This window comes from Sphingomonas sp. (assembly GCF_964263785.1).
Classification (GTDB): Bacteria; Pseudomonadota; Alphaproteobacteria; order Sphingomonadales; family Sphingomonadaceae; genus Sphingomonas.
Genome location: NZ_CAXVWL010000050.1, coordinates 113,296 through 168,252 on the forward strand (window position 1 = coordinate 113,296; position 54,957 = coordinate 168,252).

Below are 54,957 nucleotides of genomic sequence, written 5' to 3' on the forward strand. Positions count from 1 at the left end.
TCGTCGTTGGCGATGACGTTGAAATCGCCCGCGAGCACCGCAGGCACTTCGGCGGCGAGCAGCTCGGCGGCGCGCGCGCGCAGGCGCTCGAACCAGCGCAGCTTGTAGGCGAACTTGGGGCCGGGCTGCGGATTGCCGTTGGGCAGATAGATCGACGCGACGGTCAGCCCATCGACGTCGCATTCGAGATAGCGGCTGTGATCGTCCTCCGCCTCGCCTGCCAGCCCGCGCTGGCGCTCGACTGGCTGGCGCCCACGCGCGAGCACCGCGACGCCGTTGAAGCCTTTTTGCCCGTGCCAGACCGCGCCGTAGCCCGTCGCCTCGATCTCGGCGGCGGGAAAGGTGTCGTCGCTCGACTTCAGCTCCTGGAGGCAGACGATATCGGGCTGTTCCTCGGCGAGATATTCGACGAGGCGCGGCAGCCGGGCCTTGATGCCGTTGACGTTGTAGGTGACGATTTTCACCTAGACCGCAAAGCTCGACCCGCAACCGCAGCCCGAGGCGGCGTTGGGGTTCTCGACCTTGAACGCGGCGCCACCGAGCGATTCGACGTAATCGACCGAGCAGCCGCGGACGAGATCCAGGCTGACGTCGTCGACGACCAGCCGCACGCCGTCGGTCTCGGCGATCGTGTCCGCGGCGTCGGGCGCGTCGGCGAGCCCGAACTTGTACTGGAAGCCGGAGCAGCCGCCACCGTCGACCGACAGCCGCAGGATCGCGGGCTTGTTCTGCTTGGCCGCGATCGCCGCGACGCGCGCCGCAGCGGAGGGGGTCAAAGCGATGTCGTACGCGAGCGTTGCCATATCAGGCAGATAGGCGTGTCGGGCCGACCCGGCAACCGGCGCCGATCAATCCTGCGGCGCGGGGCCGTCGGTCGATACGGGGATTGCGCGCACTGCCTGGTCCTGCGACGCGAGCAGATAGTCGGCGGTGGTCAGGAACGGGATCGGGTTGACCGCGTGGCCGTCGATGCGAACCTCGTAATGGAGGTGCGGGCCGGTCGACCGGCCGGTCGAGCCCATCAGGCCGATGAGCTGGCCCCGAGTCACCCGCGAATTGTCCGACACCAGGATCTGCGAGAGATGGCCGTAACGGGTGGCGATGCCCTTGCCGTGATTGACCTCGATCAGGTTGCCGTAACCGCCCTGGCGACCGGCGTGGCTGATGATGCCGTCGGCGGTGGCGTAGATCGGCGTGCCGACGGGCCCGGGAATATCGACGCCCGCGTGCATCGCCGCGGTGCCGCGGAACGGGTCGCTGCGGATGCCGAAATTGCTGGTGAAGCTGAGTTTACGGACCGGCTGGACCGAGGGGATGGCGATCGCGCCGATGCCGCTCTGCGGCGTGTCGAGGCGCTTCCACGTCTGGAACAGCGTTCGGAACTGCTGGTCGGAGCGGAGCTCTGCGGTGGCGGCTTCGGCCGATGCGGCGATGAACGGGCCGCCCGACGATGCCGGGGCGCTGGAGGCTCCGTCGGCTGCCTGCGCGACCCCGGACGCGGCGAGCCCCGCCAGTGCCAGCGCCACGACCGCGGCGCGAACCCCCGACACTGCCGATACGGTGAATTTGGTCACGCGAACCCCGATGCGATGCGCTTCGCGACCGCTTGCCGCGAAGCTGTTGACTGATCGACCGGGTTGCAGCCCCACCGCTCCCTGGACGGTTAACGTGTGACCCACGCCGTCAGGTTCGTGCAAGAGCGCTCCGGCCATCGCGCGTCAGACCGGCACCGGACTGCGGCGAGTCGTTGAAGCGAGGGGCGCCGCGGCCGACTACCGCGCCCGAACGGCCGCCAGCACGGATTCGGCATGCCCCGGCACCTTCACCTTGCGCCACGCTTTGGTCAGCGTGCCGTCCGCGGCGAAGAGAAAGGTGGCGCGCTCGATGCCCATGTAGGTCTTGCCGTACAGCTGCTTCTCGCCCCACGTGCCGAACGCGTCGCAGGCACTGCCGTCGACGTCGCTTGCCAGCCGCACCGTGAGCCCGTGCTTGGCGGCGAACTTCACGTGGCGTTCGGGCGCGTCCTTGGAGATGCCGATCACGGTCGCACCCGCCGCCGCGAAGGCCTCGCCGAGATCGGAAAAGTCCCTGGCCTCGCGGGTGCAGCCCGGCGTATCGTCCTTGGGATAGAAATAGACTATCGCCGGAGCGCCCTTGAGGTCCGCCAGCCGCAGCGTGGCGCCGTCGACCAGCGTCACGGTCACATCGGGAAGCGCGTCGCCTTCGGTCACCGGCTTGTCTCCTGCCACAGTCGTGCGACCTCCTGCCGCGTCGCGGCGAACGTCGCAACTACCGCGCGCCAGTCCGCCAGCCCGAGTGCGCGCGCCACCAGTGCCTGCGTCGCCGCGCCGGGTTCGGCGGCATCGGGGGCGACCAGGCGCAGCGTCACCAGCATGCGGGTGAGCAGATCGTGCGCCTGGCGCAGATCGGCCGGGATCAGTCCCTTCCCCGCAAGCAGCGCGATCGCGACGCGCAGATCGGGATCGAAGCCGGTGCGATGCGCGAGCTGGACGGTGTGGACGAGAAATTCCAGATCGACCAGCCCGCCGGGAAGCAGCTTGGCATCGAACGCGCCGCCGGGCGGCTTGTGCGCGGCCATGTCGGCGCGCATCGCCACCGTATCGGCGACCACGTCGCGGCCCGGATGCCCGGCCGCAAGCGTGTCCGCGACGATCTGCGATAGCGCTGCCCGTGCCGCCGCAGACCCGAACACCGGCCGCGCGCGGGTGAGCGCCATTTGCTCCCACGTCCACGCGTCCTCGCGCTGGTAGCGGGCGAACGATTCGAAGGAGACCACCAGCGGGCCCTGCGCGCCCTGCGGCCTCAGTCGGGTGTCGACCGGGTAGAGCGCACCCGCCGCGGTCGGGACCGACAGCGCCGCGGTGACCCGCTGGGCGAGCCGGTTGTAGTAGAGCGTCGCCCCCAAAGGCTTGGGCCCGTCCGATTCGTGGCGGAAATCGCCGGTGAAGAGATAGATCAGGTCGAGATCGGAGGCATGCGTCATCAATCCGCCGCCCATCCGCCCGAGCGCCAGCACGACGAACTCGCTGCCGGGCACGCGGCCGTGCGCGCGCGCGAAATCGGCGATCGTCGCCTCGGTCAGCACCGCGATGGCGGCTTCGGCGAGCCGGGCGTAGCCGGCGGCGACGTCGATCGGGTCGGCGGCGCCCGCGACGATCTGCACGCCGAGCGCGAAGCGGGTCTCGCCGACCACGCGCCGGACGTGATCGAGCAATCCCTGATAGTCCTGCGCCCCCTCACCTTCGCGCATCGCCGCCGCCAGTGCCGCGACGTCGCCGATCGGCGCCAGCGCGGTCGAATCGATCAGGCCGTCGAGCAGGTCGGCGCGTGCCGCCAGCGCATCGGCGAGCGGTGCGGCATGGCTCAGGATCGCGGCAAGCAGCGCCGCCAGCCCCGGACGGGCTTCCAGCAGGCGGAAAATGTTGATGGCGCTCGGCAACCGCTCGAGCAGCGCGTCCAGCCGCAACAGCGCCGCGCGCGGATCGGCCGCGGCGGCGAGCGCGGGAATGAGGATCGGCAGCACCGCCTCCAGCGCCCCGCGCGCCACGGCGCTGCGCAAGGCCGGATAGGTGCCGGCGCGCCACGCGCCGACGCGGCGTACCGCGGTCTCGACATCGCCGAACCCCGCCAGCGCGTCGGCGAGCTTGACCGGGTCTTGCGACAGCGCCGGGGGAGCGCCGTCGTCGAGCGCGTCATAGATGCGCGCGGTGACCGCGACATGCGGCGCCAAGATTGCGAGGAGCTCCGCGCCATCGCTCAACCCGTGCAGCCGTGCGACCCGGTCCAGCGCTTCGCCCTTGGGCAGCGCGTGCGTCTGCCGGTCATCGATCATCTGGACGCGGTGTTCGATCGTGCGCAGCAGCGTGTACGCCCGTGACAGCGCGTCGGCCGCATCGGCATCGATCCACCCCGCCACCGCCAGCCGCGCCAGCGCGTCGCGGGTGGCGGGCGCTCGCAAACCTGCGTCGCGACCGCCATGGATCAGCTGGTGGATCTGCGCAAAGAACTCCACCTCGCGGATGCCGCCACGCCCGCGCTTGAGGTCGTAGCCGGGGCCGAACGCCTGCCCCTGCGCGTGATGGTCGCGGATGCGGCGCGAGATGCCGCGGATTTCGCCGATCGCGCCGAAATCGAGCCCGCGTCGCCAGACGAAGGGGCGAATCGCATCGAGAAAGCCTTGCCCTAGCGCAAGGTCGCCCCCGGCGGCGCGCGCGCGGATAAAGGCGGCGCGTTCCCACGGCAACGCCTGGCTCTCGTAATAGCCGATGGCGGCGCCCACCGGCAGGACGATCGGCGTGGCCTCGGGCGACGGCCGCAGCCGCAGGTCGACGCGCAGGACATAACCGTCGCCGTCGCGCGCCTGGAGCAGCTCGACCACGCGGCGCCCGATGCGGACCGCGGCCTCCTGCGGCTCCTCGCGCGCGCGCCGCGGCAGGGTGGCCGGATCGAAGAGCAGGATGGGATCGATGTCCGACGAATAGTTGAGCTCGTGGCTGCCCTGCTTGCCGAGCGCGATGGCGGCGAACCCGCGCGGCGCTTCGCCGGGCGTTCGCTCGACGATGGCGGCCGCGATAGCGGTGTCGAGAGCGCGATCGGCGAACGCGGTCAGCGCGCCCGTCACCGCGGTGAGATCGAGGATTCCGGCAAGATCGCCGACCGCGACGCTCAGCGCCAGTGCGCGGCGTTCCAGCCGCAGCCTGCGGGCGACCGGTATCTCCGCGGCGATGGTCGGTGAGGACGCGAGGAAGCCGCTCGCAAGCCGTTCGGCGATCAGCGGCTCGCGGTCCAGCAGCATGGCGAGAAACGGTGCATTGGCCCGGGCGCGTCCGGTTGCAGCGACGATGCGCGGGTCACCCCCAGCCGCGATCATCGTGTCGGTTGAGTCGGCGGCTGCATCGCCTGGCATGACCTCTCCTATCCAACACCTTGCAAAAACTGGGAAACGATTCGTCGCCTCGTCCGTCCTTGACACATGCTAGGTTTCATCACCTCGATCTCGCGCACCGACGACCAGGGTGCCGTTCGGCGTCCCATGCCCGGCGATGCGCTGGGTTCGGCGCTGCGCAGCGTCTATGGGGACCAGCACGGCGTCCCCGACGAGATGCGCCGCCTGCTGCGGATGCTGGATCGGCCAATGCGCGGCCACTGACCCCGCCGCTCGCCATTCAATGGCCTCGGCTGAGTCCCTCGACTTCGTCCATGATCGTCTCCAGCGCGGTCTTCGAGACATCGACTTCGTGCTGACGGCGCGACGGTAGCGAACCGTTGGTCAGGATGGCTTCCAGCGCCACCCGACCGCGCGCGACCCGACTCTTGATCGTGCCGACCGCGACGTTGCAGATGTCGGCGGCTTCCTCATAGGCGAACCCGCCTGCGCCGACGAGGATCAGCGCTTCGCGTTGCGGCTGCGGGAGGTGGAGGAGCGCACGCTGCATGTCGCCGAGTTCGACGTGGCGATCCTGGCTGGCAGGTGCCGCAAGGATGCGATCGGCGACCAGATCGTCCCATTCGCCTTTGAACCGGGCGCGGCGCATCTGCGACAGATACAGGTTGCGCAGGATGATGAAGGTCCATGCGCGCATGTTGGTGCCCGCCTGGAAGCGCAACCGGGCGCCCCATGCCTTGAGCAATGTCTCCTGCACCAGATCGTCGGCGAGATCGCGACTGCCCGACAGCGAACGGCCGAACGCGCGCAGATGCGGGATCACCTGCGCCAGTTGCGCCTTGAAGTCCTTGTCGGAGAGCGGGATGTGCTCGACAGGCGCGGGGGCGTCCCCGCTGCCTTCACCGTCGGCATCGTCGCGCATAGCAATGTCAGTCATGCAATTCCGTTCGATCCCGCGGCCATTATGCCGCGGGCAACATAGGGCGCATGCCGGCGATTACCAGCGCACGCGCCTCCAACGCGTTACCGCAGGATCATTACGGCGAAGATCACGATGACGAGCGCCATCGAAATTCCGAGCACGTACCGCATGACGCCCAGCTTCTTGCCCGCACTGGCGTCCTGCTCGCCGATATCGATCTGTTCGTCTGCCATGTCGCTTCAACCTACCTGATTCGTTTTGGGTCCGTAACCGTCGCCACTCATTCGGGCACGGTGGCCTGGTTGAAGAACAGGGCCTGGCTGATCGCCGCCTTCACCGTCGAGCGCTGGAACGGCTTGGTGATCAGGAACGTCGGCTCGGGGCGCTCGCCGGTCAGGAGCCGCTCGGGGAAGGCGGTGATGAAGATGACCGGCACTTCGAACTTGGCCAGGATGTCCTTGACCGCGTCGATTCCCGAGCTGTCGTCCGCCAGCTGGATGTCGGCCAGCACCAGACCGGGCCGATCCTCCATCGCCAACCCCACCGCCTCGTCGCGGGTAACTGCGACGCCGGTGACGTCATGGCCCAGATCGCGAACGATCGCCTCGATGTCCATCGCGATCAGCGGCTCGTCCTCGATGATCAGCACCCGCGCGCGGGTCTGCTTCTCGATCTCGGCGAGCGCTTCGGCGACGAGCGCATCGACTTCGCTGGCGTCGACATCGATCAGATAGGCGGCGTCCTCGGGGGTGAAGCCCTCCATCGCGGTCAGCAGCAGCGCCTGACGCGACAGCGGCGTCATGCGCGACAGCCGCGCACGGGCCACCGCCTCCGGATCGCCGCCGTCGGTCGCTTCGGTGCCGTCGCCGGGCTGTTCGTCGTAGTTGGTCGAATTCCAGATGCCCTGGAACATCCGGTACAGACCCAGCCGCGGATCGACGTCGGCGGGAAACTCCTCCGGCGCCGCGACGATCGCTTCCAGCGTCGCACGGACATATTTGTCGCCGTGCTTCTGGCTGCCGGTCAGCGCGCGCCCGTAGCGCCGCAGAAAAGGAAGGTGCGGTGCGAGTTGCTGTCCAAGCGACATGGGTATGCGAAACTCCCTGATATCCACTGCCCCGCCAGCGGCGAGCATGCGTCATTAGAACGTCGAACGGCGGAATGCCCACCCCCAAACGAAGCGGCGAAAATTCCGTTGCGGATCGGGAACCAACGAGCGCGTCTTTTGTTTCCACGCCGTTGCTGCATGTTCACGCTCCAGAGATGTCATGCTGCCATGGAGTTGCGTAGGCCCAGGCGGGCGGTGCAGGGGAAGCTTTCAGGTTGGGCCAGGATATGAAGACCGCCACGACGGGCAAGGCGGCAGACCAGCGTCCCCGTATCGCAGACACGGCGACCCAGCCGCGCGCAACCCCCCAGTCACTGGCGACCAAGCTCCAGGGCAAGGATCGCGACATGGGCACGGCCCTGCGGTCGGTCTATCAACGCACCGTCGACGAGGCGATTCCCGACGATCTGCTCGACCTGCTCGGCAAGCTGGGATAACGTACGGCCGAATGGCCACCCTATCGCCTTCGACACCCCCCGACCACGCCAGTTCCGACCGATCGTACGCGCCGACCGTCGTTCGCGGCTCGGACGCACGGCTGACCACGGGAGCCAAGCTTTTCCTGATTCTCAGCGCCGCGCTGCTGCCGCTTGCGCTGATTGCGATGGTCGCCACGCTCAAGACGACCCGGGTCGCGGATGCCGAGACGCGCGCGCGGCTTCGCCTGTCCGCCAACGAGAGCGCGCGCGCGATCGGCATCGAACTCGTCGGTGACATGACCGCGCTGAGGGTCGCGGTGAACGCCCTGCGGGCCGACCCCGCCGACGCGCCGAGCTGCGCCCGCGCGCAAGGCGTCTTCGCGCAACAATCCGCCAATGGCACATCGGGGGGCAATACCCGCTTCGTCATCGCCGATCGGAGCGGCCGCGTGGTATGCGGGGAGCCGTTGCCGATCGACGCGGCGATCCCGCACGCCGACATGCCGATCGCTGCCGCGATCGTCGCGGGCAAGGGGCTGGTGCTGGCGGTCGCCGGACCGGACGACCGCGTCACCGCCAGGGCGTACTTCCCCCAATCCTTTCTGGCCCGGATCGGCGCGCCCAGCGCGCGTGGCACCACGACGAGCAGCGTGCTGATTCACGACGACGAAGCGCTGCCGCTGGAGACGATGGCGGAGCAGCAGGGCATCGACCGCGTCGAGACAATGCGCACCGATCTGGGCATCGCCGGACTTCAGTTGGCGACCAGCGTGCCGAGCGCGCCGATCACGTCGTCGCTCATCATCGCGCTGCTGCTGCCGCTGCTGATGTGGGCCGCAGCGGCGAGCATCGGCTGGTTCGTCGTCGACCGGCTGCTGATCCGGCCGTTGCGGCGCCTGCGCTCCAGTGTCGCCTCGTTCATGCCGGGCGACCTGATCGACCCCCGCGCGCTCGGCACGTTGCCCGCGCAGGAAATCCGCGAATTGGGCGAAACCTTCCGGGCGATCAGCCGCACCGTGGCGCTGCACGAGGCGGGGCTTGCCGAAGGGCTGGTGCGCCAGACCAAACTGACGCGCGAAGTCCATCACCGCGTGAAGAACAATCTTCAGGTCATCTCAAGCTTGATCAATTTTCACGCTCGCGGCGCACCCAGCCCCGATGCGACCGCCGCTTATGCCGCCATCCAGCGGCGGGTGGATGCGCTCGCGGTCGTCCACCGCAATCATTTCGCCGAGATGGAGGAGAACCGCGGGCTGAACCTCAAGCCCGTGCTCGGCGAGTTGGCGGCAAACATCCGCGCGACCGCGTCGCCGGAGTCGCATGCGATGGGGATCGTGCTGGATGTCGACCCCTTTCTGGTCACGCAGGATGTCGCGGTTGCGGTTGCTTTCCTGATCACCGAGATGATCGAGCTTGCAACCGGCTGCGATCCGGTCGCGCAGGTCAGGATCGCGCTGAAGCCTGCGGAGCAGGCCGGTCGCGCGGTCCTGCGCGTCGTGTCGCGGGCGCTGATCGATTCGGAGGAGCTGCGGGACTTGTCATCGGCACGCTACGGCCGGGTGATGGAAGGCCTGTCGCGGCAGCTGCGCGCTCCGCTCTTCCACGATCCGCTGACCGGCGCCTACGAAATCGCGGTCGCAATCGTCGGGCGGGATTAGGGAATAGAAAGCCGCGCAAAAAGATGGCGCAGTGCGGAACAACATCCGTCAAGCGTCGTTTTCATCTTCGGACAGCGACCTTATGCCCCCCCGCTCTCGCTGTCCATGACATAGGCCCGAAGGCGTCCACCCTCCCCCCCCGGTGACGTCTTCGGGTCTTACTCGTTTCCAGCACGTCGCCGATGTGACCGCACTCGGAACGAACCGATAGGTGGAGCATTGCCGTCACGGCATCCAAGCCCTTCAAGGAGGTATCTATGCGTAAGGTATTCGGTCTGGCGATTGTCGCCGGCGCGCTGATGGTCAGCGCATGCAACACCGTTGACGGCATGGGCCGCGATGTCAGTTCCGCAGGCAAGACCGTGTCGAAAACTGCCGACAAGGCGAAATAAACACCGGCCATAGGCCAGCTGATGAACGGGTCTCGCGCGATGCGCGGGACCCGTTTTCGCGTCAGGCTTCGACGACGTCCTCAACGACAGCCTCGCGCGCCCGTTTGCGCTCGGTGAACCAGATACCGATGATCGCGACCTCGTAGAGCAGGATCAAGGGGACCGCGAGCAGCACCTGACTCATCAGGTCGGGCGGCGTCAGCACCGCGGCAACGGCCGTGGCACCGACAATGGCGTAACGACGTGCGCCGATCAGCCCTTTTCGCGTGACGATGCCGCCGCGCTCCAGCAGCATCAACAGCACCGGAAGCAGAAACGCCGCGCCGAACCCGAACAGGAACTGCATGACAAACGACAGGTAATTGCCAATTGCGGGCAGCGCCTCCTGGTGGATGCCGCCGACATTGCCCTGGAAGCTCAGCAGGAAGTGCAGCGCCATCGGGATCGCCAGGAAATAGGCGAGCGAGGCGCCGCATGCGAACAGGACCGGGGTCGCGAACAGGAAAGGCAGCAGCGCGCGGCGTTCCTTCTTGTACAATCCGGGTGCCACGAACTGCCACAATTGCGTCGCGATCATCGGGAATGCGATCATCATCGACGCGAAGAATGCCACCTTCACCTTGACGAAGAATGCCTCGAAAATCTGGGTGTAGATGACCGTTTTCTGCCCGGCGGTCAGCAACGGCTGCACCAGCACCGCAAAGATGTTCTCGGCAAAGAGATAGCTGACACCGAACGCCAGCACGATCGCGACGATGCAATAGAGAAGGCGACGGCGGAGCTCGATCAGATGATCGAGCAGTGGCGCCCGGCTGGCGTCGATCTCGTCGCTCACGAGGACGCCTCGCCAGCGCGCGCCGGAGCGTGCTCTGCCGATGCGGGCGCGGCGATGACCGCGGGCTTCTCGACGAGCACGGGCTCGCTCGTGGTATCGACCGGGGCCGGTTCGCCTTCGCTCGCGACCGTGTCGGCGGTCGCGGGGTGCTCGCTCATGATCCGCGCGTTCTCGCTTGCCCAGCGCTTTTCCATCTCCTCGAGCTCTGCCTCGCGTACCATCGAATCGAAGCCGGAGCGGAATTGCCGCGCGACGCCGCGCGCCTTGCCGACCCAATAGCCGACGACCCGCATCGCCTTGGGCAGATCCTTCGGGCCGATCACCACCAGCGCGACAAAGGCGACCAGCAGCAGCTCGGACGGCGCGATATCAAACATTCAGTTCACCAGCGAAGAGCGGATCAGCGGTCGTCGCGCGTGCGGTCGGTGTCGCCCAAAGCGCTCCGCTCGCCCGCCCGCTCACGCAGCGGGTCGCCATCGCGATCGAAGGCCGGCTCGGCCGCTGTCTTGGCCTCGATCCGGGTGGACGCGGGGCGATCCTCCTCGGCCATGCCCTTCTTGAAGTTCTTCACGCCCTTGGCGACATCGCCCATCAGGCTGGAGAAGCGCCCCCCGCCGAGCAGGAGGATCGCGACGACCGCGAGGACGAGCAGGTGGATGGGGCTGAAACCGCCCATGATTCTTCTCCTGAGGCTTGATCCCTATCTAGGCGCGGTCGCGCGCGTTTGCCACTCCCGCGTTGGCGCCGGCGAGATCGGGCGGATCGAGCAGTCCCAGGGCACGCAGATCGTCGATGCCGGGCAGGTCGCGCCGCGATCGCAAGCCGAAATGCGCGAGGAAGCCGGGCGTGGTCGCATAGGTCAGCGGGCGCCCGGGACCGTCGCGGCGGCCGGCCGGGCGAACCCACCCCGCCTCCATGAGGGCGTCGAGCGTACCCCTAGAAATCTGCACTCCGCGGATCGCCTCGATCTCGGCGCGACTGACGGGTTCGTGATAGGCGATGATCGCCAGCGTTTCGGTGCCGGCGCGGCTCAAGCGCCGCGGCTCGTCGCGGTCGCGGCGCAGCAGATGCGAGAGATCGGCCGCGGTCTGCATGTGCCAGCGCTCGCCGCGGCGCACGACCGCGATGCCGCGACCGGCGTAATCGCTTGCGAGTTGGTCGAGCACACCGCGGACGTTTCCGGCGCCGACGTACGCGGCGATCGCGGCGACGCTCAGTGGTTCGGCCGCGGCGAACAATACCGCCTCCACCGCCCGTGCGAAATCGTCGGGCGGCGTCATGACGCCTGGCGCAGGTACAGCGGCGCAAAGGCTGCCTCCTGCCGCAGCGCCACCCGCCCCTGCCGCGCGAGTTCGAGTGCGGCGAGGAAGGTCGACGCCAGCGCGGAGCGGCGCAACGCCGGACCGGCAGAAAGGGGCAGCAGCGCCTCGATGGTCTCCCAACTCGCTGTGGTGCCGATCGATTCCGAAAGCCGCGCCATGGCGTCCTCCAACGTCATGACGGCCCGGTGCGCGATGACATGCAGCACCGGCCGCGTCCGCGCCGCCACACGGCCGTAGGCGGCGACGAGGTCGAGATACTCCGCCTGCCAAGCGGAATGGCGCGTGGTGCGCAAGCCCTCGGGCGCATCGCGGAGGAACACGTCGCGGCCAAGCCGGTCGCACGCCATCAGTCGCGCGCCTGCATCGCGCATCGCGGCGAGACGTTCGAGCCGGAGCTGAAGATGAAGCGCGACGATCTCCGCGTCGGGCTCCTCAACGGGTTCGCGCGGGAGCAGCAGCGCAGATTTGAGATACGCAAGCCACGCCGCCATCACCAGCCAGTCCGCCGCGATCTCCAGCCGCAAAGCCTGTGCGCGCTCGATGACCGCCAGATATTGCTCGACCAGCGCCAGGATCGAGATCTGGCGCAAATCGACTTTCTGCGATCGTGCAAGCGCCAGCAGCAGGTCGAGCGGCCCCTCCCATCCGTCCAGATCGAGGGCGAGCGCGTCGTCCAATCTCTACGCCAGCGCGAGCAGCGCGTCGCGCTTGGCGACCAGTTCGGCGAAGTCGCCGGTCGGCGCGGCGACGCTCGCCATCGCTGCATTCAGCCGCGCGCGCGATCGGTCGGCGATGGCCCCGAGCCGGTCGGCGATCGAGATCATCTCGGGCATTCGCGCCCAGCAATCGAGGACGATGTCGCAACCCGCGGCGATGGCGCCCGCCGCCTTGTCCCCCGCGCTGCCCGACAAGGCCTTCATGTCGATGTCGTCGGTCATCAGCAGCCCGTCGAAGCCGATGCGGCCGCGGATCACCTGCTCGATCACGATCGGCGACAGGGTGGCGGGGCGCTCCCGGTCCCATGCCTCGAAGACGATGTGCGAGGTCATTCCCATAAGTGCCGACGACAACGCGCGAAAGGGTTCGAGATCGACCTCCAGCTCCGCTGCGCTCGCACGAACGGTGGGCAGCAGGTGATGGCTGTCGACGATCGCGCGGCCGTGACCGGGCATGTGCTTGACCACGCCGACGACCCCCCCGGCGGCAAGTCCCTCCAGCGTCGCGCGGCCCATCGCGGCGACCCGCATCGGCTCGTTGCCATAAGCGCGGCACGCGATCGCCTCGGTCGTATCGGCTTGCGCCACGTCCAGGATCGGCGCGCAATCGACGGTGATACCGACTTCGTGCAGCATCAGCCCGAGCGCGTGTCCGTTGGCGCGCGCTGCCTCGATGCCGGAGATCGGCGCACGCTCATAGAGAGCGTCGAACGCCGGGCCGCCCGGGAAAGCAGGCCATTCGGGCGGCGCCATCCGTGCGACCCGCCCCCCCTCCTGATCGATCAGAATGGGCACATCGTCGCGGGCTGTCAGGTGGCGGAGCGAGTCGGTCAATACGCGGAGTTGCGTGCGATTAGCGACGTTGCGTTTGAACAGGATGTACCCCGCGGGCTCCGCAGCAGCGAAGAACGCGCGCTCGTCGGCGGTGAGGACGGGGCCGGACAGGCCGAAGATCACGGGCTTCATCGCGCCCGTTTAGCGCCTTCGCGCGATCACGTCATGCCTGACGCCTGCGACTAGCTGGCGACAAAGCAGCTTTCGCCCGCGACGCGCAGCCGGCCGCAGATATCCGCCGCCTGGTTGGCGCTGCCCGCATTCACCCGCAGCCGGTAGAGCGTCCGCCCGCCGGTCGCGACTGGCTGGACCGATTTGCCAAGTGGCGCGAGATAGGCGAATCGCTTGGAAAAGCTCGTCCAGGCCGAATTGGCGACCGCTTCGCTGGGAAAGGCGCCGAGTTGGACCAGCGAACCGCTGCCCGTCGCCATAGCGGCATCGCCACGTTTGGCGGTGACCGGTGCCGCGGCGACGAGCTTGCCGCCCGACGCGGGCACCTGCGACACGGCGTTGCGGCCACCTTGCCCGCGTGGCAAGGGCGTAGCGACGACGCGTGGCCCGGAGACCGGACGCTCTGGCACCCCGCGCAGGTCAATCGCACCGTTGCCTGCGCCCTTGCCCGCGCTGGTCGCAACGGCGGAGTCGCCTTCGCCCTCGACCTTCAGCCCGCCGGGATCGTTGGGCTTGACCTTGTAATCGCCCTCCTGTGCCGCAATCAACTGGCCGTCGCCCACGCTCTGCGGATTCTGCAATCGATAAATTACAAAGATCAGCGCCGCCAGCAGCGCGAGCCCGAGCAGCACCAGCGCCACGACGCGCCCGGCACCGACCCCGTCCTTCTCCTCAGGCTCGACCGTCTCGAGCCAAGGCAGGCGATCCTCGCCGTGTACCGTGGAGGAGCGCAGGTCCATCTCGTCGGCCATATCAATGCATCTCCGAAACCGCTTCGACACCCATGATAGCGAGGCCGTTGCGAATGATCTGCCCGATCGCGGATGCCAGGAATAGCCGCGCGCGCGTAGCTTGCGCATCTTCGACGACCAGAAACCGGCGCTCGGGCCGATCGTTGCCGACATTCCACAGCGCATGAAACCCGGCAGCCAAGTCATAGAGATAAAAGGCAATCCGGTGCGGCTCGCGCGCGCCGGCCGCGGTTTCCACCATTCGCGGGAACTGTGCGGCCAGCTTCACGAGCGCAAGCTCGTCCGTATCAAGCCGGGACAGATCGGCCGGTCCATCCTCGATTCCGGCCTCCGCGGCACGCCGGTGCAGCGACGCGATGCGCGCATGCGCATAGTTGACGTAGAAGACCGGATTGTCCTTCGACGCCTCGACCACCTTGGCAAAGTCGAAATCCATCTGCGCATCGGACCGCCGAGTCAGCATGGTGAACCGCACGACGTCGCGCCCGACCTCTTCCACCACATCAGCAAGCGTCACGAAGTTGCCGGAACGCTTGGACATTTTGACCGGCTCGCCCGCACGCAGCAGACGGACCATTTGGACCAGCTTCACATCGAAGCGCGTGCTTCCCCCGGTGAGCGCAGCGACCGCGGCGACGATGCGCTTGACGGTTCCTGCGTGATCCGCGCCCCAGATGTCGATCAACGCGTCCGCCGACTGCGCCTTCTGAAAGTGATACGCCAGGTCGGCACCGAAATAGGTCCATTGGCCGTCCGACTTGCGGATCGGCCGGTCCTGATCGTCGCCGAACGCGGTCGAGCGGAACAACGGCAGTTCGACCGGCTCCCAATCATCGGGAGTCGTCCCCTTTGGTGCCTCGAGCACGCCGTCGTAGACGAGTCCGCGCGCGCGCAACTCGGCCTCCGCCGCCTGCGGCTTACCCGCTGCCTGCAACGCGGCCTCTGAGGCGAAAACGTCGTGGCGGATGCCGAGCAGCGCCAAATCGTCGCGAATCATCACCATCATTGCGGCGACCGCGCGAGTGCGGAACAGCGCGAGCCATTCAGCTTCCGGCGCTTCTACGAAACTGTCGCCGAAGTCTGCGGCAAGTGCATGACCGACGGGTACAAGATAGTCGCCGGGGTATAATCCTTCGGGGATCGTGACCGCTTCGCCCAACGCCTCACGGTAACGCAGGTGGACCGAACGCGCGAGCACGTCGACCTGCCCGCCGGCGTCGTTGACGTAATATTCGCGGATCACCCGATGCCCTGCGAATGCGAGCAGATTGGCGAGTGCATCCCCCACGACGGCGCCACGGCAGTGCCCCATGTGCATCGGCCCGGTCGGATTGGCGGAGACATATTCGATGTTGACCGTCGTACCCGCGCCCGTTTGCGACCGGCCGTAATCGTCGCCGGCACTCGCGACCGCAGCGAGTTCGCCGCGCCAGGCATCATCGCTCAGCCGCAGGTTGATGAACCCCGGTCCGGCGACTGCGGTATCCGCAACATCGTCGATGCGCGCCAGTTCGCTTGCCAGTGCCTCCGCCAGGTCGCGTGGCTTGATGCCGGCAGGCTTGGCGAGCACCATCGCGGCGTTGGTCGCGAGGTCGCCGTGGCTCGTGTCACGCGGCGGCTCGACGCTCACGTTCGTGCGATCGAGACCGCCCGGGATCGTCCCGGCAGCGACCAGAGCATCGAGAGCGGCGTCGATGTGCGCGGCAAAGCCTGTGTAGAGCGTCATGCGGTGGGCTCTAGCCGATGCATCGGCGGTGTCCAATGTCGAGCCGTCTGCACGCATGCACATCGTGCAATTGCGTTCACGGACACGGCATTTGCGCGTGATGCTCCATCGCAATACTCAACCGCTCGAAAGTCATGGAGAGGACCTGAACGGCTCGACGCAACCATGCGGGAGTTCACGATCATGCGCACCACACTCAAGATGCTTGCCGCCGCCGCGCTGGCGCTCACGTCCACCATCGGCATGGCACAGGACGCCGAACATCGTTTCGTCCACGACGGCAGCACCTATGTCTATACCGTTGCACCCAAGCAAAACGGCCGCACCGTCCTAACCGGGCGTCGTCTGCCGGCGGGCGAGGCGTTCCGGCTCGTCGTCGACGGCCATCGCGTGTCGGGCGTATCGGGGGGTATGCCGGTCTCGTTCCGCACCTCGGCCGCCAAGGGCGCAGCGGCGGAGCTGGAAGTTGCCGCCAACTGACCGACTTGGCCGTTATCGTTCAGAACCCGTCGGGAAGGTCGATCGCTCCCACCACCTCGCGAAAGCGGGTGATGGCGTAGCGATCGGTCATCCCGGCGATGAAATCGGCGATGTGGCGGCTGCGCGCCGGTTCATCTGCAGGTAGCCGCTGGCGCCACTCCGCAGGCAGCGTGACTGCATCCGCAAGGTAGGCGGCGAACAGCCCGGATACCACCGTTCTCGCCACGTCGGCAGCAGCCAACTGACGCGGATGGTGGTACAGATTGGCATACATGAACCGCTTCAGATCGCGCTCGGCCTCGCGCATGGCGGGCGAGAAGCCGGCGAGGCACCTGCCCGCCGCCCGCACGTCGGCGACGCTGCCGACGCCGGAGGCTGCGATCCGCCCATGCGTTTCGCCGATCAGGTCGTTGACCATTGCGCCGATCTGACCGCGCACCAGTTCGCCCATGAGCCGCTCCGCTTCGACGCCGGGAAACCGCTGTCGCGCGGTGTCCCAGCTTCTCGCGACGATCGGCACGACCAATAATTGATCGAGCGTCAGCAGCCCGGCGCGCAGGCCGTCGTCGATGTCGTGATTGTCGTAGGCGATATCGTCCGCAATCGCGGCGACCTGCGCCTCCAGCGACGGCCACGACGCCAGCTCCAGCGCGCAGGCGGCATCCGCCTCAGCCAGCGCCCAACCGGGATGGCGCACCGGTCCGTTGTGCTTGGCGAGCCCCTCCAGCGTTTCCCACGTGAGATTGAGCCCGTTCCACAGCGGATACGGCCGCTCGATGGTGACAAGCGTTCGCAGCGTGTGACCGTTGTGATCGAACCCCCCGGCGTCCGCGAGCGCATCCTTGAGCGCATCCTCGCCCGCGTGCCCGAACGGCGGGTGGCCTATGTCATGTGCCAGGCACAAGGCCTCGGTCAGGTCCTCGTTCAACCCCAGCGTCCGAGCAACCGTGCGGCCTATTTGTGCGACTTCCAGGCTGTGGGTCAGGCGAACGCGGAAATGGTCGCCGTCGGGTGCCATGAAGACCTGCGTCTTGTGGCGCAGGCGGCGAAAGCTGATAGAGTGGATCACCCGGTCGCGATCACGCTGAAAGGCATCGCGGGGGCCACGATCGGTCCCGTTCTGTTCCGCGTGAAGCCGTCCTCTGCTGCGCGCCGGGTCCGAGGCCCAGGGCGCTCGGACGCTCACTTCTCGCCGAGTCGCTTTACGGGCTGACCGGGGTCGCTGGTGAAGGTGAAGGCGGACACGCCCTGTTTCTTCAGGTCGTTTACGAAGCCGCGTGCCTCGGCATCGGTCTTGAAGGGGCCGGCGAGCACCCGGTTGGTCGCGCGAAGCGGCGTGGTCCACGCCTGCCGGCTGCCGAATACCGTCGGCGCCTTGGCCTTTACGGTCGCGAACGCCTTGGCCAGGTCGCCCTCATAGGCGCCGCCCGCGACCTGAACCCAGATGCGCTCGGGATTGGCGCGCGCCAGCTTCTTGGCCTCCGCGACTTCCTTGTCGGCAATCGCCTTCTTCTCGGCGGCGGCCTTCTTCTCGGCCAGCGCCTTGCGGTCGGCGACTGCCTTGCGATCGGCGGCGCGCTTGTCGGCGGTGGCCTTTGCAGTCGCCAGCTTCTCCGCGGCGAGCCGGTCCGTCTCGGCCTTGGCGGCGATCGCCGGATCGGGACGCGAGGGTGCAGGGCGCGACGGCAGTGGCGTCGCCGTCGCCACGACCGCGGGGCGCTCGGCGGGCGTTGCCGCGGCGGCCCCAACGGGCGCGGGGCGTGGTGGCGGCTCGACGCCGAGTTCGGACGCGGGAATCGACAGGCCCGCGACGATACGGGCCAGGATCGAATCCTCGCTCACCCTGCTGCTGGCCACAGCACGCGACGGCGCGGGGCGGGTCAGAGCGACCGGCGGGGGCGCCGCGCGGGCGACTGTGGACGGCGGCAGTTCGGCTGTCCGCACGGGTTGCGGCTCAGGGTTCATGACCCGCTCGGCGACCACCGGCCCTCGCTCCGGCATCGCCGTCGCGATCACCGTCGGCGGCGGCGTCGCGGATGGAGTCGAACTTGCCCCCACATCGGTGGACGGGACGGAAATCGCTGCAACGACCGCCGGCACGCGCATTGTCGCCGCCGGTTCTGCCGACTTACCGGGCGAGACGTCGACGCGCGAGGGCAGCGTCGCGGCGGTCAGGACGGAGGCAAGCGGAGGGCGCTCCGCGATCACCGGCGCAGGCCGTGTGCTAGGCGTGTTGGCCTGGACGGCGGGCGACGGCATTGTGCGTGCGTTCGCCACCAAAGTCGCCGGCGTCGGCAGCGGTGTGCGATAGCCTCCGGTCGCAGGCGGCGACTGCACTGCCGCGACCTGCGTATCGCGACCGCGGCGATTGCGGCGGGCGGGGGGAGCGGGAACGGCATTGCTGGCGAGCAGCGTCGCGGTGCCGGGTTCGCGCGCCAGCGGCGACAGCGCAGGCGTCAGGCGTGCGTCGGCGAGCCGTTCCGGGGTCGCACGGACCTCGCCGAAATGCACCGCAAACGCCCGGTCGGTGGCGGGCAGCGTAGGCAGCCGCTCAAAGAACGCCGACAATCCGGCAGCGCCACCCGGCATCATCGTCGCCGCGATCCGCGAGGCGCCGCCAACATCGCCGGTCATCGCCAGCACAAAAGCCTGCGCGCGCCAGGCGGCCCGATCGCTGCGGCGGATCATCGGATCGAGCAGCGCGAGTGCCTGCGCCCGCTGGCCCGAAATGCCAAGCGACAGCGCATAGCGGCGGAGCGTTTCGTCGTCCTGCGGATGGTCGCGCAAGGCGGTGCGGTAATCGCGTTGCGCGCGATCCTGCTCGCCGACGAGATCGTAGGCAAGCGCCCGGTCGCCCGCGAACATGCGCGCATCGAGCCCCAGGCTTTCGGCCTGCGCGAAGTAGCGCAGCGCCTGCCCCGGCCGCTCCGACTGGACGAGAATCGACCCCTGCCCCGCCTTCACCCGGGCATTGCGCGGATCGACGTTCTCGGCGCGCGCAAGCAGCGCGGCGGCGGCGCGCATGTCGTCGAGCCGGAGCGACAGATGCGCGGCGTCGACCAGCGCATCGACGTCGCGCGGGTTCGCCGCCAGTCGGCGCATGTCCGCCGCCAGCGCATCGGCATCGGTGGTGCCGGGCAATGGCTGGACGACTTCCTGCGCATGCACCGGTGCGATGGCGAGCAACGCGACCGACAGGCCGATCAGGAACATGGTGGACCGCATCGGGCGGACAGCTTCCCTTGGGTGCGCGTCATCCCGGTCGTAAACCGGGCAAGCGCCGAAGAATCGATTTTGCGAACGCCACCCTACACCCGAGTGCGGCTGAACCCGCAATGACCGATCTGCGGCGCCACGACAAAGCGGGTCAAGGGGACGGCGGGATGCCGATGCGCCCACCGTTCGCGCCGCATGAGCTCACCTTCGCGACTCCCCGCCTGCAAGGGGCGACCGAAATCGTCCTATTGATTGTTCTGCCGATGCAGGAAGCGCGGAATGTCGACCGGGTCCTTGTCGGCTTCGCCGTCTTCGCGTTGCGCACCCCGCGCGGCGTTGGACATGCGCTCGAACAAGGTGCCACCCATCTTGACCCGCGGAGTCGGCGCCACCTGCTCCGGCGCCGCCTCGGTACCGGGGGAAAGCCAGCGACGGCGCGCCCCGCCCTCGTCGGCAGCGGGCACCGCCGCGGGATCCTCGAACGCCCGCGCGGCGACGGGCTCGGGCGCGGCGTGTTGTGGCTGCGGTGGCTGCGCGAGGATCGTCTCGGCGCCGAGCACGAGCTCGTCATCCTGCGCGTCTTCGGGCTCGGGGGCGCGATCCGCCTCCACGGGCGCCGCCGCGGCGACCGGCTCCGGCTCGGCGACCGGCGCTGCCGGGGCGGGCGACGGTGTCGCGACCGCGGGGCGGAACGACGGCGCCTCGTCGGGCTTGCGGGTCATGCCGAAGCTGAAGCCGCGAGTCTGCTGCTCCGCGGGCATCACCGCCGAGGGCCGCGGCCCTTCGGCCTCTATACCCGTGGCGACGACCGAGACGCGGATGCGGCCCTCCAGATCGGGGTTGAACGCCGACCCCCAGATGATGTTGGCGTCCGGATCGACCAGGTCGCGGATGTGGTTCGCGGCTTCGTCGACCTCGAGCAGGCGCATGTCGTCGCCGCCGGTGATCGAGATGATGACACCCTTCGCCCCCTGCATCGACACGCCGTCGAGCAGCGGATTGGCGATCGCCTTTTGCGCAGCTTCCAGCGCGCGGTTGTCGCCGCTCGCCTCGCCCGTGCCCATCATCGCCTTGCCCATCTCCTGCATCACCGAACGGACGTCGGCGAAGTCGAGATTGATGAGCCCGGGCATGACCATCAGGTCGGTTATCCCGCGCACGCCCTGCTGCAGGACCTCGTCCGCCATCGAGAACGCTTCCTTGAAGGTCGTGTTCGCGTTGGCGATCAGGAACAGATTCTGGTTGGGGATGACGATCAGCGTATCGACGTACTTCTGAAGCTCCTCGATGCCGGCGTCGGCCGACTTGGCGCGACGATTGCCCTCGAACGCGAAAGGTTTGGTGACCACGCCGACGGTCAGGATGCCCATGTCGCGTGCCGCCTTGGCGATGACGGGGGCCGCGCCGGTGCCGGTGCCGCCGCCCATGCCCGCGGCGATGAACACCATGTGGCTCCCCTCGAGCATCTTGGCGAGGTTGTCGATCGTCTCCTCGGCCGCGGCGCGCCCGATTTCGGGCCGCGAGCCTGCGCCCAGCCCCTGGGTGATCTTTGCGCCCAACTGGATACGCTGCGGCGCGGTCGACTGCTTGAGCGCCTGCGCGTCGGTGTTGGCGACGAGGAAGTCCACCCCCTGGACGTCCGCGCGCATCATGTTCGCGATCGCGTTGCCGCCCGCGCCGCCGACGCCGATCACCGCTATGCGCGGGGTCAGTTCGTCGACCTCGGGGGAAAGGAATTCGATGCTCATGCCCTGTTTGCTCCACGTGCCCGGTTTTTCACGCCGCCGGGCCCCTGACTTGCCGTTCTGCCCGAACGATTCACCACGTTCTAGTTCTAAAGTGTGCCCACGCGTTAATAATTGGCGCGCGCCGCCTGCATCAGCTTGCGAAACATACCCATTCCCCTGGTGCGGTGGACCGTCTGCGGCTGCGGCGCGAGCGCACGCAGGTCGACCGGATCGGACGCGGCGTAGAAAGCGAGCCCCGCCAGCGTCGCGAACGCCGGCCCCGAATGCGCCTCCGGCAACGCGGTCAGGCCACGGGGGCGGCCGATCCGCACCGAACGGCCGAGTGCGCTCTGTGCGTAGTCCGCAAGTCCCTTGAGTTCGGCCCCGCCGCCGGTCAGCACGACCTGTCGGCCGACCGGGCCGTCGAACTTCAGCCTGGCCAGCGCCGCGCGAATCTCGCCCATCTGATGTTCGAGCCGCTGGCGGATGACGCCGATCAGCGCCGCCTTGGTAATCTGCGCGCCCTCCTGGCCGCCGTCCTCGGCCGAGATCGGCATCAGCGGGATCATGTCGTGATTGTCGCGTGGAGAGGTGTTGGCCGATCCGTGGAAGCATTTCATCCGCTCCGCATGCTGGCGCCGGGTGCCGAACGCCGACGCGATATCGTCGGTGATGTCGGACGCGCCCATCGCGATCGAGGTCAGCCCCACCAGCATGCCGCCGGCGAACAGCGAGACGTTCGTGATCCCCGCGCCAAGCTCGACCAGCGCGACGCCAAGCTCGCGTTCCTCGTCGCTGAGGCAGGCGAGCCCCGTAGCCACGGGCGAGGCGATGATCGACTTCACCTCGAGATGCGCCGAGCGGACGCACAGGTCGAGGTTGCGGACCGGCGGGCCGTCGGCAGCGACGACGTGGATGTGGACACCCAGCCTGTCGGCGTGCAGCCCGAGCGGCTTCTTAACCCCGGTCAGCCCGTCGAGCGTGTACAGCGCCGGTTGAGCATGGAGCACCATCCGCCCCTGCGGATCGATCGAATTGCGCCCCGCTGTCAGCAGCGCGTCGATATCCCCCTGTTCGACCCGGTGACCGCCCAGCTCGAACTCGACCTCGGCGACGTCGCTGACCAGACCGCCCGCGGAGAAGCCGACCCAGACGTTCTCGATGTTGATCCCCGCGATCCGCTCGGCCTGTTCGACCGCCTCGCGTACCGCGACCTCGGTCACTTTCATGTCGGCGACATAGCCGTGCTTGACCCCGCGGCTCTCGCGCTGGCCGGTGCCGAGCACGATCAACTCGCCGCCGTCGCCCTTCTGCGCGATCATCGCCGAAACCTTCGACGTGCCGACGTCGAGCGCCGTGATGAGACCTTCGGGTGCTGCCTTGGCCATGATTATCCCTCCGTCGCCCCAAGAATCGTTTTGGGCGCGACTATCGTTGTGGGCGCCGCGACCGGGGGCGCCTTTCCGTCATCCGGCACGCTGCGGGCCAGCGTCGAACCCGGCTTGCGCGCAACCAGCTTGGCCGGATCGCGCATGTCGAAGCTGAGCCAGCCGCGTCCGAGCAGCGGGTTCGCGCCGTCCTTCTGCGCAAAGGCGAGCAGTGCGCTTGCCGCGCCATCCTCGGGCAGCTTCAGCGTCTCGCCCGAATCGAAGGTCAGGTCCCAGCGACGATTGCCGATCCAGGTCGCCGCCTTGACCCGCGGCTTCATCGCAGGCGCCGCGGCGAGCAGCGCTTGATAGGCGACTTCCTGCCGGTCTGCGCCGGGGCCGATCATCAGCGGGAGATCGGGAATGGCGTCGGGCGATACCGGCTCCAGCAGCACGCCCTCCGCGTCGATCAGCGTCAACTGGCCATTGTCCTGCCACACCGCGGCGGGGGTGCGCTCGACGATGTCGACCAGCAGCGTGTCGGGAAGGCGGCGCGAGACGTGCGCGTCGGCGATCCAGCCATAGCGCAGCAGCTTCTGGCGCACCGCCTCTAGGTCGACCAGCGGCATGGCCCGGCTCTGCTGGTCGAGCGCCACCGCATAGACCGACATGCGGTCCATCCGCTTGAGACCGGTCACCTCGATCTGATCGACGCGAAGCCCGGCGGCGCCGGCCTGCTCGGCCACCGCCGCCCCGACCATGCCGGGGATGCCGACCCAGGTCGCCGCCGCGATCGCCACTGCGCCGGCCGCGCCCAGCATCGTCCATGTCGCGATCCGGTGGAGCGTCGCCTCGCTGACCGGGAGCATGCCGATCACGCGGTCCATCGTGGACACCTTTTTCACCGTGACTTTGCGGCGCGGCGGGGGCTTGCGCGGCGGCGGCGCGCGCTTGATCGTCCGGCTCACTGCGCGGAGTCCTTCAGGGCCTCGTCGACGATCGCCTGGACGAGCTCGGCATAGCTCATGCCGATGTGCCGCGCCTGTTCGGGCACGAGGCTGAGCGCGGTCATCCCCGGCTGGGTATTGACCTCCAGCAGGAACAACCCGTCGACCCCGCGCTCGTCGTCCCAACGGAAGTCGGCGCGGCTGCACCCCTTGCACCCGAGCAGCCGGTGCGCCTCCAGAGCCAGCGACTTGCACGCATCTGCGATGGTGTCGGGGATGGCGGCGGGGCAGACGTGCTCGGTCATGCCGTCGGTGTATTTGGCGTCGTAATCGTACCAGCCGGTCTTGGGCTTTAACTCGGTCACGCCGAGCGCGCGGTTACCAAGCACAGCCGTCGTCAGCTCGCGCCCGCGGATATAGGGTTCAGCGAGCAGTTCCTCGAAATCCTGCCAAGGCCCGGCGACATCGTGGCCGATCGGGTTGCCGTAATTGCCCGCTTGCGTGACGATGGCGATGCCGACCGACGATCCCTCGTTGACCGGCTTGACCACGTATGGCCGCGCGATCGGATCACCGTCGAACAGATCCGCGCTCTTGACGACGCGCCCGCCCGGCATCGGCACGCCGTGGGGCACGAGCGCCTGCTTGGTCAGCACCTTGTCGATCGCGATGACCGAGGTCGCCAGGCCGGAGTGGGTGTAGCGCAGGCCCATGAGATCTAGCAGGCCCTGCACCGATCCGTCTTCCCCCGGCGTGCCGTGGAGCGCATTGAAGACGAGATCGGGCGTGGCCTCCGCCAGCCGCACGGCGACGTCGCGCGCCATGTCGATGCGGGTGACGCGATGGCCGAGCGACTCCAGTGCCTCGGCCACGCCCGCGCCCGACATCAGCGACACCTCGCGCTCGGCCGACCAGCCGCCCATGAGGACTGCGATGTGCAGGGTCACGACGCCACCCCCACCCGCTGGATTTCCCATTCGAGCGTCACCCCGCTGTGCGCCTCCACCTTCTCTCGTACCTCTTCCCCAAGCGCCTCGATGTCCGCGCTGGATGCCGAGCCCAGGTTCAGCAGGAAGTTGCAATGCTTCTCGCTCACCTGCGCATTGCCGCGCCGCAAGCCGCGGCAGCCCGCCGCGTCGACCAGTGCCCAGGCCTTGTGACCATCGGGGTTCTTGAAGGTCGATCCGCCGGTCCTGGAGCGCAGCGGCTGCGACTCCTCGCGCGCCGCGGCGATCCGATCCATTTCCGCGCGGATCGCCGCAGGATCGCCAGGGATGCCGCGAAAGGTCGCGGAGACGACCACCGCACCCTCGGGCACGTCGGAATGGCGATAGGTATAGCCGAGGTCAGCCGCCGCCAACGTCTGTCGCTCGCCCGAACGCAGCACGACGTCGCACTCGACCAGCACGTCGGCGGTCTCGCGGCCATAGGCGCCGCCGTTCATCCGGACGAAGCCGCCGACGGTGCCGGGGATCGACCGCAGGAACTCGGCCCCCGCGATGCCCGCATCACGCGCGGTGGAGGATACCAAGATGCCGCTCGCGCCGCCGCCGCAGCGCAACGCCGTCGCATCGAGCACCTCCACGGTGGCGAAGGGCTTGCCGAGCCGTACCACGACGCCCGGCACCCCGCCGTCGCGGACAACGAGGTTGGAGCCGAGCCCGAGCGCCATCACCGGCATCGCCGGATCGAGCGCCCGGAGGAACGCCGCGAGATCTTCCGGGTCGGCGGGCTCGAACAGCTGCTCGGCCGCCCCGCCCGATTTGAACCAGACGAGCGGCGCGAGCGGCGCGCTGCGCGTGATCCGGCCGCGGACCTGCGGCGTGGCGAGCGTCGCGATCATCGCCGTGCTCCGATCGCGTCGGCAAGCCCGGCGGCCCACTTCGTGATGTCGCCCGCGCCCAGGCACACGACCATGTCGCCGGCCTGCACGGTTGCGGCGAGTTCGTCGGCGAGCGCGTCGGCGTCGGCGACGGTCGCGGCGTGACGGTGACCGCGGCGCTTCAGCCCTTTGACCAGCGCGTCGGCGTCGACGCCGGCCACCGGCGCCTCGCCCGCGGCGTAGACCGGGGTGACCAGCACCCGGTCGGCATCGTTGAACGCGGTCTGGAAATCCTCCATCAGATTGCCGAGCCGCGAATAGCGGTGTGGCTGAACGATCGCGATCACCCTGCCGGGCGTGCTTTCCCGGGCGGCGGCCAGGACCGCGCGGATCTCGACCGGGTGATGGCCATAATCGTCGATGATCGTGGCCGAGCCGCCCGCAATCGGCACCTCGCCGACGTTGGTGAAGCGTCGCTTGACACCGCCGAACTGGGCGAACCCGGTCTGGATCGTCGCGTCGTCGATGCCGAGCTCCAGCGCGACGCCGATCGCGGCCAGCGCGTTCTGGACGTTGTGGCGGCCGGGCATGGGCATCTCGATGCCCTCGATCGACCGGGTCGATCCGTCGCGGGCGCGAACGATGCACTCGAAGCGGTTGCCGCCCGGCACGGGCTGCACGTTGACGCCGCGTACATCGGCCTGCGCCGAAAAGCCGTAAGTGACGACACGGCGGTCGCGCACCCGCGGCAGGATGTTCTGGACCTCGGGGTGATCGAGGCACAGCACCGCGGCGCCGTAGAAGGGCACGTTCTCGATGAACTCGACGAACGCATCCTTGATCGCGGCGAAGCTGCCGTAATGGTCGAGGTGCTCGGGATCGATGTTGGTGACCACCGCGATCGTGCCGTCGAGGCGCAGGAAGCTGCCGTCGCTCTCGTCCGCCTCGACCACCATCCAGTCGCTCGCGCCCAGCCGGGCGTTGGATCCGTAGCTGTTGATGATGCCGCCGTTGATGACGGTCGGGTCGACCCCGCCCGCGTCGAGCAGCGCCGCGATCATGCTGGTCGTCGTCGTCTTGCCGTGCGTGCCGGCGACGGCGACGGTGGATTTCAGCCGCATCAGCTCGGCCAGCATTTCCGCGCGCCGGACCACCGGGATGCGCGCGGACAGCGCCGCCTCGACCTCGGGGTTCGATCGGACGATTGCGGTCGACACCACGACCACCGCGGCATCGGCGACATTCTCGGCGGCATGGCCGATGGCGATGGGGATGCCCTTGTCGCGCAAGCCCTGCACGACATAGCTCTCCGCGACATCCGACCCCTGAACCGCATAGCCCAGGTTCTTCATGACCTCGGCGATACCCGACATGCCGATCCCGCCGATGCCGACGAAGTGGATCGTGCCGATCGAGAGCGGAACACCGTTCACGCGAACGCCTCTCGCGGTTTCGGCGCGGCGACCGGCAACCGCGCCGTCGGCGCATCGAGGCTTTCGACCAGATCCGCGAGATCGCTTGCGGCGGCCGGCCGCCCGCACGCCCGCGCGCGGCCGGCGGCATTCTCCAGCGCCGCCGGATCGAGCCCGAGCTTCTGCATCTGCTTGGCGAGTTCCACCGGCGTGAAGGCATCCTGCGCAATCGTCCGCGCGCCCCCCGCCTCAGTCATCTCGCGCGCGTTGACGCTCTGGTGGTCGTCGGTGGCGGACGGCAGCGGCACAAGGATTGCCGGGCGCCCCGCCGCGGTCAGCTCAGCCAGGGTCGAGGCGCCCGCGCGCGCGATCACGAGATGCGCCCAGGCGAGCTCGGCGGGCAGGTCGGCGATGTAGGTCGACAGGTCGGCCGCGATATGATGCTCGGCATATTTCGCGCGTGCCGCGTCGATATCCTCGATGCGCGCCTGGTGCGTCACCTGCAGGCGACGGCGGAAGGTGACGGGCAGCATGGCGAGCCCGTCGGGGACGACCTGGCTTAAGACGCTCGCACCCTGGCTGCCGCCGGTGACGAGGACGCGGAAGATGCCGTCCTCCTCCAGCAGCGGATAGGGTTTCGCGCGCAGCGCCAGCACCGCGTCGCGCACCGGATTGCCGACGCGGTGGACCTTGGCGCCGAGCTTCGCGGGCAGCCGCTCGGTGGGGTCGTAGGAGGTGGCGATCGCATCCACCCGCCCAGCAACCAGCCGGTTGACCCGGCCGAGCACCGCATTCTGCTCGTGCACCGCGGTCGGTATCTTTTCCGCGAACGCTGCCAGCAAGGCGGGCAGCGCGGGATAGCCGCCGAAGCCGACGACGGCGGCGGGCTTGAAGGTCCGGTACAGCTCGCGCGCCATCGCCCGGCCACGCCACATCTCGCGCACCGCGCTCGCCCAGCCGAGCGGGCGCTTCGCCTGGAAGCGGCCGGCGGGCAGGACGTGCGTCTGGATATTGTCGAACAATCCGGGAAAGCGAACCCCGCGCGCATCGCTGACCAGCGCGACCCGGTGGCCGCGACGCGTCAGTTCCACGGCCAGCGCGGCCGCCGGGACCATATGTCCGCCGGTGCCGCCCGCAGCGAGAACGAAGTGCCTGCTCATTCGCCGCTCCACCGCACGACATAGGGGCTGCGCGTCAGGAACGGGTTGCGGCGGGTGAACGCCAGCAGCATTCCCATGCCGATCGACAGCGCGATCATCGACGATCCGCCGTAGCTGATGAACGGCATGGTCATGCCCTTCGACGGCGCTAGCCCGGTGTTGACCGCCATGCTGACCAGCGCCTGCGCGCCGAACTGAACCGCGAGGCCGGAGGCGGCGAGCAGCTTGAACTCGTCCTGCTCGTCGAGCAGCTTGACGAACACCCGCACGACGATCGCCAGAAAGACCACGGCGATGATCGAACACGCGATCAGCCCGAATTCTTCGCCGATCACCGAGAAGATGTAATCGGTGTGCGCTTCGGGCAGCCCGAACTTCGCCGTGCCGCCGCCGGGACCGGTGCCGGTCCAACCGCCGCTTGTGATCGTGTGGTGGGCGGCATCGGTCTGGAAATGGTCCCCCGCGCCTTCGCCTTCGACGCCCGGAAACAGGAAGGCGTCGATCCGTGCGCGCGCGGTGCCGTAGAAGAGGTATGCCGCGACCAGCCCCGCGGGCGCCAGCGCGATCAGCCCCACCATGACGCGCACCGGCGTACCCGCGATCATCAGCAAGGCCATCCACACCCCGCAGAAAATGATCGTCTGACCGAAGTCGGGCTGGAGCATCAGCATCGCCGCGACCGCCGCGGTCATGCCGCCGGTGATGAGCACCGTCGGCAATTCCGGGTCTCTCGCCTTCAGCGACAGCAGCCAGGCGACCGCGACGATGAACATCGGCTTGAGGAATTCGGAGGGCTGGAACTCCGAAATACCCAGTGAAATCCAGCGGCGGGCGCCATTGTGCTCGACCCCGACGAACGGGGTCAGCGCCAGCAGCACGAGCAGCACCGCTGCGCCCGCAAGCGCCATCCGCCGTGCGAGCGCGACCGGCATCATCGACACGCCGAACAGCACCGGCAGCGACACCGCCACCCACATCAGCTGGCGCCAGAAATAATGGAGAGGGGCGAGTTTGTGGTGTTCGCCCGAATAACGCGCGGCAGTCGCGGGGCTCGCGGCGGCGACCGCGATCAGCCCGATGGCGATCAGGAACATCGTCAGCAGCAGCAGCATGCGGTCAATGTCCCAGAACCACGTGCCCAGCGGCGACCGGTCGCCGCGTCCGCCGCGGCGCTTCATCTGCGCGACAATCCCGCGGCCGCCTCGCACGTCGGTCATGCCAAAGCCTCCACAGCAGCGCGAAACGCGGCACCGCGTTCCTCATAGTCGCGGAATTGATCGAAGCTAGCACAAGCCGGCGACAGCAGCACGATATCGCCCGGTTTCGCTTGGCGTGCCGCGCTGGCGACCGCGGCGGCAAGCGTACCCACCCGCTCGACCGGCATTTGGGGGGCGAGGATCTCGGCGAAGCGCGGCCCCGCCTCGCCGATCGTATAGGCGCACACGACGTGGCCGAAGGCGGGGGCGCAGGCGTCGAGGTCGTCGCTTTTGGGCTTGCCGCCGACAATCCAGTGGACGCGATCGAACGCGGCGAGCGCAGGGGCGGTGCTCTCCGGGTTGGTTGCCTTGCTGTCGTCGACATAGGCGACGCCGTTCACGGTTGCCACATGCTCCATCCGGTGCGGTAAGCCGGCAAAGGTTTCCAGGCCGCGGTCGATATCCGCTTCCAAGATGCCGAGTGCCCTGGCGACCGCGATCGCGGCGAGCGCGTTCTGGGCGTTGTGCGGGCCCTGCAGCGCGGGCCAAGCGCGCTGGTCCATGCACACGCCCGGCGCGATCTTCGTCAAATGCTCGGCACGCGCGGAAAGGCCGCGCGCGATCTTGGCGGAGTGGTCGTCGCCGATGCCGATGACCGCATCGTGCTCGGGCGATTGCATCGCGAACAGCCGCGCCTTGGACGCGGCATAGCCGTCGATCCCGTCGTAACGGTCGAGGTGATCGGGGGAGATGTTGAGCAGCACCGCGACATCACAGTCGAGCGTCTGCGTCAGGTCTATCTGATAGCTCGACAGTTCGAGTACGTAGACGCCCCCCTCGGGCAGCGGGTCGGCCGCAAAGATTGGCAGGCCTATGTTACCGCCCATGAGGCTCGGCACACCCGCGGTCTGGAGAATGTGGTGGATCAGCGCGGTAGTCGTCGACTTGCCGTTGGTGCCGGTGATGCCGACGACCTTGTGCGCGGGGAGGTCGGCACGGGCTTGCGCGAACAGTTCGATGTCGCCGATCACCGCCACGCTGGCAGCCCTAGCGCGTGCGGCGACAGGATGGGTGTTGAGTGGAACGCCAGGCGACACGACCAGCGCGTCGAAGCCGGTGAGGTCGTCGAGCGGGGCAACGATTACCTCCCCGGAACGGGGAGGGGGACCAGCCGCAGGCTGGTGGAGGGGCAGCCCAGCAGGACCGTCGCTTGCGGCTGCGCCTCCACCAACGGCTGCGCCGTCGGTCCCCCTCCCCGTTCCGGGGAGGTACTGACTCCGCCTGGCTCCATCCGCATCCCACGCCACGACACGCGCCCCAGCCGCCACGAGCGCACACACCGTCGCCGCGCCAGACCGCGCCAGCCCCAGCACGGCATAGCGCCGTCCCCTCCAGGCCCCAGCCGTAATCATCGCAGCTTCAACGTCGACAGGCCCGCCAGCGCGAGCACCAGCGCGATGATCCAGAAGCGGATGACGACGGTCGGCTCGCTCCAGCCCAATTGTTCGAAATGATGATGGATCGGCGCCATCTTGAACACGCGCTTGCCGGTGCGCTTGTAGAAGAACACCTGGATGATGACGGAGAGTGCCTCGACGACGAAGAGGCCACCGATGATCCCCAGCACGATCTCGTGGTGCGCGACGACTGCGATGGTGCCAAGCGCGCCGCCGAGGGCCAGGCTGCCGGTGTCGCCCATGAACACCGCCGCCGGGGGCGCGTTGAACCAGAGGAATGCCAGCCCTCCCCCGACCACCGCACCGCAGAAGATCGCCAACTCGCCCGCACGCGGTACGTGCGGGATGCCGAGGTATTCGGCGAATTTCACGTTGCCGCACAGGTAGACGATGATCATGAACGCGACCGCGGCGATGATCACGGGCATCGTCGCCAGCCCGTCGAGCCCGTCGGTCAGGTTCACGGCGTTGCCGAAGGCGACAATGGTGAAGGCGGCGAACAGCGGGTAGAAATACCAGAGTTCGATGTACATGCGGTTGGTGAACGGCAGGAACAGCCCGCTGCCGTTCTGGCGCATGATGATCACCGCGGCGATGCCCGCGATCAGAAATTCCAGCGCCAGGCGCATCCGCCCGGATATGCCCGCGGTGCTCGCCTTCCTGACCTTGTCGTAATCGTCGAGGAACCCGATCGCGCCGAACCCCAGCGTCACGAACAGGCACGCCCACACGAACGGGTTCGACAGGTCCATCCACAGCAGGATCGATAGCGATATGCTGGTCAGGATCATCAGGCCTCCCATCGTCGGGGTGCCGCGCTTGGCAAGGTGGGTCTGCGGCCCATCGGCGCGGATCGGCTGGCCCTTGCCCTGTCGGACGCGCAACCAGCCGATGAACTTCGGGCCAATGATCAGGCCGACGAACAGCGCGGTCGCCACCGACGCCCCCGTCCGGAACGACAGGTAGCGGATCAGGTTGATCACGCCGGGAAATCCCAGCTGTTCGGCGATCCAGTACAGCATCTACGTCCCTCGCAGCCCAGCCACGACGTGCGAGAGGCCTACGCCGTTCGAACCCTTGACCAGCACCGTGTCGCCGGCGGCGAGCATGGCACGCGCAGCCTCCAGCGCTGCCGCGGCGTCGGCCACATGGACGAAATCGAGCCTGCCCTCAAGCGCTTCGGCAAGCGGCGCCATCGCTTCACCGACGAGGACCGCCGCTTCGACGCGCGCCTCGAGCATCGGCGCGGCTAGCGCGGCGTGGTAGGCGGCGGACGATTCGCCCATCTCGCGCATCTCGCCGAGTACCGCCACGTGCCGGCCTGGCTCCCTAGCCAGTACGGCGAGCGTCGCGGCCATCGAGGCGGGGTTGGCGTTGTAGCTCTCGTCGATGACCACCATCTCGCCACCTGCCACTTGCGCGGTAAAGCGCAGGCCCCGGCCCGGCAAGCCGCCCAGATCGGCGAGCGCGAGTCCCGCCAGCCCGAGGTCCCCGCCGACCGCATCCACCGCGGCGAGCACCGCGAGCGCGTTGGACACCCAATGCGCGCCCGGCTGCGATAGCGTGAAGCTCAGCTCGCGTTCCCCAACCCGCGCGGTGACGAAGCTGCCGCCGGTTCCGATCCGCATCGCCTCGATCGCACGCACATCGGCGCCGGCGCCGCTGCCGAACGTCACTATCCGAGCGGCATGCGGCGTCGCTGCGGCGATCAGCCGGTCGCGGTGCGGCGAATCGAACGGGACGATCGCAACGCCCCCTGTCTCCAGCCCCTGAAAGATCTCGCCCTTCGCATCGGCGATAGCGGCTTCGTCGGGAAAGAATTCGGTGTGCGCAGGCGCGATGGCGGTGACGATGGCAACGTGCGGGCGGACGATCCGAGTCAGTGCCGCCAGTTCGCCGGGATGGTTCATCCCCATCTCGAACACCGCCGCCCGCACGTCGGGCGGCATCCGCGCCAGGCTCAGCGGCACGCCGACGTGATTGTTGTAACTCTTGACCGAGCGATGCACCCTGCCGCCCCAACCGCGGTCGAGTGCGGCGAACAGTGCTTCCTTGGCACTGGTTTTGCCGACCGATCCGGTGATCCCGACGATCGCCGCATCGCTCCGCGCACGGCTGGCGTGCGCGAGAGCGTTCAGCGCAGCGGCGGTGTCCGCAACGCAGACATGCGGCTCCGCGCACGGTTGGGACACGATCGCGCCCGTCGCACCCTGCGCGAACGCCTGCGGCACGAAGCGGTGGCCGTCGGTCGCTTCGCCGTGCAACGCAACGAAAAGGTCGCCTGGGCCCACCTCGCGGCTGTCGAAGGCCACGCCGCGCACCGCAAAGTCCGCCGATGCCACGCCGCCGGTCGCGGCCGCGATCTCCGGCGATGTCCACAGCGCGTTCAAGAGTCGTCGCGCTCTTCGGACGGGGGCTGGCGGCCGTAGCGAAGCGCCAGCCGCGGCCGGCCGTTGCCCTGCACCGGTGCAGACGCGCGCGGCGCGGCGGGTCGCTCATGCTTGGCGGGAACGACGATCTTCCTCATGCGGCACACTCCCGCGCTACTGCCACGTCGTCAAAGGGCAACACCATGTCGTCGACGATCTGGCCCTGTTCATGCCCCTTGCCCGCGATCAGGACGATATCGGTGCTCCGCGCCTCCGCGATGGCGGTGGCGATGGCCGCGCGACGGTCGCCGATCTCGCGCGCGCCCGGTGCGCCGTCGAGGATCTGGCCGCGGATGGCGGCCGGGTTTTCCGTGCGCGGGTTGTCGTCGGTGACGATGACAAGGTCCGCCTGGGTCACCGCGACCTGCCCCATCGTGGCGCGCTTGCCCGCATCGCGGTCGCCGCCGGCGCCGAACACGACGATCAGCCGCCCGCCCGCATGCGGATTCAGCGCTGCAATGGCGGCTTCGAGCGCGTCGGGAGTGTGGGCATAATCGACATAGACGGGGGCGCCCGCGCGGGTGATCGTCGCGCGCTCGAGCCGCCCACGCACCGGCTGGAGCCGGGCGAGCGACGCGAGCGTCTCGCGCACAGCGCCGCCGGTCGCGATCACCAGCCCCGCCGCGACCAGCGCATTCGCAGCCTGATAGGCGCCGATCAATGGCAGCCTGACGTGGTGGGTCGCGCCATCGGCCTCGATCGTCAGCCCCTGGCCGAGCAGCGTCGGATCGCGATCGACGAGGCGCAACGTCGTCCCCCGCACCCCGACCGTGATCAGCCTGTTGCCGCGTGCATGCGCCAGGTCGATGACCCGGCTCGCCTCGGCATCGTCGGCCCACACCACCGCAGTGCCATCCGAGCTGAGTACTTCCGAGAATAGGCGCAGTTTCGCCGTCAGATACGCGCCCATATCGCCGTGGTAATCGAGATGGTCGCGGGTCAGATTGGTGAACGCCGCTGCGGCGACCGTGAGCCCCTCGGTCCGGTACTGCGTTAACCCGTGGCTCGATGCCTCGAAGGCGACATGGCTGACCCCCTCGCGCGCCAACCCGGCGACGTTGGACAGGAAGGTGACGACATCCGGTGTCGTCAGACCCGTCGTCGTGCGCTCGTCGGCAGTGGTGACCCCCAGCGTGCCGATCGAGGCCGCATGGAACCCGGCCATTCGCCACAGCTGCCGCGTCATTTCGACGGTCGAAGTCTTGCCGTTGGTCCCGGTCACCGCGACTGCCACGGCGGGGAACGGCGCAAAGAACCTGGCGGCGAGTTCGGCGAAGCGCTCGCGCGGATTGTCGTCGGCGATGTGGACCGCGCCATCGACCTGAACATCCGGCTCCGCCACGACCGCGACCGCGCCCGATCGCACCGCGTCGGCGATATAGTCCTCGCCATTGACGCGCATGCCGCGAAAGGCGCCGAACACCGTCCCGGGCGCAACCTTGCGATGATCGATCGCAAAGCCGGTAACCGCTGTGGTGTCGCCGGTGCCGGTGAGCTCGCCCAGCCTCAAGGTGCCCTCCTCACCGCCAGCCTCATTGGGCGTCCGCCTGCTTCTCGCCCGGCTCCTGCCAGAGCAGCGGCAGCAGGTCGCTCTCGTCAATGTCGCGGCGATCGTCCGGGATGACGCCCAGCAGCGAGCCGACCCGGCTCACCACCCGGCCGACCACCGGCGCGGCGTTCCAGGCCGCGGTCTTCCAGCCGGACGTCTCCTTGGTGCCGAGCGGCGAATCGAGCATCGCGAGCACCACATAGCGCGGCTGGTCGATCGGAAAGGCGGCCACGAACGTGGCGACGTTGCGGCTCTTGTCGTATCCGCCGGCGGACGCCGCCTCCGCGGTCCCCGTCTTGCCTGCGACACGAAATCCGGGCGCCTCGCCCTTGCGGCCCGTACCTTTCAGCACGATCAGCCGGAGCAGCTGGCGCATACGTGCGCTCGTCGTCTCGCTGATCACGCGGCGCCCGGCGGGCGCGGGATGGTCGGGCCCGACCTTGAGCAACGTCGTCGGCCGCCAGATGCCGCCATTGACGAGCGCCGCATAGGCGTTGGCGAGCTGCAGCGGGGTGATCGCGATGCCGTGGCCGTAGGCGGTGGTCATCGTCGTCGTCCGCGCCCAATAGGTCGGCCATAGCGGCCGCCCCTTTTCCTTGAGCTCGATATCGGGCCGCGTGTCGAAGCCCAGCCGGCGGAACATCGCCTGGAGCCGCTGGGGACCCAGCTCGTCCGCGACACGCGCGGTGGCGACGTTGGACGAGTAGATCAGTGTTTCCGGGATGTTGAGCCAGCGCTTGGGATCGCCGCGCTCGTCGTGGATCGTGAACCGGCCGACATGCAGTGGCGCAGTCGCGTCGAAGCGTCGGCTCATGTCGGTGACGACCCCCGATTCGATCGCGGTCGCCATGGTGATCGGCTTGAACGTCGAGCCGAGCTCGAAGACGCTCTGCGTCGTCGCGTTGCGGAGTTCCTCGACGCCCGACATGCCGACCCGGTTGGGGTTGAACGTCGGCAGCGATACCATCGCGACGACTTCGCCGGTGTGCACGTCGAGCACGAGTCCCGCGGCGCCGCGGGCGGAGAAGGTCGCCATCGCGCGGCCGAGTTCGCTCTCCATCGCCGCCTGGACGCGCGTGTCGATCGACAGCGCGACGGGCGTGCCCGCGGTCGCCGGGTTGGTCAGCCGGGCGTCGAGCACCCGCTCCATCCCGCTCATGCCGTGCCCGTCGGTCGACAGAAAGCCGAGCGCGTGCGCCGCCATGTTCGATTGCGGGTACAGCCGCTGGGTTTCGCGCGCGAACACCAGCGCGGGCTCGCCGATCGCATTGACCTGTTCCACCAACGTCGGGCTGGCGCGACGCTGGAGATAGGTGAAGCTGACGTTCTTGGTCAGTTGCGCGTAGAACCACGCCTGGTCGCCACGGTCGGGCATCAGCGCTGCCAACCGTGACGCGATGTCCATGGGGTCGCCGATCAGCTTCTTCGGGTGGACCGCGATCGTCCAGGCGTCGATCGTCCGGGCGAGCGGCGCGCCGTTGCGATCGACGATATCGCCGCGCCCCGCCAGCGTCGCCGTCCGGGTCGCCGCGTCCGCAGGGCCGGCGAAGATCGCCAGCATGGCCAGCCGCACGATCACCACCGCGACTGCGGTGGCGAACAGCATCATCAGCATCATCAGGCGGGTATGCGCCACGCCGATCAGCGCATGGCGCTGTCGCGGGTCGCGGCGTTGACCGATCGGACGGGCAACCAGCACGCTCACCGGCGACGGCCCGACTCGGCGCGGGCGCCGCTGAGAATGTCGCCGAGTGTCGAATCGGACAGCAGCTTGCGATCGAGCATCGCGACGGCTTGCGGGCGGACGTTGGCAACCGCCACCGCGCGGTACATCGCCGCCTGCGCCTTCGGGGTCGTCGCGATCGTACGCACGGGCGCTGCGGCCTGCACAACTCGGGCGGCTCGGATGGGCGCGGGCTCGATCGCGGCGACCTGCACGGAGGCGGTCTGGATCGCGGCAGTCGGTGCAGAGGGCGGCAGCGTCGGCGCAATGGTCTGGAGACTGACATTCGTCAGGCTCGGCACCAGCAGCGCGGCGGTACGGATCGGCGATCCGTCCGGCGCGGCGGCAGCCCCTGCGGTCACGTCGATCGACGCGAGCGCGGTTTCGTCGGCGACGAATTGGCCCGCCACAGGCGCGGTCAGTGCCAGCGTGTCGCCGTTCCACCGCTCGAGCTGCGCCAGGTTGGCGCGCGTGTCGAACTCGGTCTCCAGCGCGCGGATGTCGTGCTCGGCGTCGGCGACGCGGGCGTTGACCGCGTCCAGCCGGTTGCGCTCGGCCGCGACTTGGAGCGACACGAGATAGAAGGCCAGAACCACCACCACGCAGCTGCCGAACCAGCCCACGCCCTTCAACCGATGCGCCGCCGTCATGCTTTTCGCTCCTCGAACGCGTTACCCATTGTCCACGCCGCGGCGTCCGTGCGCCGCGCCGTCCGTAAAGTCGCCGACCGGGCGCGCGGGTTGCGCGCCAATTCGACCTCGCTCGCGCGCACCGCCTTGCCGACGCCCTCGAAGCTGGGCGCGGGCCCCGCGTCGATGGTGTTCGGAAGATGACGCGAACCTGAAGGCGCGGCGCCCGAGCGGTCACGCAGGAAGCGCTTGACCATCCGGTCCTCCAGGCTGTGGAAGGTCACCACCGCCAGCCGGCCGCCGGGTTTCAGCACCCGCTCCGCCGCCGCCAAACCGTCCGCCAGCTCGTCCAGTTCGCGGTTGACGTGGATGCGGATCGCCTGGAATGCGCGGGTCGCCGGGTCCTTTTTGTCGTGCGCGCGGTGGCCGAGCGCGCGGCGGATGACCGTCGCGAGTTCGCCGGTGCGCGTCAGCGGCCGTGCCGCGACGATCGCACGCGCGACGCGGCGCGACTTGGGCTCGTCGCCATAGCGGTAGAGGACGTCGGCGATGTCGCCCTCGTCCGCCTCGTTGACGAAGTCCGCCGCGGTCGGACCGTCCTGCGTCATCCGCATGTCGAGCGGCCCGTCGCCCTGGAACGAGAAGCCGCGCTCGGCCTGGTCCAACTGCATCGACGACACGCCGATGTCCATCGTCACCCCATCGACCGACGTCGCCTCGACCGCGCTCTCCATCGCGGAGAACTCGCGCTCGATCAGCGTCAGGCCGTCGATCTCCGTCGCGCGTCCCGCGGCGATCGCATCGGGGTCGCGGTCGAACGCGATCACCCGCGCGCCCCGGGCGAGCAGCGCGCGCGCATAGCCGCCCGCGCCGAAGGTCGCATCGACCATCGTCTCGCCGGGCGCAGGCGCAAGCGCAGCGACGACCTCGTCGAGCAGGACGGGGACATGCGGCGCGCCGGTCACAGCGCCACGCCCTTCTCGGCCATGTAGAAGCGCGCCATCGACTTCATGATCTCGGGCGCGTCGGGCGTGTCGACGAGCGTCTTGGGATCCCAGATCTCGATATAATCGAAAACGCCGTAGAAGAACGCATGCTCGCCGATGCCGGCGTGGAAGCGGGGAAAGCGCGGCATGATGAAGCGGCCCGACCCGTCGAAGGGCACTGCCTCGCCCGAGGCGGCCCGACGTTTGATGTTATAGTCGAACTCACCGTCGGCGTGCGTGTTCTCGGCCTCGCGGCGGTCGAGCTTCTCGGCCAGAATGTCGAGATAATTGGGGTCGTAGGCGACCAGGCACGGGTGGCGTTGGTGCGCGCCGATCACGATCGTGCCGCCGTCCTTGCCGTTCGACTTAGGGGTGTTGGCCGCCAGCGTAGTGCGGAGCGCGGAGGGAATCGCGACCCGGCCCTTGTCGTCGACAAGGCCGATCCCGTCCCCCTGATAGCGGCCCCTGCCCGACACCCCGTTCCCCGATACGCACAGGCGCTCTCGATCCGGCCGGCGCCCCACGATGCCGGTCGGTCCTGCTCGATGCAGATGTGAGTTTGCCCTCTGTTACGAAGACGTATCAGGGGTCCCCCGGGGACGCAACGGGATTTTACGGGAGATTACGGGAAATCATTCCGTACCGATCTCGACGGAGCACAAGTACGGCACTGCCACCAAGGTCGGTAAGCCGCTGTTATCGCAATGACATTCGGGATTTCCCCGGATTTTAACGGCGCTTCGGTCATGGCTGCACCGCAGGCGCCTGCGCGTTCGTGCTGGGCGCGACGCCGAGCTCGGCGAGCGGCTCGCTTGACGGCCCAGCGACGTTGTCGAGTCCCATATTGGCGACGACCTCGGGCTTGGGAGCACCGATCGCGACGACCGGGCGCTCACGCGTCGCCGATCCGATGACCAGGCTGGCAAGCGCGATCAGCAGCATGACCGCAGCCAATCCGATCAGGCCGACCTTAACACGCTGGATCGATTGGGAAGAGTCGCGCACAGGCTTCATTGGTCCGATAAAACTAGCCCAAGTCGGACCACCTGTCGAATCGACCGGTCAGGCGAGGCCTTTCTCCGCGCGCCATGCGGGGTTGTGGAGGGTCGAAAGATAGCGAAAACCGGTGTCGCACAGGATCGTCGCGACCCGGCTTCCGGTGCCCAGCGCCGTCGCCAGCCGTATCGCTCCGGCGACGTTGATGCCCGACGACAGCCCCAGGCACAGCCCCTCCTCGTCCAGCAGCCGACGCACCCACCCATAGCCTTCCTCGTCGGAGATGCGGAACTGGGTGTCGATCGGCGCACCTTCCAGATTGGCGGTGATGCGACCCTGGCCAATGCCCTCGGCGACCGAAGAGCCCTCCGACCGCAGCTCGCCGTGTGCGTAATAATCGTAGAGCGCAGCGCCATGCGGGTCGCTGAGCGCGATCGTCACGCGATCGTCCTTTGCCTTCAGCCCCAGCCCGACCCCCGCGATCGTCCCCCCGGTGCCCGCCGCGCAGGTGAAGCCGTCGATGCGCCCCTCCATCTGCGTCCAGATTTCCTCGGCCGTGCCCAGCACATGCGCGCGGCGATTGGCGACGTTGTCGAACTGGTTCGCCCAGATCGCGCCCGGCGTCTCCTCGGCGATCCGGCGCGAGGTGTGAACGAAGTGGCAGGGCGACGAATAAGGCGCGGCCGGAACCAGCACGAGCTCGGCACCGAGCGCGCGCAAGGTGTCCATCTTCTCGCGGCTCTGCGTCTCGGGCATGACGATGGTCGTCTTGTATCCTTTGGCGTTGGCGACCAGCGCCAGGCCGATGCCGGTGTTGCCGGCGGTTCCCTCGACGATCGTCCCGCCGGCTTTCAGCGTGCCGCGCGCGTCGGCATCCTCGACGATGAACAGCGCGGCGCGGTCCTTCACCGAGGCGCCGGGATTGGCGAATTCGCACTTGCCGAAAATGTCGGCACCCGCGGCCTGGCTAGGTCCCTTGAGCCGGACGAGCGGGGTGTTGCCAATAAGGGAGAGCGTGTCGGGAACGATATGCATGCAGCCGAAGATAGGCGCGCGGGCGGCGGGGACCAAGCGATCTTGCCTGCGTTGCCGCGAACCTGCGCTTATGGTAGAAATCTGGCGACTGGAGGTAGAATGATGGGCATGCAGCTGAACATCAAGAATCCTGCAACTGTACGGTTGGCGCGGAAGCTGGCGGACGCTGGCGGAACTTCGGTGACCCATGCCATTCACGCGGCACTGGAACGCGCCGATTCGGACCGAGAGGCGGCTATCCAGGCCAAGCTCCAACGCGTGAGCGCGTTGGTAGCGGAATTTCAGCACCTTATGCCCGACGACTGGAGAGGCAAAACGTCCAAGGAGGTGATGGACGCCATCTACGACGACGAGCAACCGGACGGTTTTGCCTTGTGATCGTCGATACTTCGGTGCTGGCCGCGATTCTCCTTGCTGAGCCCGGGCAAGAGCGTTTTCAGGTGGCGCTCGCCTCCTCCAACCAAATTCAGCTATCCGCGGGAAGCTGGATCGAACTGGGTGTGGTATTGTTCAGAAAGGACAAAGCCGAACTGGCGATAATTGCGGAACGGCTGCTCGAGACGTTCTCGATCCGGATCGCCGCCGTCGACGTAGCGCAGTCGGAACTCGCTCGGCTGGCATATCGCGCGTTCGGACGCGGCTCGGGGCATCCGGCCAAGCTCAACTTCGGCGATTGCTTCTCCTATGCGCTTGCCAAGGCGACCGGTGAGCCGTTGCTCTTCAAGGGCGACGACTTCGGCCACACCGATGTCCTGAAAGCGATAGAATAGGGGTGGACGTCAAATCCTCCTTCTCGCCCGTCGCTGCGCCAGATGCGCGGCTGCTTATCGTCGGCAGCCTGCCGGGGGAGCGCAGCCTGACGGAGCAACGCTATTACGCCCATCCGCAGAATCAGTTCTGGCGGTTGCTGTCGCCGGTCGTGGGGCGTCCGCTTGCGACGCTGAGCTACGACACGCGGTTGCGGGTGTTGCAAGGCCGCAGGATCGCGCTTTGGGACGTCGTTGCGACGGCGCGACGGCGTGGCAGCGCCGACGCCGCGATCCGCGATGCGGAAACGAACGACCTTGCGGCGCTGGTCCGCACGTTGCCCGATCTGCGCGCGGTCGCGTTCAACGGCGGCCTGGCGGCGAAGATCGGGCGGCCGCTGCTCGGTGACGAGCACGTCGCGCTGGTCGACCTGCCCTCGTCCAGCCCGCTTCACACCGTCGGCCTCCCTGCCAAGCAACCGGCGTGGAGCGCGCTCGCCGACTATCTCGCCTGAGTTCGCGCGTTCTGTTAATGTTCCACGGCCATGCGCCATGCCGAGTCGCCCTGCCCCGACCTTCCCCCGCGCCCGCTGCGATGGCTGTTCCTCGATCTCAACAGCTATTTCGCCAGTGTCGAGCAGCAGTTGCAGCCGTCCTTGCGCGGACGGCCGGTGATCGTCGCGCCGGTCGGCGCCGATACGACAGTGGCGATCGCGGCATCGATCGAGGCCAAGCGCTATGGCATCAAGACGGGCACGCCGGTGTGGGAAGCGAAGCAATTGTGCCGGGAGGTGATCGTCACGCCTGCGCGCCACGACCGCTACGTCGCCTTCCACGAGGCGATTGTCGCCGAGATCTGGCGGCATATACCGGTCACCAAGGTGTGCTCGATCGACGAGGTCGCGTGCCATCTGCTCGACAACGAGAACACGCGCGATGCGGCCGAGGCGCTGGCGCGGCGGATCAAGACAGGCATCCGAGCCAATGTCGGCGAGCGGCTGACCAGTTCGGTCGGGATCGCGCCCAACCGGCTGCTCGCTAAGCTGGCCAGCGACCTGCAGAAGCCCGACGGCCTGGTCGTCTTCGAGGACCGCGACCTGCCCCACGCGCTCTACCGCCTCGCCTTGCGCGAGATCGCGGGGATCGGCGCGAAGATGGAGCGACGCTTGGCGCTCGATGGCGTCAACGACATCCGCCAGTTGTGCGAGCGCCGCCCGCGCGAGGCGGGGCAGGCATGGGGCGGCACCAACGGCGACCGGTTGTGGTATCTGCTCCACGGCGTCGACCTGCCCGAGAAGCCGACGCAGAGCCGGACGATCGGGCATAGCCACGTCCTGTCGCCCACCCGCCGCGGCGTCGAAGCGGTTCGGCTGACCGCGCGGCGCCTGGCGCTGAAAGCCGCGAGCCGGTTGCGGCGCAAGGGGTATCGCGCGCGGCTGCTGGTGCTGCATGCGCGCTTCGAGGACGACAAGTCGACGTGGCGCACCTCGATCAAGCTGCCCGCGACCGAGGACAGCTTCGTCGTCCTCGACCGGCTCGAAACAATGTTCCCGCGACTGCGCGAAGCGGCGCGCGACCGGCCGGGAGGCTTTCGCATCCGCATGATCGGCGTCACCTTGTGCGAGATCGAGGCGATGGCGGGCGAGCAGGGCTCGCTCTTTGCGCATCTCGCCCCCACCGACCCGCTGGCACGCGAGACACGCGGGCTGGCGCTCAGCCGTGCGATGGACCGGCTGAACGAGCGCTTCGGGCGCAATGCGGTTTCGGTCGGGCCGCTCGGCGGCGGCAGGATCGACCATGTCGGCACCAAGATCGCCTTTGGCCGTATCCCCGAGGCTAGCGAGTTCCATGAGTGACGTGCGATCATCCGCTTGACGCCAGATGCTGCATCCGCGAAACGTCGCGGCGCTATGAGAACCCTCCCCTTCTTCGCCCTCCTCGCCGCTGCTTCGCTGTCAGGCTGCAACTCGCAGCCATCCGCACCCGAAGTGGTCGACGCCAACCCCGATCCGATGAAGACCGTGCTGGCGAACGCCGCACCGGTCGAACTGCCGCCCGCGATCAAGGCGGACAAGTCGTTCCGCTGCAAGGACAACAGCCTGATCTACGTCGCCTTTTTCGAAGGCGACAAGCAGGTCAATGTCCGCACCAAGCAGGACGGCCCGCCCACCCGTCTGACCGCGCCCGCCGCCGGCGAGCCGCTGACCGCAGAGGGCGGTTGGAAGCTGACCGGAACGCCCGCGAGCATCACCGTCACCACGCCCGGCAAGCCGTCGCAGACCTGTCGGGCCTAAGCGCGCCTTTTCCTCAACCCGGCGTCCGCGCGAGACCGTCGCGTGGGCGCTTTCCTTGCGTACCGGACGGCGTGACGCGGTTCGATGCGCGGAAGGTGAGGCTAAGGTGAGTCCAAGAGCAGCTTTTCGGTGTCGGCATTGGGACCGCGGTCGGAATCCTGCCGACCGGGAATGAAAGAGACGGCTGTAAAGCTGACGCAGCTTCTCCAACATCGCAAGTCGTTGCACGCGGCTTTCGAACGAAGCCGCGTAAACTGCCGTCGATCGATGCAGCCCTTGCCACTCGCCGCTCCTGAGGGCACGCTTGCACCATGGCGACGATCGCGGTGCATGCGCTGAAGGGCGGGGTCGGCAAGACCACGACCGCGGTCAATCTGGCCTGGGCCTCGGCGACGCTGTCGGCGCGGCGAACCCTGCTCTGGGATCTCGATCCGCAAGCGGCCGCGACGTGGCTGCTGGGCGATACCGGCGGCGAGCAGGCGCGTGCCATCTTTGCGCGCGACGCCGCAGCCAAGCCGAGGCGGACAGCCTGGGAGCGGCTCGACGTCATCGGCGCGGATGCCTCGCTGCACGGGCTCGACCGGCTGTTCCACGAAGCGGGTGCCAAGAAGCGGCTGACCAAGCTGATCGCGCGGGCCGGCGACTACGACCGGGTCGTTCTCGATTGCCCGCCCGGACTGGGCGAGGTCGCCGACCAGGCGATCCGTGCGGCCGACCTGATCGTCGTGCCCGTTATCCCCTCGCCGCTGTCCGAGCGCGCGCTCGATGCGGTCGTCGAGCGGGTCGGCGGGCGGACGCCGCTCATGCCGATCTTCACGATGGTCGACCGCCGCCGCCGCCTCCACGCCGATGCGCTGGCCCGGCACCCAGACTGGCCGGTGGTGCCGATGTCGAGCATCGTCGAGGCGATGGCGACCCACCGCGCCGCGGTCGGCGCCTTTGCGCCCCGCTCGGCGCCGGCGCAGGCGTTCGCGGCGTTGTGGCGCACGATCGAGCAACGGCTCGCCGGGTGAGCGCGAAACTTGCCCTCGATCCGCAGATGGTGCTCGGCGCTTATGCGGTGGGCGTGTTCCCGATGGCCGACGACCGCGACGCGCCCGACGTTTATTGGGTCGAGCCCAAGCGGCGCGCGGTGCTGCCGCTCGACGGCTTTCGCTGCGCGCGCTCGCTGCGCAAGACGATCGCCGCCGACCGCTTCCGCGTGACCGCCGACACCGCGTTCGGCGAGGTCGTGCGGCTGTGCGCGCAAAGCGTTGCGGGTCGTCCCGAAACCTGGATCAACCGAGGCATCGAGCGGGTGTTCGCCGAACTGCACGCTATGGGCTTCGCGCATTCGATCGAGTGCCGCGACAGGGACGGGCGGCTGGTCGGCGGGCTCTATGGCCTGGCGCTCGGGCGTGCGTTCTTCGGCGAGAGCATGGTCAGCCGCGCGACCGACGCTTCGAAGGTCGCGCTCGCCTGGCTCGTCGCGCGCCTGCGGATCGGTGGCTATACGCTGCTCGACTGCCAGTTCCAGACCGCGCACCTCGCCTCGCTCGGCGCGATCGAGATCGACCGCAAGACTTATGTCGCGTTACTGGGCGAGGCGCTTTCGGGCGTCGTCGGCGGCGCTTCGGCGGCGGGTTGCTTGCCCGCAGGCGACTTTGGCGCGCTCGACCTCGGCTGGAGGCTGCCGACGGGCACCGTATCGGGACCGCCATCCGGGAAGGACATCGCGCAGCTTTTGGTCCACACGTCGTAGATCGGATGCTGGACGACATTCAGCGCGGGGCGTTCCTTGAACAGCCATCCCGAGAAGGCGCGTCGCCATGCGCGATCAACGCCGCGGACGTCGAGCTGGACGAAGGCGCCGGTCAGCGGCGCATCCTCCCACGGCGCGCTGTGCTCGCACGCGCGCAGGCGGATGACCGTATCGCCGATCCGCGTCGCCTGACCAGGCTTCAGCGTCAGTTCGCGGCTGACCCCGTTGCGCTTGTTGAGCAGCCCCAGCACCGCGACCCGCTCGGCCATCGGGGTACCACCGGTGGGAATCGCATCGGCGCCGGGGTCCACCGTTTCGATCGTCTCGGCGGCGGGAGCAGCGGTAGGCACCTCCTGCTCGGCGACGCTCGCGGCGACCGGCACCGGGGCGGGGCGAGTCGCGCGCCACCCGAGCCAGCCCGCCAGCGCAAGTGCCACGGCCAGCACGGCCGCGGCGACGGAACGTCTCGTCACCCTTCGGGCGTCCAGGCTTCGTAATCACCGGTCGCCGCCGCACGGATGCCGCCCTTCTCGAGCGCACCTGCGGGCCGATAGGCAAGTGCGGTACCGGTGAGATTGGGGATCGCCGGCTTTTGCCACGCGCGCGGCGGCGGCAGCGCCTGATCGGGCACGCCATCGACCTGGTGGTGAAGCCAGCTGAACCATTCGGGGGGCACCCGGCTGGCGTCGTTCGCACCTTCGTAGATCACCCAGCGGCGCTTGCGCCCGGCGGTGTCGACGCCGCCCTCGTAATAGGCGTTGCCGAGCGCATCCGAGCCCATCTTCGCCATGCCGCGCAGGCCGTAGAGGCGGGTGCCGATGCTGGCGCCGTTCCACCAGGTGAAGATCGAACCGAGAATGGACATGGCGTGCGCTTACCGCGGGGGGGCGGGGGGTTCAATGGTGGATCGGTTGGGGTCTGCTGTGGCAACGCTGTCCCACTTCTATTCGAGCCAAGCGAAGTCTAAAGATCGTGCCAAGACCATGCCCCCTTCGACTGCCTGCAAAGGCAGGCGCTCAGGACGGCTTCGACTACGCTCAGGGCGAACGGAGAGCGAAGGCCGACATTGCCCTCACCGCGGCCAAGTGACCTTGTCCCCCTCGGCGATGCCCAACGCGCCCGTCCGTCCCCCCACCAGTTCGAGCACCGCGGCGACCGGCTCGCCCGACGGCACCAGCGCTTCGGAAAACGGCACGGTGTTCTCGGCGATCCGCGCGATCGTTCCGTCGGCGCGGATGAAGACGATGTCGAGCGCGGTCGGCGTGTTCTTCATCCAGAAGTTCGCCGGCTTGGGCGCGCCGCTCGCGTCCAGGTAGGGCGCGAACAGCATGCCGCCATTGGGCGTCAGATCGGTGCGGAACATCAGTCCCTGTTCCTGCTGCGCGGCAGTCTTTGCGGCCTCGACGCGGAACACGTGGGTGCCGTTGGCGCTCGCGATCGACACGGGGAGGCGCGCGCCGCCGCCTTGGGCGACCTCATTTCGCGACGCGGTGCCGGCGTCGGGGCTGCACCCGGCGATGGCGAGCAGCAATGCGCATCCGATGCGCCTCAAGCCGCGGGCTCGACCGCGACCGCGAGCGGCCCCTTGCGCCCCATCACGACACGCGCGCGTACCGGCTGTTCGGGCTCGATCCCGGCGAGCCCCGCGCGGCGCAGCGTTTCCATGTGGACGAACACGTCGCTGCCGTCGCTGCCGCGGACCAGGAAGCCGTAGCCTTTCAGACGGTTGAACCACTTCACCGTCACCGCCTCGAACGGCCCGGCGGCGTCGATCAGCGCGACCGGATCGACCCGGTCGTCGTCCTGGCGGCGCCGCACCGCGGGTTCCTCGACCGCGTCCGACAGGTCGATCGAGACGATCTCTCGCGCCTGGTATCCGCGGCCTCGCCGCACCGCCATGGTCTGGACCCGCGCACCTTCGGGGAGGCTGCGGCGGCCGTGCGGCTGGATGACCGAAAAATGCACGAGGATGTCGCCGACCGCCGGATCGTCGCACACCGCGAAGCCGAAGCCGCGGGTCATGTCGAACCACTTGATCGTGCCGCTCAGCGCCACCGCGTCGCCGTCCCCTCCGCCGGCTCCGTCGATAAGCCCTGTGCCGGCGCGTTCCCCCTCTGCACGCATCACGATTCCCCTGTACGGCCATGCCTAGCATGCTTGGTCGCCGCCGCAATCCGTGGCAGCACCGCGACCCTGTTCGATTTAACCAAAATCATCCGCGTCGGGCTCCGCGCCGGGGGGCAGCGCCACGATCCGGCGCGCGAGATCGAAGCGGTGGCCGGCGCGCAGCATCGCCGCGATCTGCTTTTGCGCACCCGCACGGTCCGCGCGGTCGCGCGCCCAGGGACCGATCCGCCGCCGCCGTGCGAACGCCAGCGCCGCGGCGCCCGCGCTCTCGGCGATCGCGGGGGCGACCGCTTGCGCGTCGACGTCGTCGATCCCGGCCTGGCGAAAGGCGCCCGCGATCCGCCGTGCGCCCAAACCCCGTCGGGTCATCGCGGTGGCGCGGGCCTCGGCATAGGCGCGATCGTCGATGTAGCCGAGTTCCGCCATCCGATCGGCCACGGCGCGTGGATCGGCGGGCGTACCCTCCCAGCCGCGTTCGCGAACCTTGCGCTTGAGGTAATCCGCCAATCGCCCGCGGGTCGTCGCGAACCGCTCGACATAGCGCAGCGCCAGTCGTTCGAGGGCAGCGGCGTCGAGCGGCGGCGGCGGCCGGCGTTCGCGCTTGGCGGCGGGACGGGTCGTTTCGGTCATGCGCCATGATTGTGCCACAGTAGCATCGGAATTTGAACGTGCGCGAAGGGCATAGGCGCAGATTGGTGCAATCCGCGCGCGTGGTGCTGGCGTAATTGGAACGTGCCGAGGATATCGAGGACGACGAACCGCATGACGATCGCCCAGCCGATGGCGCTGCACCCCGCCCCAGCCCCTACCCCGACAGACGACGCGCTGCCGCGGCGGCTGGCCGATTTCGCGACGTTGGGCGAGGCGCTGGACTATGCGGCGGCGGGTACCCGCGGGCTGAATTTCCACGATGCGCGCGGGGTGCTGACCCGCGCCTATCCCTATGCCGAACTGCGGCGCGATGCGCTGGCGATGGCGCGGCGACTGATCGCGACAGGTATCGCGCCGGCGGACCGGGTCGCGCTGGTCGCCGAGACGGGTGCGGAGTTCGCCGCGCTGTTCTTCGGCGCGGTGTATGCGGGCGCGTGGCCGGTGCCGCTGCCGCTGCCGACCTCGTTCGGCGGACGCGACACCTATATCGAGCAATTGCGCGTCCAGCTCACGAGCTGCGACCCCAAAATGATCCTCTATCCGCCCGAGATCGGCGAACTGGCCGGTGCTGCGGCACAGGCGGCGGGAATCGCCGGGGTCGACTGGGCCGCATTCGCGGTTGGCGCGGCGCCCGACGCCGCCCTGCCGCAGGCGGCGGCCGGCGACATCGCGTACCTGCAATATTCAAGTGGCTCCACGCGCTTCCCGCACGGCGTCGCGATCACCCACGCCGCGCTGCTCAACAATCTGGCGGCGCACAGCCACGGTATGGACATCCGTGCCGGCGATCGCTGCGTGTCGTGGCTGCCGTGGTATCACGACATGGGGCTGGTCGGCTGCTTCCTGTCGCCGGTCGCCAACCAGGTGTCGACCGATTACCTCAAGACCGAGGATTTCGCACGGCGTCCGCTCGCGTGGCTCGACCTGATCAGCCGCAACGAGGGCACCACCCTCTCCTATTCGCCGACCTTTGGCTACGACATCTGCGCGCGGCGCATCTCGTCGCAGACGCGCGCCGGCGACCGGTTCGATCTGTCGCGCTGGCGGGTCGCGGGCAACGGCGCGGACATGATCCGGCCCGACGTGATGCAGAGCTTCGTCGATGCCTTCGCCGACGCGGGGTTCCAGGCGAGCGCGTTCCTGCCCAGCTACGGTCTGGCCGAGGCAACGCTGGCGGTGTCGATCATGCCGCCGGGCGAAGGCATCCGCGTCGAGCTGGTCGCCGAAACCGACCTGTCGGGCGGCGAAGATCGCAAGGACCGGCCGCAGCGGTTTCGTGCGATCGTCAATTGCGGCAAGCCCGCGCGCGACATGACGATCCAGATTCGCGAGGAGGACGGCACGCCCTTGCCCGAGCGCGCGATCGGCAAGGTGTGGTGCAGCGGTCCGTCGGTGATGGCGGGATACTTCCGCGATCAGGCCGCGACCGACGCGTGCATGGTCGGCGGCTGGCTCGACACCGGCGACATGGGCTATCTGTCGGACGGCTACATCTACATCGTTGGTCGCGCCAAGGACATGATCATCGTCAACGGCCGCAATCACTGGCCGCAGGACATCGAATGGGCGGTCGAGCAATTGCCCGGCTTCAAGCAAGGCGACATCGCCGCCTTTGCGATCACCACGCCGGGTGGCGAGGAGACCCCGGCGGTCCTCGTCCAGTGCCGCAGTTCCGATGAAGGCGAGCGCGTGCGGCTGCGTGAGGAGATCCGCGAGCGGGTGCGATCGGTGACGGGGATGAATTGCGTCATCGAACTGATCCCGCCGCGCACCCTGCCGCGCACCTCATCGGGCAAGCTCAGCCGTGCGAAGGCGCGCAACCTGTATCTGTCGGGCGACATCAAGCCGTACGACCTCGCCGCCTGAGCCCGGTGCGCGCCTGCAGGATTAATTTGGATCACATCCCGGCGATGCAAACCATCCGCTAACCAGCGCCTGCTACGCACCACCGTGTGAACAACCAGCCCGCATCCGCCCCGGCCACGCCGAACGTCCCGCTGCTCGTGCTGCTGGGCTTGCGCGAAGGAAACGATGCGGCCGAAGCGGCGCGGATGCGCGCGGAGCAGATCCATGCGGCCCGCGCGCGCGCGCCGTCGCTGATCGCGCTTCACGTGATCGCCGCGGCGATCGTCGCGTGGATCTACGCCGGACAGGTCGCACGGCTGGAGCTCGCCGGCTGGTGCGCGGTGGTGGCCGCCGCCGCGGGGCTGATCGCGGTGCGACGGATGCGGACCCGTCACCGCGGCGATACCGGCGCGACGCTGGCCGAACTGCGCGCGACCGGGGTCGAGGGTGCCGCGCTGGCGATCGTCTGGGCGGTCGCGCCGCTCGTCTTCTACAACGACGCCAGCCATCATCCCGGGCTGTGGCTGATCGTGTCGGTGCTGATGGTGGCAACCGCGGTCGCGGCACCGCTCGCGCTTGCGGTCTGCGCCTTCGTGGCGGGCCTGGGCGCAGCGGTTGCGGTGCGGCTGGGCATCGCCGGGGACTATCCGGGCACGGTGGCGGTGGTGGCGATCGTCGCGCTGCTCTGCGCTGCCGCGATCGCGCGGACGCGCACGCTTGTGGCGATCCGCGCCACCCGGCTGGCGATCGACGAGCGCGACGAGACGGTCAGCCTGCTGCTCCGCGAATTCGAGGACGACGGCGCCGACTGGCTGTGGGAGACCGACGCCGCGCGCCGCGTCGTCCGCGTCAACGCGCGTTTCGCCCGCGCCTGCGGGCTCGATCCGCAAGCGATCGACGGCATGCCGTTCCTCCAGGTGCTCGCCGGCCCGAGCTGGGAGCAAGGCAATTTCGCTGCCGGGCTCCATACGCTTGCCGCCAAGCTGAAGGCGCGCGAAAGCTTTCGCGACCTGCGACTGCCGGTGATGGTCGGCGGCGCGCAACGCTGGTGGGAGATCGCCGCTTCGCCCCGCTACGACGAGGGCGGCGCGTTCTGCGGCTTCCGCGGCGTCGGCTCGGACGTCACCGAGCAGCGCGCGTCCGCGGACAAGATCAATCGCATGGCACGCTATGACACGCTCACCGGGCTGCCCAACCGGCTGATGCTGAACGAGGCGCTGGTCCGCGCGATGGCGGAGGCGGAGAAATGGGGCAATCGCTGCGCCTTCATGATGCTCGACCTCGACCGGTTCAAGGCGGTCAACGACACGCTGGGCCATCCGATCGGCGACCGCCTGCTCCAGCGCGTCGCCGAACGGCTGGCGCAGCTGATGGGCAAGAGCGAGATGTGCGGACGGCTGGGCGGCGATGAATTCGCGATCGTGGTCCGCGATGCCAGCGACACCGACGCGGTCGAGAAGCTCGCCAACCGCATCATCGAGACGCTGTCGCGCCCGTACGAGGTCGACCAGCATACGCTGCATGTCGGTGCCAGCATCGGTGTGGCGATGGCGCCGCGCGACGGGCGTACCGCCGAGATGCTGATCCGTTCCGCCGACCTGGCGCTGTATCGCTCGAAGGATGCGGGCGGCGGGGTGTTCCATGCCTACGAGCCGCAACTGCATGCGCAGGCCGAGGAACGAAGGGTACTGGAGATGGCGCTGCGCACCGCGCTGGAGCGTGGCGAGATGCACTTGAACTACCAGCCGGTGGTCGACGCCGAGACCGGCGGGCTGACCGGGTTCGAAGCGCTGCTGCGCTGGACCAGCCCGACCTTCGGGGTCGTCAGCCCAGTCAAGTTCGTGCCGCTGGCCGAGGAGGCGCGGCTGATCGGGCCGATCGGCGAATGGGTGCTGCGCACCGCATGCGAGGAGGCGGCGCGCTGGCCGAGGCACCTGCGCATCGCGGTCAACGTGTCGGCCGAGCAGCTGCAGAGCCCCGCCTTCGTCGCGACGGTCGCCTCCGCGCTCGCTGGCAGCGGCCTGCCCGCCGAGCGGTTGGAGCTCGAGGTCACCGAAGGCGTGTTCATGCAGGGCAAGCACGCGACCAAGGTGCTCGAACGCATCGTCGATCTGGGCGTGCGCCTCAGCCTAGACGATTTCGGCACCGGCTATTCGTCGCTCGGCTATCTCAGCCGCACGCGCTTCTCGTCGATCAAGATAGATCGCAGCTTCGTGACCGCCGCGTCGAAGGGCGTGCGCGAGGCGGTGGCGATCATCCGCGCGGTGGTGGCACTGGCGCGCAGCCTGGGCATGGCGACGACCGCGGAAGGGGTGGAGACCGAGGCCGAGCATGCGATGGTCCAGGACTTCGGCTGCACCAAGGTGCAGGGCTATTATTTCGGCCGGCCGCTGCCGGTGGAGGAAGCGCGTCGGCTGGCGTGCCGGGGGCAGAACGCCGCGGCGGCGGCTTGAGACCGCTTACGATTCGTACGACGCGGTTGCACCAAACACTGCGTCACCCCGGGCCCTTCGACTTCGCTCAGGAGAGCCTTGTTCCGGGGTCCAGCGAGCAGCCGGGCGACGTACTTTAGGCTTCAGCGCGTCGCCAGCCGAACCCCGGACCCGGCACAAGGCCGGGGGTGACGGAGAACGCTGATCGGAGCGCACGCCGTCACTTGCACGGATCGTGGCCCCAGTTCATCAGCGAGTAGCGCCAGTCGCTGTGCTCCTTGTCCGCCGCCGGTCCCTGCGCGGAATGCCGGGCGACGTAGGACACGACCTTCTTCATATGGGCGTAGTCCGCATCGGTCAGGTCGGCCTTTTTCGTCCGCTTGATCGCGACGATGTGCTTGCCCGATTTGTGACCGACGCTCTCGCCCGATCCTTTGCCGTCCTCGCCCTTCCAGCCGACGCGCTTGCTGTCGTCGGTGTCGAGCCAGCGCTCCAGCTCGGCGGGAGCCATGTTCACCGCGTCCGAGAAGTGCTTGAACAGGTCGTTCCAGTCGTCGGGCACACGCAGTCTCCTTCGCCCATGCCAACGCAGCACACCGAAGCGGGTTGCCACGCGTCAGTGGACGCGCACGCCGCCTTTGATGACTGCGGACGGATGTTCGAGGACGCGCACGTCGGCCAGCGGATCGCCGTCGACCGCGACGATGTCGCCCCAGGCGCCGGGCGCGATCACTCCAACCTGCCCCTTGCGCCCGAGCGCGTCCGCAGCGTTCGTCGTGGCGGCACGGATCGCCTCCAGCGGCGGCATGCCCCATTGCACCATTGTGGCGAATTGCAGCGCGTTGGTGCCGGCCGGAAAGACCGCGCCATTGTCGGTGCCGAAGATCATCTTGACGCCCGCCCTGTACGCATCGCGAAAGGTCTCGCGCTGCTTGCGCCCGATGACCCGCTCCTTTTCGAGCGATTCGGCATGCACACCGTTCTTCGCGCCCTCGGCCAGGATGTAGTCGTCGTTGTAGATGTCCATCGAGAACCACGTCCCCGCCGCCTTGGCCAGGCGGAAGCTCTCCGCATCGGCCAGGCTGGCGTGCTCGATGGTGTCCACCCCCGCACGGATCGCGTCGTCGATGCCGCTCTTGCCGTGCGCGTGCGCCGCGACCTTCAGCCCGGCCATGTGCGCTTCGTCGACGACCGCCTTCATTTCCGCCAAGGTCATCTGCTGCGCCCCGGGCGCATCGCCCTTCGACAGGACGCCGCCGGTCGCGCAGATCTTGATGACCTCGGCGCCGTATTTGCGCTGGGTGCGGACCAGCTTGCGATAGCCGTCGGGCGTGTCGGCGACATTGGGGCTGGGCAGCGTGGCGAACGACGGCGGAAACGCCTCGCTGCCGTCGCAATGCCCGCCGGTGGCGCCGAGCGCATAGCCTGCGCCGACGATCCGTGGTCCGGGCACGTAGCCGCCATCGATCCCCTGTTTCAGGCCGATGTCGGCGTAATTGTCCGCGCCGACGTTTCGCACCGTGGTGAAGCCGGCGTCGAGCACCTTGCGCGCGTTGGCGACGCCGACGACCGTCCAGAAGCTGTCGGTATATTCGAGCGCGCGATAGCCGCTGATCCGCGCGTCGCCGGTCAGGTGGACGTGCATGTCGATCAGGCCGGGCAGGATCGTCTTGCCCGGAAGGTCGATCCGCGTCGCGCCCTCCGGGATCGCCGGGCGGCCGCCGTTGCGGGTGACGACCGAGGTGACGCGGCCGTCGGTAATCACCACCACCGGATCGTCGAGCATCCGCCCGCTCGCCGGATCGAGCAGGTGCGCGGCGGTGACCACGGCAGTCTGCGCGGCCGCCGGTGCAGCGGCGATCGCAGCGGCGGCGGCGAACAGCGTGCGGATCATATGTGGATCGCGCGCCCGTAGGCGGCAAGGACGCTTTCGTGCATCATCTCGCTCAAGGTCGGGTGCGCGAAGACGGTTTCCATCAGCTCGGACTCGGTGGTCTCCAGCTGGCGCGCGATCACGTAGCCCTGGATCAGCTCGGTCACTTCGGCACCGACCATGTGTGCGCCCAGCAATTCGCCGGTCTTGGCGTCGAACACCGTCTTCACGAAGCCCTCCGCCTCGCCGAGCGCGATCGCCTTGCCGTTGCCGATGAAGGGGAATTTGCCGACCTTGAGATCGTAGCCGGCTTCCCTGGCCTTCGCCTCGGTCATGCCGACGCTGGCGACCTGCGGGCGACTGTAGGTGCAGCCGGGAATGTTGGCCTTGTCCATCTGGTGGGGGTGGCCGCCGGCGATCTTCTCGACCGCGATGAGGCCTTCGTGGCGGGCCTTGTGCGCCAGCCACGGCGCGCCGGTGACGTCGCCGATCGCCCAGATGCCCGGCACGTTGGTGGCGCCATAGCCATCGGTGGCGATGTGGCCGCGATCGGTCGCCACGCAGAGCGCTTCGAGGCCGATGTTCTCGGTGTTGGGGACGATGCCGATGGCGACGATGACGTGGCTGTAGTCGGTCGTCTCGACCTTGCCGTCCTTGCCCGTGATCGACGCCGTGGCGGCCTTCGCGCCGGCCTGTATCTTCTCTATCTTCGCGCTTGTGACGATCTTGATGCCCTGCTTGGTCAGCGCCTTATGCATGAAGTCGCTGATCTCGGCATCCTCGACGGGGAGGATGCGGTCGAGCATCTCGACGATGGTGACGTCTGCGCCCATGTCATTGTAAAAGCTGGCGAATTCCACGCCTATCGCGCCCGAGCCGATGACCAGCAGCTTGGTCGGCATTTCCTTTGGCACCATGGCGTGGCGGTAGGTCCAGATACGCTCCCCGTCGGCCTTGGCGAAGGGCAGGTCGCGCGCACGGGCGCCGGTGGCGACGATGATGTTCTTTGCTTCCAAGTCGACGGTCTTGTCGCCCTGCTTGACCTGGAGCTTGCCGGGCGCGGTGATCGTGCCGACGCCTTCGTGGACCGCGACCTTGTTCTTCTTCATCAATCCCTTGACGCCGGCGTTGAGCTGCCCGGCGACCTTGCGCGAGCGGTCGACGATCTTGCCAAGATCGAAGCCGACGTTGTCCGCCTTCAATCCGTATGCGTCGGCGTGGGTCATGTAGTGATAGATTTCGGACGTCCGCAGCAACGCCTTGGTCGGGATGCACCCCCAGTTGAGGCAGATGCCCCCCAACCGCTCGCGCTCGACGATCGCGACCTTGAGCCCGAGCTGCGACGCCCGGATTGCG

Annotated in this window: 58 protein-coding genes and 1 pseudogene (2 of these 59 cut by a window edge); 14 read left to right on the forward strand and 45 right to left on the reverse strand. The window is 68.4% G+C overall.

Annotated features, from left to right (window positions below):
* The 5 genes from xth to ACE5C1_RS06810 all read right to left on the reverse strand — a co-directional run.
* Nucleotides 1–464, reverse strand: the 5' portion of a protein-coding gene (gene xth / locus ACE5C1_RS06790) for an exodeoxyribonuclease III (protein WP_374943297.1). It extends 307 nt beyond the left edge of the window; only the first 464 of its 771 coding nucleotides appear in the window; the start codon lies at nt 462–464; its stop codon lies off the left edge, out of view.
* Nucleotides 465–803, reverse strand: a complete 339-nt coding sequence (locus ACE5C1_RS06795) for a HesB/IscA family protein (protein WP_374943298.1) — start codon at nt 801–803, stop codon at nt 465–467. It abuts the gene before it with no gap.
* A 45-nt stretch (nt 804–848) separates the two neighbouring features.
* Nucleotides 849–1,574 (reverse strand): M23 family metallopeptidase, encoded by a 726-nt coding sequence (locus tag ACE5C1_RS06800; protein WP_374943299.1) that lies wholly within the window; start codon nt 1,572–1,574, stop codon nt 849–851.
* A 198-nt stretch (nt 1,575–1,772) separates the two neighbouring features.
* Nucleotides 1,773–2,231 (reverse strand): peroxiredoxin, encoded by a 459-nt coding sequence (locus ACE5C1_RS06805; protein WP_374943300.1) that lies wholly within the window; start codon nt 2,229–2,231, stop codon nt 1,773–1,775.
* Nucleotides 2,228–4,891, reverse strand: coding sequence for a glutamine-synthetase adenylyltransferase (locus ACE5C1_RS06810; protein WP_374943357.1), 2,664 nt, complete (start codon nt 4,889–4,891; stop codon nt 2,228–2,230). Before ACE5C1_RS06810 ends, ACE5C1_RS06805 begins: the two co-directional genes overlap by 4 nt.
* Nucleotides 4,892–4,993: 102 nt before the next feature.
* Between ACE5C1_RS06810 and ACE5C1_RS06815 the strand changes: the two genes are divergently transcribed.
* Nucleotides 4,994–5,170, forward strand: a complete 177-nt coding sequence (locus ACE5C1_RS06815) for a hypothetical protein (protein ID WP_374943301.1) — start codon at nt 4,994–4,996, stop codon at nt 5,168–5,170.
* Between the two features lie 16 nt (nt 5,171–5,186).
* Here ACE5C1_RS06815 and ACE5C1_RS06820 read toward each other — a convergent pair whose 3' ends face one another.
* The 3 genes from ACE5C1_RS06820 to ACE5C1_RS06830 all read right to left on the reverse strand — a co-directional run bounded on the left by ACE5C1_RS06820 (nt 5,187) and on the right by ACE5C1_RS06830 (nt 6,915).
* Nucleotides 5,187–5,843, reverse strand: a complete 657-nt coding sequence (locus ACE5C1_RS06820) for a sigma-70 family RNA polymerase sigma factor (RefSeq protein ID WP_374943302.1) — start codon at nt 5,841–5,843, stop codon at nt 5,187–5,189.
* An 86-nt stretch (nt 5,844–5,929) separates the two neighbouring features.
* A complete protein-coding gene (locus ACE5C1_RS06825) occupies nt 5,930–6,061 on the reverse strand; it encodes a hypothetical protein (protein WP_374943303.1) in 132 nt (43 codons plus the stop codon).
* 47 nt (nt 6,062–6,108) lie between these two features.
* A complete protein-coding gene (locus ACE5C1_RS06830) occupies nt 6,109–6,915 on the reverse strand; it encodes a response regulator (RefSeq protein WP_374943304.1) in 807 nt (268 codons plus the stop codon).
* 248 nt (nt 6,916–7,163) lie between these two features.
* On the opposite strand from ACE5C1_RS06830, the gene ACE5C1_RS06835 reads away from it, so the two are divergent.
* The 3 genes from ACE5C1_RS06835 (at nt 7,164) to ACE5C1_RS06845 (ending at nt 9,405) form a co-directional block, all read left to right on the forward strand.
* Nucleotides 7,164–7,373, forward strand: a complete 210-nt coding sequence (locus ACE5C1_RS06835) for a NepR family anti-sigma factor (protein ID WP_374943305.1) — start codon at nt 7,164–7,166, stop codon at nt 7,371–7,373.
* 11 nt (nt 7,374–7,384) lie between these two features.
* Nucleotides 7,385–9,013, forward strand: a complete 1,629-nt coding sequence (locus ACE5C1_RS06840) for a sensor histidine kinase (protein ID WP_374943306.1) — start codon at nt 7,385–7,387, stop codon at nt 9,011–9,013.
* A 257-nt stretch (nt 9,014–9,270) separates the two neighbouring features.
* On the forward strand, nt 9,271–9,405 hold the full coding sequence (locus tag ACE5C1_RS06845; RefSeq protein WP_374943307.1) for an entericidin A/B family lipoprotein: 135 nt from the start codon (nt 9,271–9,273) through the stop codon (nt 9,403–9,405).
* Nucleotides 9,406–9,466: 61 nt separating this feature from the next.
* Here the strand turns inward: ACE5C1_RS06845 and tatC are convergent, their stop codons facing one another.
* From tatC to argS, 8 genes are read right to left on the reverse strand one after another with little or no spacing between them, the layout of a single operon-like run.
* Nucleotides 9,467–10,240 carry a twin-arginine translocase subunit TatC gene (gene tatC, locus ACE5C1_RS06850; protein WP_374943308.1) on the reverse strand — a complete coding sequence of 258 codons (774 nt, stop codon included), beginning with the start codon at nt 10,238–10,240 and terminating at the stop codon, nt 9,467–9,469.
* Nucleotides 10,237–10,617: a Sec-independent protein translocase protein TatB gene (gene tatB, locus ACE5C1_RS06855; RefSeq protein ID WP_374943309.1), complete on the reverse strand. Its 381-nt coding sequence runs from the start codon at nt 10,615–10,617 to the stop codon at nt 10,237–10,239. The genes tatC and tatB overlap by 4 nt, the downstream gene beginning before the upstream one ends.
* 23 nt (nt 10,618–10,640) lie before the next feature.
* Nucleotides 10,641–10,916: a Sec-independent protein translocase TatA gene (locus ACE5C1_RS06860; RefSeq protein ID WP_374943310.1), complete on the reverse strand. Its 276-nt coding sequence runs from the start codon at nt 10,914–10,916 to the stop codon at nt 10,641–10,643.
* Between the two features lie 28 nt (nt 10,917–10,944).
* The gene (gene scpB / locus ACE5C1_RS06865) at nt 10,945–11,520 is read right to left on the reverse strand and encodes an SMC-Scp complex subunit ScpB (RefSeq protein ID WP_374943311.1); all 576 of its coding nucleotides are present in this window, start codon (nt 11,518–11,520) and stop codon (nt 10,945–10,947) included.
* Nucleotides 11,517–12,239 carry a segregation and condensation protein A gene (locus tag ACE5C1_RS06870; RefSeq protein ID WP_374943312.1) on the reverse strand — a complete coding sequence of 241 codons (723 nt, stop codon included), beginning with the start codon at nt 12,237–12,239 and terminating at the stop codon, nt 11,517–11,519. Before ACE5C1_RS06870 ends, scpB begins: the two co-directional genes overlap by 4 nt.
* 3 nt (nt 12,240–12,242) lie before the next feature.
* Complete coding sequence (locus ACE5C1_RS06875) at nt 12,243–13,244, reverse strand: glycoside hydrolase family 3 N-terminal domain-containing protein (protein WP_374943313.1); 1,002 nt, start codon at nt 13,242–13,244, stop codon at nt 12,243–12,245.
* A 50-nt stretch (nt 13,245–13,294) separates the two neighbouring features.
* Complete coding sequence (locus ACE5C1_RS06880; protein ID WP_374943314.1) at nt 13,295–14,035, reverse strand: SPOR domain-containing protein; 741 nt, start codon at nt 14,033–14,035, stop codon at nt 13,295–13,297.
* A gap of 1 nt (nt 14,036) precedes the next feature.
* Nucleotides 14,037–15,761, reverse strand: coding sequence for an arginine--tRNA ligase (gene argS / locus ACE5C1_RS06885; protein WP_374943315.1), 1,725 nt, complete (start codon nt 15,759–15,761; stop codon nt 14,037–14,039).
* A gap of 183 nt (nt 15,762–15,944) precedes the next feature.
* On the opposite strand from argS, the gene ACE5C1_RS06890 reads away from it, so the two are divergent.
* Nucleotides 15,945–16,241 carry a hypothetical protein gene (locus ACE5C1_RS06890; protein ID WP_374943316.1) on the forward strand — a complete coding sequence of 99 codons (297 nt, stop codon included), beginning with the start codon at nt 15,945–15,947 and terminating at the stop codon, nt 16,239–16,241.
* 19 nt (nt 16,242–16,260) lie between these two features.
* Here the strand turns inward: ACE5C1_RS06890 and ACE5C1_RS06895 are convergent, their stop codons facing one another.
* The 21 genes from ACE5C1_RS06895 to ACE5C1_RS06995 all read right to left on the reverse strand — a co-directional run bounded on the left by ACE5C1_RS06895 (nt 16,261) and on the right by ACE5C1_RS06995 (nt 39,892).
* On the reverse strand, nt 16,261–17,427 hold the full coding sequence (locus ACE5C1_RS06895) for a deoxyguanosinetriphosphate triphosphohydrolase (protein ID WP_374943317.1): 1,167 nt from the start codon (nt 17,425–17,427) through the stop codon (nt 16,261–16,263).
* Entirely contained in the window at nt 17,424–19,466 is a 2,043-nt protein-coding gene (locus tag ACE5C1_RS06900) for an SPOR domain-containing protein (protein WP_374943318.1), read from the reverse strand. Before ACE5C1_RS06900 ends, ACE5C1_RS06895 begins: the two co-directional genes overlap by 4 nt.
* Nucleotides 19,467–19,702: 236 nt before the next feature.
* Entirely contained in the window at nt 19,703–21,205 is a 1,503-nt protein-coding gene (gene ftsZ, locus ACE5C1_RS06905; protein ID WP_374943319.1) for a cell division protein FtsZ, read from the reverse strand.
* A gap of 104 nt (nt 21,206–21,309) precedes the next feature.
* Nucleotides 21,310–22,572, reverse strand: a complete 1,263-nt coding sequence (ftsA, locus tag ACE5C1_RS06910) for a cell division protein FtsA (protein ID WP_374943320.1) — start codon at nt 22,570–22,572, stop codon at nt 21,310–21,312.
* A 2-nt stretch (nt 22,573–22,574) separates the two neighbouring features.
* Complete coding sequence (locus ACE5C1_RS06915) at nt 22,575–23,519, reverse strand: cell division protein FtsQ/DivIB (RefSeq protein ID WP_374943321.1); 945 nt, start codon at nt 23,517–23,519, stop codon at nt 22,575–22,577.
* Complete coding sequence (locus ACE5C1_RS06920; RefSeq protein WP_374943358.1) at nt 23,516–24,421, reverse strand: D-alanine--D-alanine ligase; 906 nt, start codon at nt 24,419–24,421, stop codon at nt 23,516–23,518. The genes ACE5C1_RS06915 and ACE5C1_RS06920 overlap by 4 nt, the downstream gene beginning before the upstream one ends.
* Before the next feature lie 20 nt (nt 24,422–24,441).
* Nucleotides 24,442–25,341: a UDP-N-acetylmuramate dehydrogenase gene (murB, locus tag ACE5C1_RS06925; RefSeq protein ID WP_374943322.1), complete on the reverse strand. Its 900-nt coding sequence runs from the start codon at nt 25,339–25,341 to the stop codon at nt 24,442–24,444.
* Nucleotides 25,338–26,753 (reverse strand): UDP-N-acetylmuramate--L-alanine ligase, encoded by a 1,416-nt coding sequence (murC, locus tag ACE5C1_RS06930; protein ID WP_374943323.1) that lies wholly within the window; start codon nt 26,751–26,753, stop codon nt 25,338–25,340. The genes murB and murC overlap by 4 nt, the downstream gene beginning before the upstream one ends.
* Complete coding sequence (gene murG, locus ACE5C1_RS06935; protein ID WP_374943324.1) at nt 26,750–27,892, reverse strand: undecaprenyldiphospho-muramoylpentapeptide beta-N-acetylglucosaminyltransferase; 1,143 nt, start codon at nt 27,890–27,892, stop codon at nt 26,750–26,752. Before murG ends, murC begins: the two co-directional genes overlap by 4 nt.
* Nucleotides 27,889–29,109, reverse strand: a complete 1,221-nt coding sequence (locus tag ACE5C1_RS06940) for an FtsW/RodA/SpoVE family cell cycle protein (RefSeq protein WP_374943325.1) — start codon at nt 29,107–29,109, stop codon at nt 27,889–27,891. The genes murG and ACE5C1_RS06940 overlap by 4 nt, the downstream gene beginning before the upstream one ends.
* On the reverse strand, nt 29,106–30,500 hold the full coding sequence (gene murD / locus ACE5C1_RS06945) for a UDP-N-acetylmuramoyl-L-alanine--D-glutamate ligase (protein ID WP_374943326.1): 1,395 nt from the start codon (nt 30,498–30,500) through the stop codon (nt 29,106–29,108). The genes ACE5C1_RS06940 and murD overlap by 4 nt, the downstream gene beginning before the upstream one ends.
* Nucleotides 30,497–31,567: a phospho-N-acetylmuramoyl-pentapeptide-transferase gene (gene mraY / locus ACE5C1_RS06950; RefSeq protein ID WP_374943327.1), complete on the reverse strand. Its 1,071-nt coding sequence runs from the start codon at nt 31,565–31,567 to the stop codon at nt 30,497–30,499. Before mraY ends, murD begins: the two co-directional genes overlap by 4 nt.
* On the reverse strand, nt 31,568–32,935 hold the full coding sequence (gene murF, locus ACE5C1_RS06955; protein WP_374943328.1) for a UDP-N-acetylmuramoyl-tripeptide--D-alanyl-D-alanine ligase: 1,368 nt from the start codon (nt 32,933–32,935) through the stop codon (nt 31,568–31,570).
* Entirely contained in the window at nt 32,932–33,072 is a 141-nt protein-coding gene (locus tag ACE5C1_RS06960) for a hypothetical protein (protein ID WP_374943329.1), read from the reverse strand. The genes murF and ACE5C1_RS06960 overlap by 4 nt, the downstream gene beginning before the upstream one ends.
* Entirely contained in the window at nt 33,069–34,484 is a 1,416-nt protein-coding gene (locus tag ACE5C1_RS06965; protein ID WP_374943330.1) for a UDP-N-acetylmuramoyl-L-alanyl-D-glutamate--2,6-diaminopimelate ligase, read from the reverse strand. Before ACE5C1_RS06965 ends, ACE5C1_RS06960 begins: the two co-directional genes overlap by 4 nt.
* A 22-nt stretch (nt 34,485–34,506) precedes the next feature.
* Nucleotides 34,507–36,228, reverse strand: a complete 1,722-nt coding sequence (locus tag ACE5C1_RS06970) for a peptidoglycan D,D-transpeptidase FtsI family protein (protein ID WP_374943331.1) — start codon at nt 36,226–36,228, stop codon at nt 34,507–34,509.
* Nucleotides 36,225–36,896 (reverse strand): hypothetical protein, encoded by a 672-nt coding sequence (locus ACE5C1_RS06975; protein ID WP_374943332.1) that lies wholly within the window; start codon nt 36,894–36,896, stop codon nt 36,225–36,227. The genes ACE5C1_RS06970 and ACE5C1_RS06975 overlap by 4 nt, the downstream gene beginning before the upstream one ends.
* A complete protein-coding gene (gene rsmH / locus ACE5C1_RS06980; RefSeq protein WP_374943333.1) occupies nt 36,893–37,840 on the reverse strand; it encodes a 16S rRNA (cytosine(1402)-N(4))-methyltransferase RsmH in 948 nt (315 codons plus the stop codon). Before rsmH ends, ACE5C1_RS06975 begins: the two co-directional genes overlap by 4 nt.
* The gene (locus ACE5C1_RS06985) at nt 37,837–38,337 is read right to left on the reverse strand and encodes a division/cell wall cluster transcriptional repressor MraZ (RefSeq protein WP_374943334.1); all 501 of its coding nucleotides are present in this window, start codon (nt 38,335–38,337) and stop codon (nt 37,837–37,839) included. The genes rsmH and ACE5C1_RS06985 overlap by 4 nt, the downstream gene beginning before the upstream one ends.
* Before the next feature lie 268 nt (nt 38,338–38,605).
* On the reverse strand, nt 38,606–38,866 hold the full coding sequence (locus tag ACE5C1_RS06990) for a hypothetical protein (RefSeq protein WP_374943335.1): 261 nt from the start codon (nt 38,864–38,866) through the stop codon (nt 38,606–38,608).
* Between the two features lie 57 nt (nt 38,867–38,923).
* On the reverse strand, nt 38,924–39,892 hold the full coding sequence (locus tag ACE5C1_RS06995) for a cysteine synthase A (protein WP_374943336.1): 969 nt from the start codon (nt 39,890–39,892) through the stop codon (nt 38,924–38,926).
* Nucleotides 39,893–39,991: 99 nt separating this feature from the next.
* On the opposite strand from ACE5C1_RS06995, the gene ACE5C1_RS07000 reads away from it, so the two are divergent.
* From ACE5C1_RS07000 to aat, 7 genes are all read left to right on the forward strand, one after another.
* Nucleotides 39,992–40,270, forward strand: a complete 279-nt coding sequence (locus ACE5C1_RS07000) for a type II toxin-antitoxin system VapB family antitoxin (protein ID WP_374943337.1) — start codon at nt 39,992–39,994, stop codon at nt 40,268–40,270.
* The gene (locus ACE5C1_RS07005; RefSeq protein WP_374943338.1) at nt 40,267–40,662 is read left to right on the forward strand and encodes a type II toxin-antitoxin system VapC family toxin; all 396 of its coding nucleotides are present in this window, start codon (nt 40,267–40,269) and stop codon (nt 40,660–40,662) included. The genes ACE5C1_RS07000 and ACE5C1_RS07005 overlap by 4 nt, the downstream gene beginning before the upstream one ends.
* Nucleotides 40,663–40,664: 2 nt before the next feature.
* Nucleotides 40,665–41,153: a DNA-deoxyinosine glycosylase gene (locus tag ACE5C1_RS07010; RefSeq protein WP_374943339.1), complete on the forward strand. Its 489-nt coding sequence runs from the start codon at nt 40,665–40,667 to the stop codon at nt 41,151–41,153.
* Between the two features lie 30 nt (nt 41,154–41,183).
* Nucleotides 41,184–42,494 (forward strand): type VI secretion protein ImpB, encoded by a 1,311-nt coding sequence (locus tag ACE5C1_RS07015; RefSeq protein ID WP_374943340.1) that lies wholly within the window; start codon nt 41,184–41,186, stop codon nt 42,492–42,494.
* A gap of 54 nt (nt 42,495–42,548) precedes the next feature.
* Complete coding sequence (locus ACE5C1_RS07020; protein WP_374943341.1) at nt 42,549–42,932, forward strand: hypothetical protein; 384 nt, start codon at nt 42,549–42,551, stop codon at nt 42,930–42,932.
* A gap of 311 nt (nt 42,933–43,243) precedes the next feature.
* Nucleotides 43,244–43,945: a ParA family protein gene (locus tag ACE5C1_RS07025; protein ID WP_374943342.1), complete on the forward strand. Its 702-nt coding sequence runs from the start codon at nt 43,244–43,246 to the stop codon at nt 43,943–43,945.
* A gap of 26 nt (nt 43,946–43,971) precedes the next feature.
* Nucleotides 43,972–44,673, forward strand: a complete 702-nt coding sequence (gene aat, locus ACE5C1_RS07030) for a leucyl/phenylalanyl-tRNA--protein transferase (protein ID WP_374943359.1) — start codon at nt 43,972–43,974, stop codon at nt 44,671–44,673.
* A gap of 35 nt (nt 44,674–44,708) precedes the next feature.
* Here aat and ACE5C1_RS07035 read toward each other — a convergent pair.
* The 5 genes and pseudogenes from ACE5C1_RS07035 to ACE5C1_RS07055 all read right to left on the reverse strand — a co-directional run.
* A pseudogene (locus ACE5C1_RS07035) lies at nt 44,709–44,942 on the reverse strand (DUF2155 domain-containing protein); the annotation flags it as partial.
* A gap of 200 nt (nt 44,943–45,142) precedes the next feature.
* On the reverse strand, nt 45,143–45,538 hold the full coding sequence (locus ACE5C1_RS07040) for an NADH:ubiquinone oxidoreductase subunit NDUFA12 (RefSeq protein WP_374943343.1): 396 nt from the start codon (nt 45,536–45,538) through the stop codon (nt 45,143–45,145).
* A gap of 207 nt (nt 45,539–45,745) precedes the next feature.
* Nucleotides 45,746–46,225: a DUF192 domain-containing protein gene (locus ACE5C1_RS07045; protein ID WP_374943344.1), complete on the reverse strand. Its 480-nt coding sequence runs from the start codon at nt 46,223–46,225 to the stop codon at nt 45,746–45,748.
* Nucleotides 46,222–46,797, reverse strand: coding sequence for a cold-shock protein (locus tag ACE5C1_RS07050; protein WP_374943360.1), 576 nt, complete (start codon nt 46,795–46,797; stop codon nt 46,222–46,224). Before ACE5C1_RS07050 ends, ACE5C1_RS07045 begins: the two co-directional genes overlap by 4 nt.
* 78 nt (nt 46,798–46,875) lie before the next feature.
* Nucleotides 46,876–47,430, reverse strand: coding sequence for a regulatory protein RecX (locus ACE5C1_RS07055; RefSeq protein WP_374943345.1), 555 nt, complete (start codon nt 47,428–47,430; stop codon nt 46,876–46,878).
* A gap of 132 nt (nt 47,431–47,562) precedes the next feature.
* Between ACE5C1_RS07055 and ACE5C1_RS07060 the strand changes: the two genes are divergently transcribed.
* Together ACE5C1_RS07060 and ACE5C1_RS07065 are read left to right on the forward strand one after the other, a co-directional pair.
* The gene (locus ACE5C1_RS07060) at nt 47,563–49,317 is read left to right on the forward strand and encodes a fatty acyl-AMP ligase (RefSeq protein WP_374943346.1); all 1,755 of its coding nucleotides are present in this window, start codon (nt 47,563–47,565) and stop codon (nt 49,315–49,317) included.
* A 185-nt stretch (nt 49,318–49,502) separates the two neighbouring features.
* On the forward strand, nt 49,503–51,749 hold the full coding sequence (locus ACE5C1_RS07065; RefSeq protein WP_374943361.1) for a putative bifunctional diguanylate cyclase/phosphodiesterase: 2,247 nt from the start codon (nt 49,503–49,505) through the stop codon (nt 51,747–51,749).
* Nucleotides 51,750–51,948: 199 nt separating this feature from the next.
* Here ACE5C1_RS07065 and ACE5C1_RS07070 read toward each other — a convergent pair whose 3' ends face one another.
* The 3 genes in view from ACE5C1_RS07070 to lpdA are tightly spaced (at most 54 nt apart) and all read right to left on the reverse strand, a layout consistent with a single transcriptional unit that may run on beyond the window.
* Nucleotides 51,949–52,290, reverse strand: coding sequence for a DUF3140 domain-containing protein (locus ACE5C1_RS07070; protein ID WP_374943347.1), 342 nt, complete (start codon nt 52,288–52,290; stop codon nt 51,949–51,951).
* A 54-nt stretch (nt 52,291–52,344) separates the two neighbouring features.
* A complete protein-coding gene (locus tag ACE5C1_RS07075) occupies nt 52,345–53,622 on the reverse strand; it encodes an amidohydrolase family protein (protein WP_374943348.1) in 1,278 nt (425 codons plus the stop codon).
* Nucleotides 53,619–54,957, reverse strand: partial view of a dihydrolipoyl dehydrogenase gene (gene lpdA, locus ACE5C1_RS07080; protein WP_374943349.1) — the 3' portion only. 56 nt of this gene lie beyond the right edge of the window; only the last 1,339 of its 1,395 coding nucleotides appear in the window; its start codon lies beyond the right edge, outside the window; its stop codon occupies nt 53,619–53,621. Before lpdA ends, ACE5C1_RS07075 begins: the two co-directional genes overlap by 4 nt.

What these genes read in the sequence shown, in the direction of transcription:
- ACE5C1_RS06995 (WP_374943336.1), bottom strand. Translation starts at nt 39,892, where the DNA reads ATGCATATCGTTCCCGACACGCTCTCCCTTATTGGCAACACCCCGCTC.
- ACE5C1_RS07055 (WP_374943345.1), bottom strand. Translation starts at nt 47,430, where the DNA reads ATGACCGAAACGACCCGTCCCGCCGCCAAGCGCGAACGCCGGCCGCCG.
- ACE5C1_RS06835 (WP_374943305.1), top strand. Translation starts at nt 7,164, where the DNA reads ATGAAGACCGCCACGACGGGCAAGGCGGCAGACCAGCGTCCCCGTATC.
- ACE5C1_RS07025 (WP_374943342.1), top strand. Translation starts at nt 43,244, where the DNA reads ATGGCGACGATCGCGGTGCATGCGCTGAAGGGCGGGGTCGGCAAGACC.
- ACE5C1_RS06830 (WP_374943304.1), bottom strand. Translation starts at nt 6,915, where the DNA reads ATGTCGCTTGGACAGCAACTCGCACCGCACCTTCCTTTTCTGCGGCGC.
- ACE5C1_RS06890 (WP_374943316.1), top strand. Translation starts at nt 15,945, where the DNA reads ATGCGCACCACACTCAAGATGCTTGCCGCCGCCGCGCTGGCGCTCACG.
- ACE5C1_RS06845 (WP_374943307.1), top strand. Translation starts at nt 9,271, where the DNA reads ATGCGTAAGGTATTCGGTCTGGCGATTGTCGCCGGCGCGCTGATGGTC.
- ACE5C1_RS07065 (WP_374943361.1), top strand. Translation starts at nt 49,503, where the DNA reads ATGCGCGCGGAGCAGATCCATGCGGCCCGCGCGCGCGCGCCGTCGCTG.
- aat (WP_374943359.1), top strand. Translation starts at nt 43,972, where the DNA reads ATGGTGCTCGGCGCTTATGCGGTGGGCGTGTTCCCGATGGCCGACGAC.
- murB (WP_374943322.1), bottom strand. Translation starts at nt 25,341, where the DNA reads ATGATCGCGACGCTCGCCACGCCGCAGGTCCGCGGCCGGATCACGCGC.
- ACE5C1_RS06795 (WP_374943298.1), bottom strand. Translation starts at nt 803, where the DNA reads ATGGCAACGCTCGCGTACGACATCGCTTTGACCCCCTCCGCTGCGGCG.
- ACE5C1_RS06875 (WP_374943313.1), bottom strand. Translation starts at nt 13,244, where the DNA reads ATGAAGCCCGTGATCTTCGGCCTGTCCGGCCCCGTCCTCACCGCCGAC.
- ACE5C1_RS06860 (WP_374943310.1), bottom strand. Translation starts at nt 10,916, where the DNA reads ATGGGCGGTTTCAGCCCCATCCACCTGCTCGTCCTCGCGGTCGTCGCG.
- ACE5C1_RS06840 (WP_374943306.1), top strand. Translation starts at nt 7,385, where the DNA reads ATGGCCACCCTATCGCCTTCGACACCCCCCGACCACGCCAGTTCCGAC.
- ftsZ (WP_374943319.1), bottom strand. Translation starts at nt 21,205, where the DNA reads ATGAGCATCGAATTCCTTTCCCCCGAGGTCGACGAACTGACCCCGCGC.
- scpB (WP_374943311.1), bottom strand. Translation starts at nt 11,520, where the DNA reads ATGACGCCGCCCGACGATTTCGCACGGGCGGTGGAGGCGGTATTGTTC.
- ACE5C1_RS06810 (WP_374943357.1), bottom strand. Translation starts at nt 4,891, where the DNA reads ATGATCGCGGCTGGGGGTGACCCGCGCATCGTCGCTGCAACCGGACGC.
- ACE5C1_RS06940 (WP_374943325.1), bottom strand. Translation starts at nt 29,109, where the DNA reads ATGACCGACGTGCGAGGCGGCCGCGGGATTGTCGCGCAGATGAAGCGC.
- ACE5C1_RS06920 (WP_374943358.1), bottom strand. Translation starts at nt 24,421, where the DNA reads ATGGGCGGCTGGTCGGCCGAGCGCGAGGTGTCGCTGATGTCGGGCGCG.
- mraY (WP_374943327.1), bottom strand. Translation starts at nt 31,567, where the DNA reads ATGCTGTACTGGATCGCCGAACAGCTGGGATTTCCCGGCGTGATCAAC.
- ACE5C1_RS06960 (WP_374943329.1), bottom strand. Translation starts at nt 33,072, where the DNA reads ATGAGGAAGATCGTCGTTCCCGCCAAGCATGAGCGACCCGCCGCGCCG.
- ACE5C1_RS06880 (WP_374943314.1), bottom strand. Translation starts at nt 14,035, where the DNA reads ATGGCCGACGAGATGGACCTGCGCTCCTCCACGGTACACGGCGAGGAT.
- argS (WP_374943315.1), bottom strand. Translation starts at nt 15,761, where the DNA reads ATGACGCTCTACACAGGCTTTGCCGCGCACATCGACGCCGCTCTCGAT.
- ACE5C1_RS06815 (WP_374943301.1), top strand. Translation starts at nt 4,994, where the DNA reads ATGCTAGGTTTCATCACCTCGATCTCGCGCACCGACGACCAGGGTGCC.
- ACE5C1_RS07015 (WP_374943340.1), top strand. Translation starts at nt 41,184, where the DNA reads ATGCGCCATGCCGAGTCGCCCTGCCCCGACCTTCCCCCGCGCCCGCTG.
- ACE5C1_RS07075 (WP_374943348.1), bottom strand. Translation starts at nt 53,622, where the DNA reads ATGATCCGCACGCTGTTCGCCGCCGCCGCTGCGATCGCCGCTGCACCG.
- ACE5C1_RS07040 (WP_374943343.1), bottom strand. Translation starts at nt 45,538, where the DNA reads ATGTCCATTCTCGGTTCGATCTTCACCTGGTGGAACGGCGCCAGCATC.
- ACE5C1_RS07060 (WP_374943346.1), top strand. Translation starts at nt 47,563, where the DNA reads ATGACGATCGCCCAGCCGATGGCGCTGCACCCCGCCCCAGCCCCTACC.
- ACE5C1_RS07050 (WP_374943360.1), bottom strand. Translation starts at nt 46,797, where the DNA reads ATGCGTGCAGAGGGGGAACGCGCCGGCACAGGGCTTATCGACGGAGCC.
- murG (WP_374943324.1), bottom strand. Translation starts at nt 27,892, where the DNA reads ATGAGCAGGCACTTCGTTCTCGCTGCGGGCGGCACCGGCGGACATATG.
- ACE5C1_RS06820 (WP_374943302.1), bottom strand. Translation starts at nt 5,843, where the DNA reads ATGACTGACATTGCTATGCGCGACGATGCCGACGGTGAAGGCAGCGGG.
- ACE5C1_RS06900 (WP_374943318.1), bottom strand. Translation starts at nt 19,466, where the DNA reads ATGCGGTCCACCATGTTCCTGATCGGCCTGTCGGTCGCGTTGCTCGCC.
- ACE5C1_RS06975 (WP_374943332.1), bottom strand. Translation starts at nt 36,896, where the DNA reads ATGACGGCGGCGCATCGGTTGAAGGGCGTGGGCTGGTTCGGCAGCTGC.
- tatB (WP_374943309.1), bottom strand. Translation starts at nt 10,617, where the DNA reads ATGTTTGATATCGCGCCGTCCGAGCTGCTGCTGGTCGCCTTTGTCGCG.
- ACE5C1_RS07020 (WP_374943341.1), top strand. Translation starts at nt 42,549, where the DNA reads ATGAGAACCCTCCCCTTCTTCGCCCTCCTCGCCGCTGCTTCGCTGTCA.
- murD (WP_374943326.1), bottom strand. Translation starts at nt 30,500, where the DNA reads ATGATTACGGCTGGGGCCTGGAGGGGACGGCGCTATGCCGTGCTGGGG.
- ftsA (WP_374943320.1), bottom strand. Translation starts at nt 22,572, where the DNA reads ATGGCCAAGGCAGCACCCGAAGGTCTCATCACGGCGCTCGACGTCGGC.
- ACE5C1_RS07000 (WP_374943337.1), top strand. Translation starts at nt 39,992, where the DNA reads ATGATGGGCATGCAGCTGAACATCAAGAATCCTGCAACTGTACGGTTG.
- ACE5C1_RS06825 (WP_374943303.1), bottom strand. Translation starts at nt 6,061, where the DNA reads ATGGCAGACGAACAGATCGATATCGGCGAGCAGGACGCCAGTGCGGGC.